At 50.8% G+C, this 57,671-nt stretch carries 55 protein-coding genes, 1 pseudogene and 1 other annotated feature (1 of these 57 cut by a window edge); of the genes and pseudogenes, 38 read left to right on the top strand and 18 right to left on the bottom strand.

What is annotated here, in order from left to right:
- The first annotated feature begins 433 nt into the window (after positions 1-433).
- From atpI to phoU, 16 genes are all read left to right on the top strand, one after another.
- The gene (gene atpI, locus SK36_RS21720) at positions 434-814 is read left to right on the top strand and encodes a F0F1 ATP synthase subunit I (RefSeq protein ID WP_045449005.1); all 381 of its coding nucleotides are present in this window, start codon (positions 434-436) and stop codon (positions 812-814) included.
- Between the two features lie 7 nt (positions 815-821).
- Positions 822-1,637 carry a F0F1 ATP synthase subunit A gene (gene atpB, locus SK36_RS21715; protein ID WP_048223216.1) on the top strand — a complete coding sequence of 272 codons (816 nt, stop codon included), beginning with the start codon at positions 822-824 and terminating at the stop codon, positions 1,635-1,637.
- A 46-nt stretch (positions 1,638-1,683) separates the two neighbouring features.
- Positions 1,684-1,923 carry a F0F1 ATP synthase subunit C gene (gene atpE / locus SK36_RS21710; protein WP_000429386.1) on the top strand — a complete coding sequence of 80 codons (240 nt, stop codon included), beginning with the start codon at positions 1,684-1,686 and terminating at the stop codon, positions 1,921-1,923.
- 59 nt (positions 1,924-1,982) lie between these two features.
- On the top strand, positions 1,983-2,453 hold the full coding sequence (atpF, locus tag SK36_RS21705) for a F0F1 ATP synthase subunit B (RefSeq protein ID WP_003023796.1): 471 nt from the start codon (positions 1,983-1,985) through the stop codon (positions 2,451-2,453).
- A 14-nt stretch (positions 2,454-2,467) separates the two neighbouring features.
- Positions 2,468-3,001: a F0F1 ATP synthase subunit delta gene (atpH, locus tag SK36_RS21700; protein ID WP_045449001.1), complete on the top strand. Its 534-nt coding sequence runs from the start codon at positions 2,468-2,470 to the stop codon at positions 2,999-3,001.
- Between the two features lie 12 nt (positions 3,002-3,013).
- On the top strand, positions 3,014-4,555 hold the full coding sequence (gene atpA, locus SK36_RS21695; protein ID WP_003827026.1) for a F0F1 ATP synthase subunit alpha: 1,542 nt from the start codon (positions 3,014-3,016) through the stop codon (positions 4,553-4,555).
- A gap of 50 nt (positions 4,556-4,605) precedes the next feature.
- Entirely contained in the window at positions 4,606-5,469 is an 864-nt protein-coding gene (gene atpG / locus SK36_RS21690; RefSeq protein ID WP_005121458.1) for a F0F1 ATP synthase subunit gamma, read from the top strand.
- A gap of 26 nt (positions 5,470-5,495) precedes the next feature.
- Positions 5,496-6,878 carry a F0F1 ATP synthase subunit beta gene (atpD, locus tag SK36_RS21685; RefSeq protein WP_045448998.1) on the top strand — a complete coding sequence of 461 codons (1,383 nt, stop codon included), beginning with the start codon at positions 5,496-5,498 and terminating at the stop codon, positions 6,876-6,878.
- Positions 6,879-6,898: 20 nt separating this feature from the next.
- On the top strand, positions 6,899-7,318 hold the full coding sequence (locus SK36_RS21680) for a F0F1 ATP synthase subunit epsilon (RefSeq protein WP_005121460.1): 420 nt from the start codon (positions 6,899-6,901) through the stop codon (positions 7,316-7,318).
- 714 nt (positions 7,319-8,032) lie between these two features.
- Positions 8,033-9,403: a bifunctional UDP-N-acetylglucosamine diphosphorylase/glucosamine-1-phosphate N-acetyltransferase GlmU gene (gene glmU, locus SK36_RS21675; RefSeq protein ID WP_048223213.1), complete on the top strand. Its 1,371-nt coding sequence runs from the start codon at positions 8,033-8,035 to the stop codon at positions 9,401-9,403.
- A gap of 322 nt (positions 9,404-9,725) precedes the next feature.
- Entirely contained in the window at positions 9,726-11,555 is a 1,830-nt protein-coding gene (glmS, locus tag SK36_RS21670; RefSeq protein ID WP_045448994.1) for a glutamine--fructose-6-phosphate transaminase (isomerizing), read from the top strand.
- A gap of 327 nt (positions 11,556-11,882) precedes the next feature.
- On the top strand, positions 11,883-12,923 hold the full coding sequence (gene pstS, locus SK36_RS21665; protein WP_045449847.1) for a phosphate ABC transporter substrate-binding protein PstS: 1,041 nt from the start codon (positions 11,883-11,885) through the stop codon (positions 12,921-12,923).
- Positions 12,924-13,068: 145 nt separating this feature from the next.
- Positions 13,069-14,028 (top strand): phosphate ABC transporter permease PstC, encoded by a 960-nt coding sequence (gene pstC / locus SK36_RS21660; protein WP_045448992.1) that lies wholly within the window; start codon positions 13,069-13,071, stop codon positions 14,026-14,028.
- Positions 14,028-14,918, top strand: coding sequence for a phosphate ABC transporter permease PstA (gene pstA / locus SK36_RS21655; RefSeq protein WP_048223210.1), 891 nt, complete (start codon positions 14,028-14,030; stop codon positions 14,916-14,918). Before pstC ends, pstA begins: the two co-directional genes overlap by 1 nt.
- Positions 14,919-14,969: 51 nt before the next feature.
- On the top strand, positions 14,970-15,743 hold the full coding sequence (gene pstB / locus SK36_RS21650; RefSeq protein WP_045448988.1) for a phosphate ABC transporter ATP-binding protein PstB: 774 nt from the start codon (positions 14,970-14,972) through the stop codon (positions 15,741-15,743).
- 137 nt (positions 15,744-15,880) lie between these two features.
- Positions 15,881-16,606 carry a phosphate signaling complex protein PhoU gene (gene phoU / locus SK36_RS21645; RefSeq protein WP_003023824.1) on the top strand — a complete coding sequence of 242 codons (726 nt, stop codon included), beginning with the start codon at positions 15,881-15,883 and terminating at the stop codon, positions 16,604-16,606.
- 103 nt (positions 16,607-16,709) lie between these two features.
- Here the strand turns inward: phoU and yieH are convergent, their stop codons facing one another.
- Positions 16,710-17,375 (bottom strand): 6-phosphogluconate phosphatase, encoded by a 666-nt coding sequence (yieH, locus tag SK36_RS21640; RefSeq protein WP_048223207.1) that lies wholly within the window; start codon positions 17,373-17,375, stop codon positions 16,710-16,712.
- 167 nt (positions 17,376-17,542) lie between these two features.
- On the opposite strand from yieH, the gene adeP reads away from it, so the two are divergent.
- The 5 genes from adeP to phsC all read left to right on the top strand — a co-directional run bounded on the left by adeP (position 17,543) and on the right by phsC (position 24,603).
- Entirely contained in the window at positions 17,543-18,880 is a 1,338-nt protein-coding gene (gene adeP / locus SK36_RS21635; RefSeq protein ID WP_045448984.1) for an adenine permease AdeP, read from the top strand.
- A gap of 408 nt (positions 18,881-19,288) precedes the next feature.
- Positions 19,289-20,992 (top strand): HAL/PAL/TAL family ammonia-lyase, encoded by a 1,704-nt coding sequence (locus SK36_RS21630; protein WP_048223206.1) that lies wholly within the window; start codon positions 19,289-19,291, stop codon positions 20,990-20,992.
- On the top strand, positions 20,989-22,569 hold the full coding sequence (locus SK36_RS21625; RefSeq protein ID WP_231593100.1) for a flavocytochrome c: 1,581 nt from the start codon (positions 20,989-20,991) through the stop codon (positions 22,567-22,569). Before SK36_RS21630 ends, SK36_RS21625 begins: the two co-directional genes overlap by 4 nt.
- Before the next feature lies 1 nt (position 22,570).
- The gene (locus tag SK36_RS21620) at positions 22,571-22,987 is read left to right on the top strand and encodes a cytochrome c3 family protein (RefSeq protein WP_052369300.1); all 417 of its coding nucleotides are present in this window, start codon (positions 22,571-22,573) and stop codon (positions 22,985-22,987) included.
- 8 nt (positions 22,988-22,995) lie between these two features.
- Positions 22,996-24,603: a thiosulfate reductase cytochrome B subunit gene (gene phsC, locus SK36_RS23135; RefSeq protein WP_053069253.1), complete on the top strand. Its 1,608-nt coding sequence runs from the start codon at positions 22,996-22,998 to the stop codon at positions 24,601-24,603.
- Between the two features lie 42 nt (positions 24,604-24,645).
- On the opposite strand, the gene SK36_RS21610 is transcribed toward phsC, so the two are convergent.
- The 6 genes from SK36_RS21610 to SK36_RS21585 all read right to left on the bottom strand — a co-directional run bounded on the left by SK36_RS21610 (position 24,646) and on the right by SK36_RS21585 (position 31,732).
- Complete coding sequence (locus tag SK36_RS21610) at positions 24,646-26,058, bottom strand: AAA-type ATPase lid domain-containing protein (protein ID WP_048223204.1); 1,413 nt, start codon at positions 26,056-26,058, stop codon at positions 24,646-24,648.
- 301 nt (positions 26,059-26,359) lie between these two features.
- Positions 26,360-26,926: an NADPH-dependent FMN reductase gene (locus tag SK36_RS21605; protein ID WP_045448979.1), complete on the bottom strand. Its 567-nt coding sequence runs from the start codon at positions 26,924-26,926 to the stop codon at positions 26,360-26,362.
- A 30-nt stretch (positions 26,927-26,956) separates the two neighbouring features.
- Positions 26,957-27,706, bottom strand: a complete 750-nt coding sequence (locus SK36_RS21600; protein WP_045448977.1) for a 4'-phosphopantetheinyl transferase family protein — start codon at positions 27,704-27,706, stop codon at positions 26,957-26,959.
- A 167-nt stretch (positions 27,707-27,873) separates the two neighbouring features.
- A complete protein-coding gene (yidZ, locus tag SK36_RS21595) occupies positions 27,874-28,833 on the bottom strand; it encodes an HTH-type transcriptional regulator YidZ (RefSeq protein ID WP_045448976.1) in 960 nt (319 codons plus the stop codon).
- A complete protein-coding gene (locus tag SK36_RS21590) occupies positions 28,802-29,983 on the bottom strand; it encodes an MFS transporter (protein ID WP_048223202.1) in 1,182 nt (393 codons plus the stop codon). The genes yidZ and SK36_RS21590 overlap by 32 nt, the downstream gene beginning before the upstream one ends.
- A gap of 111 nt (positions 29,984-30,094) precedes the next feature.
- Positions 30,095-31,732 (bottom strand): hypothetical protein, encoded by a 1,638-nt coding sequence (locus SK36_RS21585; RefSeq protein WP_048223200.1) that lies wholly within the window; start codon positions 31,730-31,732, stop codon positions 30,095-30,097.
- Between the two features lie 348 nt (positions 31,733-32,080).
- Between SK36_RS21585 and SK36_RS21580 the strand changes: the two genes are divergently transcribed.
- Positions 32,081-32,404: a hypothetical protein gene (locus tag SK36_RS21580; protein WP_052369298.1), complete on the top strand. Its 324-nt coding sequence runs from the start codon at positions 32,081-32,083 to the stop codon at positions 32,402-32,404.
- Positions 32,405-32,427: 23 nt separating this feature from the next.
- Positions 32,428-32,694, top strand: coding sequence for a hypothetical protein (locus SK36_RS21575; RefSeq protein ID WP_045448970.1), 267 nt, complete (start codon positions 32,428-32,430; stop codon positions 32,692-32,694).
- Positions 32,695-32,804: 110 nt separating this feature from the next.
- On the opposite strand, the gene mnmE is transcribed toward SK36_RS21575, so the two are convergent.
- The 6 genes from mnmE to SK36_RS25300 all read right to left on the bottom strand — a co-directional run bounded on the left by mnmE (position 32,805) and on the right by SK36_RS25300 (position 36,938).
- Positions 32,805-34,169, bottom strand: coding sequence for a tRNA uridine-5-carboxymethylaminomethyl(34) synthesis GTPase MnmE (mnmE, locus tag SK36_RS21570; protein WP_048223198.1), 1,365 nt, complete (start codon positions 34,167-34,169; stop codon positions 32,805-32,807).
- A gap of 72 nt (positions 34,170-34,241) precedes the next feature.
- The gene (gene yidC / locus SK36_RS21565; RefSeq protein ID WP_045448966.1) at positions 34,242-35,888 is read right to left on the bottom strand and encodes a membrane protein insertase YidC; all 1,647 of its coding nucleotides are present in this window, start codon (positions 35,886-35,888) and stop codon (positions 34,242-34,244) included.
- Between the two features lie 2 nt (positions 35,889-35,890).
- The gene (gene yidD, locus SK36_RS24165) at positions 35,891-36,148 is read right to left on the bottom strand and encodes a membrane protein insertion efficiency factor YidD (protein WP_003023846.1); all 258 of its coding nucleotides are present in this window, start codon (positions 36,146-36,148) and stop codon (positions 35,891-35,893) included.
- Positions 36,112-36,471, bottom strand: coding sequence for a ribonuclease P protein component (gene rnpA, locus SK36_RS21560; protein WP_045448963.1), 360 nt, complete (start codon positions 36,469-36,471; stop codon positions 36,112-36,114). Before rnpA ends, yidD begins: the two co-directional genes overlap by 37 nt.
- Positions 36,472-36,488: 17 nt before the next feature.
- Complete coding sequence (gene rpmH, locus SK36_RS21555; protein ID WP_003023858.1) at positions 36,489-36,629, bottom strand: 50S ribosomal protein L34; 141 nt, start codon at positions 36,627-36,629, stop codon at positions 36,489-36,491.
- 228 nt (positions 36,630-36,857) lie between these two features.
- Complete coding sequence (locus SK36_RS25300; RefSeq protein WP_442854990.1) at positions 36,858-36,938, bottom strand: hypothetical protein; 81 nt, start codon at positions 36,936-36,938, stop codon at positions 36,858-36,860.
- A 297-nt stretch (positions 36,939-37,235) separates the two neighbouring features.
- Between SK36_RS25300 and dnaA the strand changes: the two genes are divergently transcribed.
- From dnaA to SK36_RS25105, 6 genes and pseudogenes are all read left to right on the top strand, one after another.
- Positions 37,236-38,639 (top strand): chromosomal replication initiator protein DnaA, encoded by a 1,404-nt coding sequence (gene dnaA / locus SK36_RS21550; protein WP_045448960.1) that lies wholly within the window; start codon positions 37,236-37,238, stop codon positions 38,637-38,639.
- A 4-nt stretch (positions 38,640-38,643) separates the two neighbouring features.
- On the top strand, positions 38,644-39,744 hold the full coding sequence (dnaN, locus tag SK36_RS21545) for a DNA polymerase III subunit beta (protein ID WP_045448958.1): 1,101 nt from the start codon (positions 38,644-38,646) through the stop codon (positions 39,742-39,744).
- Positions 39,745-39,889: 145 nt separating this feature from the next.
- Positions 39,890-40,963, top strand: coding sequence for a DNA replication/repair protein RecF (gene recF / locus SK36_RS21540; protein WP_045448956.1), 1,074 nt, complete (start codon positions 39,890-39,892; stop codon positions 40,961-40,963).
- A gap of 28 nt (positions 40,964-40,991) precedes the next feature.
- A complete protein-coding gene (gene gyrB, locus SK36_RS21535; protein ID WP_045448955.1) occupies positions 40,992-43,406 on the top strand; it encodes a DNA topoisomerase (ATP-hydrolyzing) subunit B in 2,415 nt (804 codons plus the stop codon).
- Between the two features lie 160 nt (positions 43,407-43,566).
- Complete coding sequence (gene yidA, locus SK36_RS21530; RefSeq protein WP_048223196.1) at positions 43,567-44,379, top strand: sugar-phosphatase; 813 nt, start codon at positions 43,567-43,569, stop codon at positions 44,377-44,379.
- Positions 44,380-44,400: 21 nt separating this feature from the next.
- A pseudogene (locus tag SK36_RS25105) lies at positions 44,401-44,487 on the top strand (hypothetical protein); the annotation flags it as partial.
- On the opposite strand, the gene cbrA reads toward SK36_RS25105, so the two are convergent.
- Positions 44,484-45,590, bottom strand: a complete 1,107-nt coding sequence (cbrA, locus tag SK36_RS21525; RefSeq protein WP_048223195.1) for a colicin M resistance lipid reductase CbrA — start codon at positions 45,588-45,590, stop codon at positions 44,484-44,486. The pseudogene SK36_RS25105 and the gene cbrA sit on opposite strands and share 4 nt — an antisense overlap.
- A 99-nt stretch (positions 45,591-45,689) precedes the next feature.
- Here cbrA and SK36_RS21520 point away from each other — a divergent pair, with 99 nt between their 5' ends.
- A complete protein-coding gene (locus SK36_RS21520; RefSeq protein ID WP_048223194.1) occupies positions 45,690-46,916 on the top strand; it encodes a YidR family protein in 1,227 nt (408 codons plus the stop codon).
- Position 46,917: 1 nt separating this feature from the next.
- Here the strand turns inward: SK36_RS21520 and SK36_RS21515 are convergent, their stop codons facing one another.
- Positions 46,918-47,250: a YceK/YidQ family lipoprotein gene (locus tag SK36_RS21515; RefSeq protein ID WP_190284582.1), complete on the bottom strand. Its 333-nt coding sequence runs from the start codon at positions 47,248-47,250 to the stop codon at positions 46,918-46,920.
- Positions 47,251-47,490: 240 nt separating this feature from the next.
- Positions 47,491-47,563, top strand: a sequence feature (ROSE (Repression Of Heat Shock gene Expression) occurs in the 5'-region of heat shock genes and acts as an RNA thermometer to modulate expression.).
- Between SK36_RS21515 and ibpA the strand changes: the two genes are divergently transcribed.
- The 6 genes from ibpA to SK36_RS21485 all read left to right on the top strand — a co-directional run bounded on the left by ibpA (position 47,557) and on the right by SK36_RS21485 (position 51,689).
- On the top strand, positions 47,557-47,970 hold the full coding sequence (gene ibpA, locus SK36_RS21510; protein WP_045448945.1) for a small heat shock chaperone IbpA: 414 nt from the start codon (positions 47,557-47,559) through the stop codon (positions 47,968-47,970). Its footprint overlaps the feature before it by 7 nt.
- A gap of 110 nt (positions 47,971-48,080) precedes the next feature.
- Positions 48,081-48,509, top strand: coding sequence for a small heat shock chaperone IbpB (gene ibpB / locus SK36_RS21505; protein ID WP_045448943.1), 429 nt, complete (start codon positions 48,081-48,083; stop codon positions 48,507-48,509).
- A gap of 125 nt (positions 48,510-48,634) precedes the next feature.
- Positions 48,635-50,296, top strand: a complete 1,662-nt coding sequence (locus SK36_RS21500) for a putative transporter (RefSeq protein ID WP_045448941.1) — start codon at positions 48,635-48,637, stop codon at positions 50,294-50,296.
- A 166-nt stretch (positions 50,297-50,462) separates the two neighbouring features.
- Positions 50,463-50,810 (top strand): YidH family protein, encoded by a 348-nt coding sequence (locus SK36_RS21495; RefSeq protein WP_048223193.1) that lies wholly within the window; start codon positions 50,463-50,465, stop codon positions 50,808-50,810.
- Entirely contained in the window at positions 50,800-51,162 is a 363-nt protein-coding gene (locus SK36_RS21490; RefSeq protein WP_045448937.1) for a DUF202 domain-containing protein, read from the top strand. Before SK36_RS21495 ends, SK36_RS21490 begins: the two co-directional genes overlap by 11 nt.
- On the top strand, positions 51,159-51,689 hold the full coding sequence (locus SK36_RS21485; RefSeq protein ID WP_045448936.1) for a radical SAM protein: 531 nt from the start codon (positions 51,159-51,161) through the stop codon (positions 51,687-51,689). The genes SK36_RS21490 and SK36_RS21485 overlap by 4 nt, the downstream gene beginning before the upstream one ends.
- Positions 51,690-51,701: 12 nt before the next feature.
- On the opposite strand, the gene dsdA is transcribed toward SK36_RS21485, so the two are convergent.
- Positions 51,702-53,024: a D-serine ammonia-lyase gene (gene dsdA / locus SK36_RS21480; RefSeq protein ID WP_048223190.1), complete on the bottom strand. Its 1,323-nt coding sequence runs from the start codon at positions 53,022-53,024 to the stop codon at positions 51,702-51,704.
- Between the two features lie 17 nt (positions 53,025-53,041).
- Positions 53,042-54,379, bottom strand: coding sequence for a D-serine transporter DsdX (gene dsdX, locus SK36_RS21475; RefSeq protein WP_045448933.1), 1,338 nt, complete (start codon positions 54,377-54,379; stop codon positions 53,042-53,044).
- 229 nt (positions 54,380-54,608) lie between these two features.
- Between dsdX and dsdC the strand changes: the two genes are divergently transcribed.
- Positions 54,609-55,532: a DNA-binding transcriptional regulator DsdC gene (gene dsdC / locus SK36_RS21470; RefSeq protein WP_045448930.1), complete on the top strand. Its 924-nt coding sequence runs from the start codon at positions 54,609-54,611 to the stop codon at positions 55,530-55,532.
- Positions 55,533-55,621: 89 nt separating this feature from the next.
- Positions 55,622-56,683 carry a cellulase family glycosylhydrolase gene (locus tag SK36_RS21465; RefSeq protein ID WP_048223187.1) on the top strand — a complete coding sequence of 354 codons (1,062 nt, stop codon included), beginning with the start codon at positions 55,622-55,624 and terminating at the stop codon, positions 56,681-56,683.
- On the opposite strand, the gene emrD is transcribed toward SK36_RS21465, so the two are convergent.
- Positions 56,610-57,671, bottom strand: the 3' portion of a protein-coding gene (gene emrD, locus SK36_RS21460; protein WP_045448926.1) for a multidrug efflux MFS transporter EmrD. 123 nt of this gene lie beyond the right edge of the window; 1,062 of the gene's 1,185 nt are visible here — the last part of the coding sequence; its start codon lies beyond the right edge, outside the window — the gene reads right to left on this strand; the stop codon is at positions 56,610-56,612. The two genes, SK36_RS21465 and emrD, sit on opposite strands and share 74 nt — an antisense overlap.

Here is a 57,671-nt window from a genome sequence, read left to right as displayed (position 1 = left end):
AACGTAAGAATTACCGTTTTGTGTTAATTTTTTATTATAAATGTCAATGAGTGGTTTTTTTGTTGTTAGGCGCTATTTCTAAAACAGTGACGATTTTTACGCTTAAATATCAAAAAGATGAAAAGGCATCATTTGCCACGTAAATAAATTATGCGAAGGTGAATATGTTCGATATGTGATCTGGTGCACGCTTTATCGCCAGTGTTTACGCGGTATTTGCAGTTTTGCATGATCGTTCACAGTTTGCCGAAAAGTAATAAATGAGGCCCAGAGAAAAATATTTAAACATTTATTCACTTTTTAGCTACTTATTGTTTGAAATCACGAAGGCGCACCGTATAATTTGACCGCTTTTTGATGCTTGACTCTAAGCCATAAAGAACGTTTTATACGACACGCGGCATACCTCGAAGGGAGCAGGAGTAAAAACGTGATGTCTATGTCGCTCTTGAGTCGAAACGTTGCTCGTAAGCTTTTGCTCACACAGCTTCTGGCGGTAATAGCAAGTGGATTGCTGTTTAGCCTCAAAGACCCTTTCTGGGGCATCTCCGCATTATGCGGGGGTTTGGCAGTGTTACTGCCGAATATGTTGTTTATGATATTTGCCTGGCGTCACCAGGCGCATACACCAGCAAAGGGCCGAGTTGCCTGGTCGTTCGCCTTCGGCGAAGCCTTCAAGGTGTTAGCGATGCTGGTTTTGCTGGTGGTGGCGTTGGCGGTTTTGAAGGCGGTATTCTTACCGCTGATCGTTACGTGGGTTTTGGTGCTGGTGGTTCAGATACTGGCGCCGGCTGTAATTAACAACAAAGGGTAAAGGCATCATGGCTTCAGAAAATATGACGCCGCAGGATTACATAGGACACCATCTGAACAACCTTCAGTTGGACCTGCGTACATTCTCGCTGGTGGATCCGCACAACCCCCCAGCCACCTTCTGGACGCTCAATATTGACTCCATGTTTTTCTCGGTGGTTCTGGGTCTGTTGTTCCTGCTTATGTTCCGTAGCGTTGCCAAAAAGGCGACCAGCGGCGTACCAGGTAAATTTCAGACCGCGATTGAGCTGGTAATCAGCTTTGTAAATGGTAGCGTGAAAGACATGTACCATGGCAAAAGCAAGCTGATTGCTCCGCTGGCCCTGACGATTTTCGTCTGGGTATTCCTGATGAACATGATGGACTTACTGCCTATCGACCTGCTGCCGTACATCGGTGAGCATATCTTTGGTCTGCCAGCTCTGCGTGTGGTTCCGTCTGCTGACGTGAACATCACCCTGTCTATGGCGCTGGGCGTATTTATCCTCATTCTGTTCTACAGCATCAAAATGAAAGGCATCGGTGGCTTCACGAAAGAGTTGACGCTGCAGCCGTTCAATCACTGGGCGTTCATTCCTGTCAACTTAATCCTTGAAGGGGTAAGCCTGCTGTCCAAACCAGTTTCTCTTGGTCTGCGACTGTTCGGCAACATGTACGCTGGTGAGCTGATTTTCATTCTGATTGCTGGTCTGTTGCCGTGGTGGTCACAGTGGATCCTGAATGTGCCATGGGCCATTTTCCACATACTGATTATCACGCTGCAAGCCTTCATCTTCATGGTTCTGACGATTGTCTATCTGTCGATGGCGTCTGAAGAGCATTAATTTACCAACACTACTACGTTTTAACTGAAACAAACTGGAGACTGTCATGGAAAACCTGAATATGGATCTGCTGTACATGGCTGCCGCTGTGATGATGGGTCTGGCGGCAATCGGTGCTGCGATCGGTATCGGCATCCTCGGGGGTAAATTCCTGGAAGGCGCAGCGCGTCAACCTGATCTGATTCCTCTGCTGCGTACTCAGTTCTTTATCGTTATGGGTCTGGTGGATGCTATCCCGATGATCGCTGTAGGTCTGGGTCTGTACGTGATGTTCGCTGTCGCGTAGTAAGCGTTGCTTGAATTAAAAGCAATATCAGAACGTTAACTAGATAGAGGCATTGTGCTGTGAATCTTAACGCAACAATCCTCGGCCAGGCCATCGCGTTTGTCCTGTTCGTTCTGTTCTGCATGAAGTACGTATGGCCGCCGTTAATGGCTGCCATCGAAAAACGTCAAAAAGAAATTGCTGACGGTCTTGCTTCTGCGGAACGAGCACATAAGGATCTTGACCTTGCAAAGGCCAGCGCGACCGACCAGCTGAAAAAGGCTAAAGCGGAAGCTCAGGTAATCATCGAGCAGGCGAACAAACGTCGCGCTCAGATCCTGGACGAAGCCAAAACTGAAGCAGAGCAGGAACGTACTAAAATCGTGGCACAAGCGCAGGCGGAAATTGAAGCCGAGCGTAAACGTGCTCGCGAAGAGCTGCGTAAGCAAGTTGCTATCCTGGCTGTTGCTGGCGCCGAGAAGATCATCGAACGTTCCGTGGATGAAGCTGCTAACAGCGACATCGTGGACAAACTTGTCGCTGAACTGTAAGGAGGGAGGGGCTGATGTCTGAATTTATTACGGTAGCTCGCCCCTACGCCAAAGCAGCTTTTGACTTTGCCGTTGAGCACCAAAGCGTTGACCGTTGGCAAGATATGCTGATGTTTGCCGCTGAGGTGACGAAAAACGAACAAATGGCAGAGCTTCTCTCTGGCGCGCTGGCGCCGGAAACGCTCGCTGAGTCGTTTATCGCAGTCTGCGGTGAGCAGCTGGACGAAAACGGCCAAAACCTGATTAAGGTGATGGCTGAAAATAACCGTCTGAATGCGCTCCCGGATGTTCTTGAGCAGTTTATTCACCTGCGTGCAGCCAGTGAGGCGATCTCTGAGGTAGAAGTTACTTCTGCCAATGCACTGAGTGATGAACAGCTTACGAAGATTAGTGCAGCGATGGAAAAACGTCTGTCACGCAAAGTTAAGCTGAATTGCAAAATCGATAAGTCTGTAATGGCAGGCGTAATCATCCGTGCGGGTGATATGGTCATTGATGGCAGCGTACGCGGCCGTCTTGAACGCCTTGCAGACGTCTTGCAGTCTTAAGGGGACTGGAGCATGCAACTGAATTCCACCGAAATCAGCGAACTGATCAAGCAGCGCATTGCTCAGTTCAGTGTTGTGAGCGAAGCTCACAACGAAGGTACTATTGTTTCTGTAAGTGACGGTGTTATCCGCATCCACGGCCTTGCCGACTGTATGCAGGGTGAGATGATTTCCCTGCCGGGTAACCGTTACGCAATCGCACTGAACCTGGAGCGCGACTCCGTAGGTGCAGTTGTGATGGGTCCATACGCTGACCTCGCCGAAGGCATGAAGGTTAAGTGTACGGGTCGTATTCTGGAAGTTCCGGTTGGCCGTGGCCTGCTGGGTCGTGTGGTGAACACTCTGGGTTCCCCAATCGACGGTAAAGGTCCGGTTGATAACGATGGCTTCTCGCCAATCGAAGTTATCGCTCCGGGCGTAATCGAACGTCAGTCCGTCGATCAGCCGGTACAGACCGGTTATAAATCCGTTGATGCTATGATCCCAATCGGTCGTGGTCAGCGTGAATTGATCATCGGTGACCGTCAGACCGGTAAAACCGCGATGGCAATCGATGCGATCATCAACCAGCGCGATTCCGGCATCAAATGTGTGTACGTGGCTATTGGCCAGAAAGCGTCCACTATTTCTAACGTGGTTCGTAAACTGGAAGAACACGGCGCACTGTCCAACACCATCGTTGTTGTGGCAACCGCGTCTGAATCCGCTGCACTGCAATATCTGGCGCCATATGCCGGTTGCGCAATGGGCGAATACTTCCGTGACCGCGGCGAAGATGCACTGATCGTTTATGATGACCTGTCCAAACAGGCCGTTGCTTACCGTCAGGTTTCCCTGCTGCTCCGTCGTCCGCCAGGACGTGAAGCATTCCCGGGCGACGTATTTTACCTCCACTCCCGTCTGCTGGAACGCGCATCCCGCGTTAACGCGGAATACGTTGAGAAGTTCACCAATGGTGAAGTTAAAGGTAAAACCGGCTCCCTGACCGCTCTGCCGATTATCGAAACCCAGGCGGGTGACGTTTCTGCGTTCGTTCCGACCAACGTAATTTCCATTACCGATGGTCAGATCTTCCTGGAAACCAACCTGTTTAACTCCGGTATTCGTCCGGCAGTTAACCCGGGTATCTCCGTATCTCGTGTAGGTGGCGCAGCGCAGACCAAGATCATTAAGAAACTGTCTGGTGGTATTCGTACCGCACTGGCACAGTATCGTGAACTGGCAGCGTTTTCTCAGTTCGCTTCCGACCTGGATGAAGCTACGCGTAAGCAGCTGAGCCACGGTCAGAAAGTAACTGAACTGCTGAAGCAGAAACAGTATGCCCCAATGTCTGTAGCACAGCAGGGTGTGGTGCTGTTTGCGGCTGAACGCGGTTACCTCGAAGATGTGGAACTGGCGAAAATCGGTAGTTTCGAAGCTGCTCTGCTGGCTTACGTCGACCGTGACCACGCTCCGCTGATGCAAGAGATTAACCAGTCCGGTGGCTATAACGATGAAATCGAAGGCAAGCTGAAAGCTATCCTCGATTCCTTCAAAGCAACCCAGTCCTGGTAACGTCTGGCGGTCTGTCCTAGGACGGACCGCAAGGCATTGAGGAGAAGCTCATGGCCGGCGCAAAAGAGATACGTAGTAAGATCGCAAGCGTCCAGAACACGCAGAAGATCACTAAAGCGATGGAGATGGTCGCCGCTTCCAAAATGCGTAAATCGCAGGATCGCATGGCGGCCAGCCGTCCTTATGCAGAGACCATGCGCAAAGTGATTGGTCACCTTGCGAATGGTAATCTGGAATATAAGCACCCTTACCTGGAAGAACGCGACGTTAAACGCGTGGGCTACCTGGTGGTGTCGACCGATCGTGGTCTGTGTGGCGGCTTGAACATTAACCTGTTCAAAAAACTGCTGGCAGATATGAAAACATGGTCCGATAAAGGCGTTCAGTGCGACATCGCAATGATCGGCTCTAAGGGCGTGTCTTTCTTTAACTCCGTTGGCGGTAACGTGGTTGCTCAGGTAACCGGTATGGGGGATAACCCTTCCCTGTCCGAACTGATCGGTCCGGTTAAAGTGATGCTGCAGGCCTACGATGAAGGCCGTCTGGACAGACTGTACGTTGTCAGCAACAAATTTATTAACACCATGTCTCAGGTGCCAACTCTTACCCAACTGTTGCCGTTACCGGCATCAGAAGATGAAGAGTTAAAACAAAAAGCCTGGGATTACCTGTATGAACCAGACCCGAAACCGCTGCTGGATACTCTGCTGCGTCGTTACGTTGAATCTCAGGTTTATCAGGGTGTGGTAGAAAACCTGGCCAGCGAGCAGGCCGCACGTATGGTGGCGATGAAAGCCGCGACCGACAATGGCGGCAGCCTGATTAAAGAGCTGCAGTTGGTATACAACAAAGCTCGTCAGGCCAGCATTACTCAGGAACTCACCGAAATCGTCGGTGGTGCATCCGCGGTATAACCAGGTTAATTCGTAGAGGATTCAAGATGGCTACTGGAAAAATTGTCCAGGTAATCGGCGCCGTGGTTGACGTCGAATTCCCTCAGGATGCCGTACCGCGCGTGTACGATGCTCTTGAGGTTATGAATGGTAATGAGAGCCTGGTGCTGGAAGTTCAGCAGCAGCTCGGCGGCGGTATCGTGCGTACCATCGCCATGGGTTCTTCCGACGGTCTGCGTCGTGGTCTGGAAGTTAAAGACCTCGAACACCCGATCGAAGTCCCGGTAGGTAAAGCAACCCTGGGTCGTATCATGAACGTTCTGGGTCACCCGATCGACATGAAAGGCGATATCGGTGAAGAAGAGCGTTGGGCTATCCACCGCGCAGCACCGTCCTATGAAGAGCTGTCCAGCTCTCAGGAACTGCTGGAAACCGGTATCAAAGTTATCGACCTGATGTGTCCGTTCGCGAAGGGCGGTAAAGTTGGTCTGTTCGGTGGTGCGGGTGTAGGTAAAACCGTAAACATGATGGAGCTGATCCGTAACATCGCGATCGAACACTCCGGTTACTCCGTGTTTGCAGGTGTTGGTGAGCGTACTCGTGAGGGTAACGACTTCTACCACGAAATGACCGACTCTAACGTTCTGGATAAAGTATCCCTGGTTTATGGCCAGATGAACGAGCCGCCGGGAAACCGTCTGCGCGTTGCTCTGACCGGTCTGACTATGGCTGAGAAGTTCCGTGACGAAGGTCGTGACGTTCTGTTGTTCGTTGATAACATCTATCGTTACACCCTGGCCGGTACGGAAGTATCTGCTCTGCTGGGTCGTATGCCTTCAGCGGTAGGCTACCAGCCGACCCTGGCGGAAGAGATGGGTGTTCTTCAGGAACGTATCACCTCTACTAAAACCGGTTCTATCACCTCCGTTCAGGCGGTATACGTACCTGCGGATGACTTGACTGACCCATCCCCAGCAACCACCTTTGCTCACTTGGATGCAACCGTGGTACTGAGCCGTCAGATCGCATCTCTGGGTATCTACCCGGCAGTTGACCCGCTGGATTCCACCAGCCGTCAGTTGGATCCGCTGGTTGTTGGTCAGGAACACTACGACACTGCGCGTGGCGTACAGTCCCTGTTGCAGCGTTATCAGGAACTGAAAGACATCATCGCCATCCTGGGTATGGATGAATTGTCTGAAGAAGATAAACTGGTGGTAGCACGTGCGCGTAAGATCCAGCGCTTCCTGTCCCAGCCGTTCTTCGTCGCGGAAGTATTTACCGGTTCCCCAGGTAAATATGTTTCCCTGAAAGACACCATCCGTGGCTTTAAAGGCATCATGGAAGGCGAATACGATCACCTGCCAGAGCAGGCGTTCTACATGGTTGGTTCTATCGACGAAGCCGTGGAAAAAGCCAAAAAACTTTAACGCCTTAATCGGAGGGTGATATGGCAATGACTTACCACCTGGACGTCGTCAGCGCAGAGCAACAAATGTTCTCTGGTCTGGTCGAAAAAATCCAGGTAACGGGTAGTGAAGGTGAACTGGGTATTTTCCCAGGGCATGCCCCGCTGCTCACCGCCATTAAGCCTGGTATGATCCGCATCGTTAAACAGTTCGGTCATGAAGAGTTTATCTACCTGTCCGGCGGCATTCTTGAAGTGCAGCCTGGCAACGTGACCGTACTGGCTGATACCGCGATTCGCGGGCAGGATCTCGATGAAGCGAGAGCCCTGGAAGCGAAACGTAAGGCTGAAGAGCACATTAAGAGCTCTCACGGTGACGTGGATTACGCTCAGGCATCTGCGGAACTGGCCAAAGCGATCGCGAAATTGCGCGTTATCGAGTTGACCAAAAAAGCGATGTAACACCGGCTTGAAAACACAAAAACCAGTCTGATTTCAGGCTGGTTTTTTTATGCCTGTGGTTTAAGTTATATAAGCTGAAAAGCTATTTTAATATTTATGTGATCTGTATCACGTAAATATTGATCGATTAAAAAATGAAGCGTAGACTTGTTTTTGTGATGAGTGTCACATAATTAACTCAGATAAAAACAGGATACCAACATGAAATTGATCAACAAAATCATCGCCCTTTTCAGCAACATGAACGTTTCTTTCGGCATGTTCAATCTGTAATACCCTGCCTGCAATGTGGCGCTGTGCTTAATGTGGTTTGTAAGTAAGCGCCGTCAGTCGTCTCACTCCCTGTTCTCATACTTTTCCCCTTAAATACAGCAAGTTGTCTTATCTATTTTTGTCTGCATAGTCTGAAATCATGACTCGCAGGTATTTTGCTGCTGCCGGCTGAATTTGAGCGATAAAATCGCGTGCTATGTACTAAATTCTTTATTCATTAGGCAAAAAAATAGCAAAAACATTAACCTAAGGCTTTAATAGGTACAGACTCCTGGTTTCGGGGAGACAAAAGACGCCGATATAGATGAAAATAGTTGATTAACAGGTAGGTATTTTCTCCTATTGAACGTTTTATCTTCGGCCCATTTCACGATGAAAAAAATGTAGTAATTTCAATGTGAAACGGTATAAATTCGTTCTCAAATTTAAGTCAGGACGTGTATGTTGAATAGTGCTATGAGCGTCGTGATCCTTGCCGCTGGCAAAGGTACACGCATGTATTCCGATCTCCCTAAAGTGCTGCACACTCTCGCGGGAAAGGCGATGGTCCAGCATGTCATTGATGCTGCTAATGAATTAGGGGCAACTCATGTACACCTGGTCTATGGACACGGTGGTGATTTGCTTAAGCAGACACTGAAAGAAGGCAACCTTAACTGGGTTCTGCAGGCAGAGCAGCTGGGAACCGGCCATGCGATGCAGCAGGCAGCGCCATTCTTTGGTGATGACGAAGACATTTTAATGCTCTATGGCGATGTCCCGCTAATCTCCACTACTACGTTACAACGCTTGCGTGATGCAAAACCGCAGGGTGGCATCGGCCTATTAACGGTAAAACTGGACGACCCAACCGGTTATGGGCGCATTACGCGTGATGACGGTAAAGTCACCGGTATCGTAGAGCATAAAGATGCTACCGACGAGCAGCGTCAGATCCAGGAAATCAACACCGGTATTCTGATTGCCAACGGCGCGGACATGAAGCGCTGGCTGTCAAAATTGACTAACAACAATGCGCAGGGTGAATACTACATCACCGATATCATAGCGCTTGCCTGGCAGGAAGGTCGTGAGATCACTGCCGTTCATCCGGACAGACTCAGTGAAGTGGAAGGCGTGAATAACCGCTTACAACTATCCCGTCTGGAGCGTGTGTACCAGTCTGAACAGGCTGAAAAACTGCTGTTGGCGGGGGTTATGCTGCGCGATCCGGCTCGTTTTGATCTGCGCGGTACGCTTATTCACGGGCGCGATGTTGAAATTGATACTAACGTTATCATTGAAGGTAACGTAACGCTCGGGAACCGCGTGAAGATAGGCGCAGGGTGCATAATCAAAAACAGCGTGATTGGTGATGACTGTGAGCTTAGTCCGTACAGTGTGGTTGAAGATGCACGCCTGGACGTTGCTTGCACTATCGGACCTTTCGCACGTCTGCGCCCGGGAGCCGAACTGCAGGAAGGCGCGCACGTAGGGAACTTCGTCGAAATGAAAAAAGCGCGTCTGGGTAAAGGCTCTAAAGCCGGTCATTTGACTTATCTGGGCGATGCGGAAATTGGCGATAATGTGAATATCGGTGCGGGTACGATCACCTGTAACTACGATGGTGCCAATAAGTTTAAAACCATTATTGGCGACGATGTTTTTGTTGGTTCAGACACTCAGCTGGTGGCTCCTGTTACCGTGGGTAAGGGCGCGACTATCGCAGCCGGAACTACCGTTACGCGAAATATCGCCGATAATGAACTGGTTTTAAGCCGCGTGCCGCAGGTCCATAAGCAGGACTGGAAACGTCCGGTGAAGAAAAAATAATTTTAGTTTTGTAGGCCTGATAAGGCGTAGCCATCATCAGGCAGACAGAGGGATGAGGAGGTAAATATATATCTCCCTCCCAATAGCAGTAACTATAAAAATAACCCCACTCTCTACAAGGCTCGGGGAGCCCGGAATACGGGCATTGCCCAAAGTATTTCGCGCCTTAGCAAGGCGGCAAACCTGGGAATCTTCGGGAGCTTACTGAGGTAAGTGACCGGAGTGAACAAGTGCAGCCAACGCAGCAACGGCGTGAAAGACGAAGGGTAAACAGGTTGACCGACAACGACAGGCATAATGCCTAAATTCGGAATCATAAAATATGTGTGGAATTGTTGGCGCTATCGCGCAGCGTGATGTAGCTGAAATCCTTCTCGAAGGTTTACGTCGTCTGGAATATCGTGGCTATGACTCTGCCGGTCTGGCAGTTGTCGATGCTGAAGGCAACATGACCCGTCTGCGTCGTCTGGGTAAAGTACAGATGCTTACCGCTGCTGCGGAAGAGCATCCGTTGCATGGCGGCACTGGTATTGCTCATACCCGTTGGGCGACCCATGGTGAACCTTCAGAAGCGAACGCGCATCCGCATGTTTCTGAACATATTGTGGTGGTGCATAACGGCATCATCGAAAACCATGAACCACTACGCGAAATGCTGAAAGCGCGTGGTTACACCTTTGTTTCTGAAACCGACACCGAAGTGATTGCTCACCTGGTGCATTGGGAGCTGGAACAGGGCGGAACCCTACGTGAAGCTGTGCTGCGGACTATCCCGCAACTGCGCGGTGCATACGGCACGGTGATCATGGATACCCGTAACCCGGAAGTCCTGCTGGCGGCACGTTCTGGTAGCCCGCTGGTTATTGGCTTGGGGATGGGTGAGAACTTTATCGCTTCCGATCAGCTGGCGCTGCTGCCGGTTACCCGTCGCTTTATCTTCCTTGAAGAAGGCGATATTGCGGAAGTGACCCGCCGTTCGGTCTCTATTTTCGATAAATCTGGCGAAGAAGTGACACGTCAGGATATCGAATCCAGTCTGCAATATGATGCTGGCGAAAAAGGTATTTACCGCCACTACATGCAGAAAGAGATTTACGAACAGCCGAACGCGATTAAAAACACCCTTACCGGGCGTATCAGCCATGGTGAAGTGGATTTAAGCGAGCTGGGTCCGAATGCCAACGAGCTGCTGTCTCAGGTGGAGCATATCCAGATTATCGCCTGTGGTACCTCGTACAACTCAGGTATGGTATCACGCTACTGGTTCGAGTCGCTGGCAGGTATTTCCTGTGATGTGGAAATCGCTTCCGAGTTCCGCTATCGCAAATCAGCTGTGCGTCGTAACAGCCTGATGATCACTCTTTCCCAGTCTGGTGAAACGGCGGATACCCTGGCGGGTCTGCGCTTGTCTAAAGATCTGGGCTATCTGGGATCGCTGGCTATCTGTAACGTACCGGGATCTTCTCTGGTGCGTGAATCAGACCTGGCGATAATGACCAATGCCGGGACTGAAATAGGCGTGGCTTCGACGAAAGCATTTACCACTCAGTTGACAGTTCTGTTGATGCTGGTGGCGAAACTGTCTCGTCTGAAAGGCCTGGATGCGTCAATCGAACAGGAGATCGTTCACGGTCTGCAGGCATTGCCGAGCCGCATTGAACAGATGCTGTCTCAGGACAAACGTATCGCAGCTCTGGCGGAAGATTTCTCTGACAAACATCATGCGCTGTTCCTTGGCCGTGGCGATCAGTATCCGATTGCGCTGGAAGGCGCGCTGAAGTTAAAAGAGATCTCTTATATTCACGCTGAAGCTTATGCCGCTGGCGAACTGAAACACGGCCCGCTGGCGCTGATTGATGCCGATATGCCGGTTATCGTGGTTGCACCGAACAACGAACTGTTGGAAAAACTGAAATCCAACATTGAAGAAGTTCGTGCCCGCGGCGGCCAGTTATACGTCTTCGCCGATCAGGATGCTGGGTTCACTAGCAGCGAAAACATGCACATCATTGAGATGCCGCATGTGGAAGAGGTCATTGCACCGATCTTCTACACTGTTCCGCTGCAGTTGCTGGCTTATCACGTGGCGCTGATTAAAGGCACCGATGTGGATCAGCCGCGTAACCTGGCTAAATCGGTTACTGTAGAGTAAGTCGGTTATAGTGAAAATGCCCCGCTTTTGGCGGGGCTTTTTTTATGCGTTGTTCTGTTTTTAATCAACTATCCCGCCTTTTTTATGTGACAAACCGTCATCTTCAGCTACTGTTTTCAGTGTCATAAAAAGAAATTTTTTGCGAAATATTACCGTCACGTGTCATTTCAACTGATTATTTTTATTGGTTTTTTTTATTTGTTTTGTCTGATTTATTTCGTTGTCATAAAACTGTCATATTTCGTACATTTAACTGTCACCTGTTTATCCTATTTTGCTCATCGTAGCCACTTAACAATGATTTACGAAAATCGTGCAGGAGACATTATGAAAGTTATGCGTACCACTGTCGCAACTGTTGTCGCCGCGACCTTATCGATGAGTGCTTTCTCTGTATTCGCAGCAGCAAGCCTGACAGGTGCAGGTGCAACTTTTCCTGCGCCGGTGTATGCCAAATGGGCTGATACCTATCAGAAAGAGACCGGTAGCAAAGTAAACTACCAGGGTATCGGCTCCTCCGGTGGTGTAAAACAAATTACTGCAAATACCGTTGATTTCGGTGCATCTGATGCACCATTGTCTGATGAGAAACTGGCACAGGAAGGTCTTTTCCAGTTCCCAACAGTGATCGGCGGTGTGGTGCTGGCGGTGAATATCCCAGGCCTGAAATCCGGTGAGCTGGTGCTTGACGGTAAAACGCTGGGTGACATCTATCTCGGCAAAATTAAGAAGTGGGATGATGAAGCCATCACCAAACTGAACCCGGGTCTGAAACTACCTTCTCAGAATATCGCCGTTGTTCGTCGTGCTGATGGTTCCGGTACTTCCTTCGTATTCACCAGCTATCTGGCAAAAGTGAATGAAGAGTGGAAATCTAAAATTGGTTCAGGCTCTACCGTTAACTGGCCAACCGGTCTGGGTGGTAAAGGCAACGACGGTATCGCCGCGTTCGTACAGCGTCTGCCAGGCTCTATCGGCTACGTTGAATATGCTTATGCTAAGCAGAACAACCTGGCCTATACCAAACTGGTTACTGCTGACGGCAAACCGGTAAGTCCGACCGAAGAAAGTTTCGCTAATGCGGCTAAAGGCGCTGACTGGAGCAAAACTTTTGCCCAGGATCTGACTAACCAGAAAGGTGACGAGGCGTGGCCAATCACGTCTACAACCTTCATTCTGGTTCATAAAGAGCAGAAGAAACCTGAGCAAGGCGCTGAGGTGCTGAAATTCTTTGACTGGGCATACAAAAATGGCGGCAAGCAGGCCAATGACCTGGATTACGCCAGCCTGCCGGACAGCGTGGTTGAGCAGATTCGTGCTGCATGGAAGACCAACGTGAAAGACAGCAGTGGTAAAGCGCTGTATTAACAGAATATCTTTGACGAATTGGCGGATGGCGCTACGCTTATCCGCCCTACGGTTCAGACTGTAGGCCCAATGTATAGACCGGATAAGCGTAGCGCCATCCGGTTTGGGCAACTTCGTAAAACGTGTTTAATGGAAAGAGTAATTTATGGCTGCAACCAAGCCTGCTTTTAACCCTCCGGGTAAAAAGGGTGACATGATATTCAGTGCGCTGGTAAAACTGGCTGCGCTGATTGTGCTATTGATGTTGGGTGGCATTATTGTCTCTCTGGTCATCTCCTCCTGGCCAAGCATCCAGAAATTTGGTTTCTCGTTCCTGTGGACCAAAGAATGGGATGCGCCAAACGATATTTACGGTGCGCTGGTACCAATTTACGGTACGTTGGTCACCTCTCTTATTGCACTGCTGATTGCCGTTCCGGTGAGCTTCGGCATTGCGTTGTTTCTGACGGAATTAGCGCCTGGCTGGCTGCGTCGCCCGCTGGGTATCGCTATCGAACTGCTGGCGGCGATCCCGAGTATCGTTTACGGCATGTGGGGCTTGTTTATCTTTGCTCCGCTGTTCGCAACCTACTTCCAGGAGCCAGTCGGTAACATTCTTTCCAATATCCCGTTTGTTGGTGCCCTGTTCTCCGGTCCGGCATTTGGCATTGGTATTCTGGCCGCTGGCGTGATCCTTGCCATCATGATCATCCCGTACATTGCAGCCGTTATGCGCGATGTGTTCGAACAAACGCCGGTGCTGATGAAAGAGTCAGCCTATGGTATCGGTTGCACTACCTGGGAAGTTATCTGGCGTATCGTCCTGCCGTTCACCAAAAATGGTGTGATTGGTGGCGTGATGCTGGGCCTTGGGCGCGCGTTGGGTGAAACCATGGCGGTAACCTTTATTATCGGTAACACCTACCAGCTCGACAGTGCGTCGCTGTACATGCCGGGCAACAGCATTACCTCTGCGCTGGCGAATGAGTTTGCCGAAGCGGAATCTGGCTTGCATGTTGCTGCGCTGATGGAACTGGGGCTGATCCTGTTTGTGATCACCTTCATCGTGCTGGCGGCATCTAAGTTCATGATCATGCGCCTAGCGAAAAACGAGGGGGCACGCTAATGGCTACGCTTGAAATGCAAAACACAGCCGCGCTGGCGGAATCCCGCCGTAAGATGCAGGCGCGTCGCCGTATGAAAAACCGCATCGCGCTGACGCTCTCTATGGCGACGATGGCATTCGGTCTGTTCTGGCTTATCTGGATCCTGATGTCCACGGTTACCCGTGGTATTGATGGCATGTCGCTGGCACTGTTCACCGAAATGACGCCTCCGCCAAATACCGCTGGTGGTGGTCTGGCGAACGCTCTGGCCGGTAGCGGACTGTTGATTCTGTGGGCGACCGTGTTTGGTACACCGCTCGGTATTATGGCGGGCATCTATCTGGCCGAGTACGGGCGTAAGTCCTGGCTGGCTGAGGTGATCCGTTTTATCAATGATATTCTGCTTTCTGCACCATCAATTGTTGTTGGTCTGTTCGTTTACACCATTGTGGTGGCGAAGATGGAGCACTTCTCCGGCTGGGCGGGTGTTATCGCGTTGGCACTGCTGCAGGTGCCTATCGTTATCCGCACCACCGAGAACATGCTCAAACTGGTGCCGGACAGCCTGCGTGAAGCGGCATATGCGCTGGGTACGCCGAAGTGGAGGATGATTTCTGCTATCACCCTGAAAGCGTCTGTCTCCGGCATTATTACAGGCGTTCTGCTGGCGATTGCGCGTATTGCGGGTGAAACCGCCCCGCTGTTGTTTACGTCGCTCTCCAATCAGTTCTGGAGCACCGACATGATGCAGCCCATTGCCAACCTGCCGGTAACGATATTTAAGTTTGCGATGAGCCCATTTGCTGAATGGCAGCAACTGGCCTGGGCCGGGGTGTTGATTATTACCCTGTGCGTACTGTTGCTGAATATTCTGGCGCGCGTGATTTTCGCGAAGAAGAAACACGGTTAATTATTTACGGCGCGGCCAACGACGGCGGCGCTGAATGAGGAAGAGATTGAGATGAGTATGGTTAACACGACTCCGGGTAAAATTTCAGTACGTGACCTGAACTTCTACTACGGCAAATTCCATGCCCTGAAGAACATCAACCTGGATATTGCTAAAAACCAGGTAACTGCGTTTATCGGCCCGTCAGGTTGCGGTAAATCAACGTTGCTGCGTACTTTTAACAAAATGTTTGAACTGTACCCGGAGCAGCGTGCAGAAGGTGAAATCCTGCTGGATGGCGACAATATACTTACCAACACCCAGGATATCGCACTGCTTCGTGCCAAAGTGGGGATGGTGTTCCAGAAACCGACGCCGTTCCCGATGTCCATTTATGACAACATCGCATTTGGTGTACGCCTGTTTGAAAAGCTCTCCCGTGCGGATATGGATGAGCGTGTGCAGTGGGCGTTGACCAAGGCCGCATTATGGAACGAAACCAAAGATAAACTGCACCAGAGCGGGTACTCTCTCTCCGGTGGTCAGCAGCAGCGTTTATGCATTGCGCGTGGTATCGCCATTCGCCCGGAAGTACTGCTGCTGGATGAGCCATGCTCAGCGCTCGACCCGATCTCCACCGGGCGTATCGAAGAGCTGATCACCGAGCTTAAAGAGGATTACACCGTTGTTATCGTCACCCACAACATGCAGCAGGCTGCACGTTGTTCAGACCACACGGCGTTTATGTACCTGGGCGAATTGATTGAGTTCAGCAACACGGACGATCTGTTCACCAAGCCCGCGAAGAAACAAACTGAAGACTACATTACCGGTCGCTACGGTTGATATGCCCTTCAGCTTTCAAGCGATAACCGCGTTGGCTGCCTTTGCTCACCCCAGTCACGTAGTAGGCTACGCTCCCGGGGACTCGCGCAGTTGCCGCCTTGTTCTCGCTCGAAATCTTTTGGACATCTGGAGAAATGATGGACAATTTAAATCTTAATAAACATATTTCCGGCCAGTTCAATGCAGAACTGGAGAGTATTCGTACCCAGGTGATGACCATGGGCGGCATGGTAGAGCAGCAGCTTTCTGATGCGATTACCGCCATGCATAATCAGGACAGCGAGCTGGCGAAGCGCGTCATTGAAGGCGACAAGAACGTCAACATGATGGAAGTGGCGATTGATGAAGCTTGTGTGCGTATCATCGCCAAGCGTCAGCCGACGGCGAGCGACCTGCGTCTGGTAATGGCAATTATCAAAACCATCGCTGAACTGGAACGTATTGGTGATGTGGCCGACAAAATTTGCCGCACCGCGCTGGAAAAATTCTCTCAGCAGCATCAGCCGCTGCTGGTAAGCCTGGAATCACTGGGTCGCCACACCGTGCAAATGCTGCATGATGTGCTGGATGCCTTTGCGCGTATGGATCTGGACGAAGCGGTACGTATCTACCGTGAAGACAAGAAAGTTGACCAGGAATATGAAGGTATCGTGCGTCAACTGATGACTTACATGATGGAAGACCCGCGCACTATTCCAAGCGTACTTACCGCGCTGTTCTGTGCGCGCTCTATCGAGCGTATCGGTGACCGTTGCCAGAATATTTGCGAATACATCTTCTACTTCGTGAAGGGGCAGGATTTCCGTCACGTGGGCGGCGATGAGCTGGATAAGCTGCTGGCGGGTAAAGATCCGAAAGAGTAATAGTTGTGTGATCCGCAGGCCCGGTAAGCTTGCACCTCCGGGCAGTTCGCCGGATGGCGCTAATGCTTATCCGGCCTACAATATAATGACCATTTCGACATCATTAGCGCGTCAAACTCCACCCACGAGCCTTCCACAACTCAGGTAACTGCGCCAGATCGGTAAAGGTCGTTACTTTTGGATGATCGATCGGCTTGTTGTGTGGATCGGCACAGAAGTAGAAAACCTCCATTCCCGCATCGATTCCCGACTGCGCACCTGCACTGGAATCATCCACCAGAATGCAGTTTTCTGCGTTGACGTTCATTGCTTTTGCCGCATGAAACATCAGGGCCGGATCGGGCTTCCAGCGCTGAATATCATAGCCACTGAACAATAAATCAGGGAAATGATGCAACATACCCAGCTTACCCAGAGAATGCTGCATTTTGCTGACCGGACCGTTAGACACCACGCATATGGGCACAGCCATGCTGTCCAGCAATGAATTAGCCCCTGCAATCACCTCCAGTTCGGTATCGAACAGGCGTGCGACCTCAGCGCGGTAAACGGGTTCTAAATCGGCTTTCGCCAGTTCGACACCGTGTTCTTCGTTGATAATGTCGATGATCTCGTAGAGCTTTACCCCCTTGAAGCGCTTAAAAATCTCTTCAAGATCGAGCGTAATGCCGAACGCCTGGAACATGCTGACATACGCGCGAGAACAAATTACTTCACTGTCGACAAGGGTACCGTCACAGTCAAAAAATACGGCTTCTATCTGGGACATGTCATTTCCATTTTAACAAGTTTAACGTTTACGTAATGCATAATGGGGTGACGCAATCGTTGCCGTATAAGCAAATTCAATGAAAAAAGTTGCTCATAACCCAACCCTATTGTCGCATTTTGGTATAGGATAGCGACGAATTTTCCCTCCTTGTTCGGAAATTGATAATGAGTCAACAACACACAACCCAGGCTTCTGGCCAGGGGATGCTGGAACGCGTGTTCAAGCTGCGCGAACATGGCACGACGGCGCGGACCGAAGTGATCGCCGGTTTCACTACTTTCCTGACGATGGTGTATATCGTTTTTGTTAACCCGCAAATTCTTGGCGTTGCGGGTATGGATACCAGTGCAGTCTTTGTCACCACCTGTCTGATTGCTGCATTTGGTAGCATCCTGATGGGACTGTTTGCCAACCTGCCGGTAGCGCTTGCACCTGCGATGGGGCTGAACGCATTTTTTGCCTTTGTAGTCGTCGGTGCGATGGGGTTGTCATGGCAGATTGGTATGGGCGCTATCTTCTGGGGCGCGGTTGGTCTGCTGCTGCTGACAATTTTCCGTGTGCGTTACTGGATGATCGCCAATATTCCGGTCAGCCTGCGCGTGGGGATCACCAGCGGTATCGGCCTGTTTATCGGCATGATGGGGCTGAAAAATGCCGGCGTTATCGTGGCGAATAAAGATACGCTGGTTTCTATCGGCAACCTGACTTCCCACAGCGTGCTGCTGGGCGTTCTGGGCTTCTTTATTATCGCGATTCTGGCATCACGCAACATTCATGCGGCGGTACTGGTCTCGATCATTGTTACCACTCTGTTGGGCTGGTTGCTGGGCGATGTCCACTACAACGGTATTGTATCTGCGCCGCCGAGCGTTATGTCCGTCATCGGGCATGTTGATCTGGCCGGTTCATTTAACATTGGTCTGGCGGGCGTTATTTTCTCTTTCATGCTGGTCAACCTGTTTGACTCCTCTGGTACGCTGATTGGCGTCACGGATAAAGCCGGCCTGGCGGACGCAAAGGGCAAGTTCCCGCGCATGAAGCAGGCGTTGTTTGTGGATAGCGTTTCGTCTGTTACCGGTGCGTTTATCGGTACATCTTCTGTAACCGCGTATATTGAATCCTCTTCCGGGGTTTCGGTCGGTGGGCGTACCGGCCTGACAGCGGTTGTTGTTGGTCTGCTGTTCCTGCTGGTTATCTTCCTTTCGCCGTTGGCGGGAATGGTTCCGGGATATGCGGCAGCCGGTGCGCTGATTTACGTTGGCGTACTGATGACGTCCAGCCTGTCACGTGTGAAGTGGGATGACCTGACAGAAGCCGTTCCGGCGTTTATTACTGCGGTAATGATGCCGTTTAGCTTCTCCATTACCGAAGGTATTGCGCTGGGCTTTATTTCCTACTGCGTAATGAAAATCGGTACCGGGCGCTTCCGTGACCTCAGCCCGTGCGTCATTGTTGTCGCGCTGCTGTTTGTACTAAAGATTGTGTTTATTGACGCACATTGATTTACCAGCTGCTTCAGCTTCACATTATGAAGCTGAAGCGGCTCCTCTGGTTATCCTGCATTATTCCTCCCCCTGCTAATTATCTTTTTCTGAATAAAAATAGACTGTAATTGATTAAAAATAATTATGAATAATAACCAAGGCTAAATATCTGTTTGGTCATAACAAGGTAAATAGCAAAATTGCACACCCGTTTCCCAGAAATCGTCACGGTTCATCCTATGACGCAGTGGTGCTGGCCTCGGTTGCGGTTTCAATTAGTTAAACACTCTGTTAATAAATTGAAATGTTTAAATTTCATTATTTTTGAAATATCAAAAATAGCCTTAATAAATGCAGGGTGCATTTCAAGTTTCGCATGCGTTTTTTTCGTTACTGTTTCTTATCTCTATAAAAAGGAATTCAGAAATGAAAAAGACGACCACTGGGATACTTTGTGTTTCTCTGCTTTTTCCATTGTTCGCGTCGGCATCCAGCGTAACGCTGGATGGGCACTCGTTAACGCTGGATGAAGCCTGGGCTATCGCACAGGGACAAAAACAAGTCGATATTGCGTCAACCGCCATGAATCGCGTCGATAAAGCCAACAAACTATTGATGATCGCTGCGGGAAAAGGTGTCCCGGTTTATGGGCTAACCGTTGGTGTTGGTTTGAACAAAGACAAATCACTGTTTGATGCGCACGGGAAATTAACTCCGGAAGTTATCCAGGCGTCGCGTGAATTTAATATCAATGCACTGCATGCACATGCTGCAGGTGTTGGTCCTGATATGCCTGACGAACTGGTGCGTCTGGCGATGGTGATCCGTCTTAACACGATGCTGACGGGGAATACTGGCGCTCAACCGCAGGTTGCCAGGATGTACCAGCAGCTACTCAACAAACATATCACCCCTGTGATACCGTCGCGCGGTTCTGTTGGTGAAGCTGATATTACCCTCGCATCCCATATTGGCGATGTAATGATTGGTGAATGGCGTGTGCGTGTGAACGGCACCGAGATGGCTTCCGCAAAAGCGCTACAACAAGCCGGCATCGCGAAACTCGAACCGCTCGGTAAGGACGCGCTCTCTATCCTCTCTTCAAATGCAATTTCCGCCGCGTATTCAGCCAAAGCGTTGCTGGAGTCCAGGCAGATTATCAACATTACGCCAGCGGTGTTTGGTTTGTCTCTGGAAGCGCTGGATGGCAACGTTGCACCATTCTTGTACCAAAGCTTAAGTGTGCGACCTTTCCCCGGTGTGCAGGATACCGGGGGAAGCATTCGTAATGCGCTAAGCGGATCTTATCTCTGGCAGCATCAGGACGGGCGCCCTTTGCAGGATCCCCTTTCTTTCCGTACGACGGTATTTGTGCTGAATGAAGCGCGTCGTGAATGGAACGAAGCCTGGCAGATGCTGGAAATTCAACTAAACAGCTCCGACGATAATCCTGCGGTGATTGTGGATGCAGACCACTCGTTGGCGGAGAACAGTCAGGTTGAGCAGTACTTTGTTAGTGCGACAGATGCTAACGGTGAAACCATAAGCGGCGCGATTTTCCCTACCTCTAATTTTGAACCCCTCCCGCTGGCGCTGGCGATTCAGAACTTGTCTTTAGCAATGGGGCATCTGGCGCATAACAGCGTTCAACGCACGTTACACCTGTCTGATGATCATTTCACCGGTCTAAGCCGCTTTCTCGCGTCTGATACCAATCAGAAAGGACACGCTTTCGGTGCTATCCAGAAACCTCAGGTAGCGTTGCTGGCGGATATTCGCGATTTGGTTAACCCGGTCTCTCTCGATGGTCAACCGATGGCGGGAACCATTGAGGATACTTATACCAATAACCTGCGAGCCTCCAAACGACTGAGTCAAATTGCCGATGATATGTGCAATATCTATGGTCTGGAGCTGTTGCACGCCAGTCAGGCTATCGATTTACGCAAGCAGAAAAAACCAGATCTGAAGCTGGGCGAACTGACAGGAAAACTCTTTGCTACTTATCGTGAAAAGGTTCCGTTTGTTACCCAGGATCGGATTTTCAGTGACAACATTGCGGACTCTTCTGCGATGGTGGCGTCATTCCCTGCCAGCTCACTGGTCAGCATGAAGACAGGGAGCAAATGACGGCAATGAAAAAAAACAGCGATGTGTCGCGGCGAGCTTTTCTAACCCAAAGCACAATCCTGGCGACAGGCGGCGCACTGGCGACGCTGACGGGAACGGCATGGGCGCAGGAGAGCTGCGCCCAGGTTCAGGGTGTTCGCTACCATAAAATTTACGATGTGATTGTGGTCGGGAGTGGTTTTGCCGGTTTGGCCGCCGCACTTGAAGCGGTGCAGGCCGGTCGCAGTGTTCTGGTTATTGATAAAATGCCTGTTTTTGGCGGTAACTCGGCGATTAACGGCGGTGCGGTCGCCGTTGCCGATTCTCCCCCGCAGCGAAAAGAGGGGATCGTCGATTCACCTGAGCTGATGTACAAGGACATGCTTAAGGCCGGACGCGGCCTGAATGATAAAGAGCAGCTGAAAATTCTGGTTGAGAATACGAACGCGGCGTATGAATTCACGCTTAAACACGGCGTAAAGTACAAACCGTTTGTACAACACTTTGGCGGCCATTCAGTCCCTCGTACGCTGCAAACCGTGGAGAGTTCCGGTGCGGGGATCACCCGTCCATTGAAAGAATCCGCCGCGAAAATGGGCGTGGTTTTCCGTTCTCAATGCAAGCTGGAATCTTTCCTGCAAAACGCGCAAGGGCGTGTGATTGGTCTGACGGTTCGCGATGGCTATCAATTCCCTGACGAACAAACCGGGCAGATTCGTCATTACGGCGCACGTTATGGCGTAGTGATGTGTTCTGGTGGTTTTTCTAATGATTTGCGTTTCCGCAAACTGCAAAACCCCATGCTGGATGAGCGAGTAGACTCCACCAACCATCCTGGTGCCACGGCGGAATGCCTGGTACACATGCTGCGTATTGGCGCAACACCCGTACAGCTAGATCTAATCCAGCTAGGTCCCTGGTCATCGCCGGACGAACGAGGCTTCGGCTATGTGTCGCAGTTCAATACTATTTCCGGTTTTCCCAACGGGATCATGGTCAACCCGCGTACAGGTCACCGTTTCACAAACGAACTTGCCGATCGCAAAGAGCGTGAAGAGGGCATTCTGGCGCAGGTAGATGAAAAAGGTAATCCACTTTATCCCATCTGCTTCACGACGCTGGAAGGTGCAAAACTGGCCCAGAGTCTGGGGCATGCATTGCACTATGGCGTAGCCTGGCAGTTTGACTCGCTGGAACAACTGGCGGCTCATTTTGGTATCCCTTTCTCCACGCTGCAGGATGAGGTAGATGCCTACAATGCCGCTGTTGCACGTAAAGGCGGTGATCGGATGAAGAAAGATGTCAGTCGTGCTGTGCCGCTGGAGAAGGGGCCGTTTGTCGCGGTGCGCGTGTGGCCCAAAGTGCACTATGTCATGGGCGGGGTACAAATCAGCATGCGCGCGGAGGTACTCAATGCGGCGGATAGTCAACCGATTCCTGGGTTATATGCTGCCGGAGAAGCAACCGCGGGGTCACATGGTGGTAGCCGCCTCGGTAGTTGCGCCGTTGCAGACTGTCTGGTCTTCGGTCGTATAGCCGGTCTCAGCGCCGCCTCTGCAACCGCGGCGGATGATTCATTTGATGTTGGGGGAATTTAACATGGCAAAATTTTGCATGGCCTTGTTACTGCTGTTGACTGGCAGTTTTTCTCAACTTGGTGTTGCAGCAGATAACGAAGCCGCCTTTCACCAGCAACTGAATACGATGGCTGTTAAGCCTTATCATCATTCTCTGGAAGCCACCGGGCGCGATACATCATGCCAATTGTGTCATGGCGCCAGCACGCCAGTCGCCGCTCCAAATGATAAAGCATGCCTGAGTTGTCATGGAACGCGGGATCAGATTGCGGGATTAACGCAGCCAGATCCACATAAAAAGAATGCCGAGCCTAATCCGCATGATTCGATGCATTACGGCAAAGATGTTCCCTGCACTGCCTGCCATAACGAGCACAAACCTTCGGTTATCTACTGCAACAACTGCCACCTCTTTAAATATCCGGATATGAAGCCATGAGGGATATTATGTGTGGGCTCTTAAAGAGAGGTTTGTTTTGTCTGGTATCAGGATTGATATCGCTGTCGGGGTATTCCGCTCCGATCCTGACAGCGCAGCTCAATCAACCCTGTCAGGAATGCCATGCTGACAGTGACATTCAGGGAATATCAACCGATAAAGTGCAGGCTAATTTATTCGTCTCAATGGATAAATATCACGACAGCGTACATGGCAATGTGCCATGTATCGCTTGCCATCAGAGTCAGCCGGAAAGTGAGGGGTTTTCAGCCACCCCGCATGTGCTAAAACCCATTGGCGATAAGGTTTGTGAGAGCTGCCACGGCGTTGTGATGCGCGATACCGTGCATGCCATGCAGCAAAGCGTACATAATCAAAAGATTGCGAAAGGGCTGTTTTCCTGTACCTCCTGCCATAATGCGCACACGATGACGGCCGGGGAGATTAATCATCCAGATAAAAAACAAATCGCAGATGGTAATCTGATGTGCACCAATTGCCATTCGCGGGCAGGTGTATTTTCGCAGTTATCCGGGGGAAAGGCTTCTAAATCTCAGGATATGGCGCATTCAGCGCTACCTTATGCCACACAACACCTCAGTAGCCTGCGGTGTATTGATTGTCATGCTGATGCCACAGATACAACGTTGCACCGGATATTACCGGCCTCACAAACGATTGGATGTGAGCAGTGTCATGGTGACGGATCGCTGCTTAGTGCTCGCCACAAAACGTTTGCCCCTGATGAAAACACCATTGCTGGCAGTAAGTTGGGGAAAGGATTATTTGACGACCTTGCGCTCAGAAATAAACTGGCGGCGGTCGCGGTCTCAGCCCCTGTTGTTCGTCAGGTTGATGGTGCCCTGTTTACCGATACCTATATGATCGGCAATAACGGGAGTGGGCGAGTCGATCGTTTGTTTGCATTCGTTCTGTGTGGATTCGTTATTCTGCTTATTTGCCATGGTTTGGGGCGACTTGTGATATCTCATCAGGCAACAGGCGGAAAGATAAAAAAACGTTATCTCTATACGTTGCCCGTTCGCTGCTGGCACTGGCTAAATGCACTTTGTTTTGCCGTACTTATTATCAGTGGTTGCGCATTGCACTGGGTAAGTTCTCGATTCTCTCTTTGGGTCGATGTACATAATATTACTGGCGTGCTTTTGTGTGTTATCTGGTTGGGCTTTATTCTGCTGGCCTGCTGCGGTAACGGACATCACTATCGGGTTCGTTGGCAGGGAATTATTGGGCGCCTGGTACGTCAGACTCGTTATTATTTGTATAGTATTTTCCGCGGAGAACCTCACCCGGAACATGCTTCGTCTGCGGCTAAATTTAATATCCTGCAACAACTGGGTTATATCGTCGTGATGTTTCTGTTGTTACCGCTACTGATTATCACCGGGTTATTGATGATGTACCCCGGTTATACGCCGGAAACCCTCTTCACATTGCCGGGTAAGCAAGTCGTTGCATATCTCCACTATGGTCTTGCTGTCACGATGGTGGCATTTATCATCATACATCTGTATTTGTGCAGTACTGGTGATACGCCAGGTGCGCTGATTAAAGGAATGATTGACGGTTTTCATCGTACCAGGACGCGTAAATAAAGGCGTTGCTCCCCTTTCCCTCATAATGAAAGGGGAGTGCTACTATTTATCTTTCACTGCAATACCGAGTTTCTTTATTTTGCTGTACAGGGTATTGCTATTCACACCAAGCAGTTCCGCTGCCCCACCTTTCCCTGAAATTTTCCCCCGCGTCTGGCGCAGCGCCAGTTGAATATGTTGACGCATCGCTTCATCAAGTGGCGCAATGGCATTGGTATTCATCTCGCCAGGCAGCATGATGTTGAGCTCATTGAGAGTGCCGCGAAAAAAGGCGTTTTCTAACAAACCAATTAATTCAGTAATATTGCCTGGCCAGTTGTACTCCCAAAGCAGGCGAAGAGAGTCTTCGCCTAAAACAGGTAAGGAGGCCTGTTTATGCTGTTTCGACAGGTATCTCAGATAGTGTATCAACAGAAGCGGAATATCGTTATGTCGATAACGGAGCGGAGGTAGCGTAATAACCTGACAGAGAATGTTGGCGTACCGTTGGCTTGTTATATTATGCTGATGAATGCTGTGATTTTCACTGTTACTGGGTATTTGAGTAGCTGAAAATGGTAGGGTCTGAATGGCTATAACCTGTATCTGGCAATATTCTCGGTAGTTTGAATGCAACCCCAGCAGAAAATTTTGCCAGCGCTCGGGTAATAACCTTATTTCATTTATCTGCAAAGACCCCTGATGCAATTCCAGAAATAAAGCAATGTTCGGTGGCAGAGCAAAATCGATAACCACCGTTTTGTTCACTTTTCCATTTTTTATGATTATCAATTGCCGGGCGGAGGCATCAAGTATTCCATAATAATGAATGCCGTTAGAATTGCGCTGTCGTAAAGCAGCTACAAAGGTTTTTTTTCCGACGCCCTCTTCACCCAACATCAGAATGGGTTGTTTACTATTTGCCAGTTCATCTAACGAATTATAAAGCTGGTACAGTGGGATATTGGACGGGCTGACAACGAATTGCTCATCTTCTTCTGATGCAGGAAGTCCTGGTATAAGAGGGGGGATATTTTTCAGTAAGAGGTTATGCCGTGACAGGGCAATGAAGGCAAGCAAGGAGAGCTCTCCTCGTACTGATTCAAACAACGCCGTATGCTGCGGTGTAAAGGCATTTGTATGGTAACTAAACACCCCCATTGCACCCAAACGCACGCCGTCCAGATGCATGCGCATCAGTATAAGGGATTTGATATTACGAAAGCAGGTATTTACAACATATTGAGTCAGCGGGCACTGACTCAGATTATCAATAAGTTGAGTGGAGAAATTATCCGAATAATCGAATTGTCGGGCAATGTTTTCAGGAATAGGGATGACATCCCGTTTCAGTCGTGCCGTTTTATGTGTCGCCAGTGCTAAAAACTGAATACAGCGGATGTCACTACGATAGTAGTTAAAAAAAATACCATCACATTCTATAGAATCTGGTATCGCCTGCAGGCAGGCATACATGGATTTCTCCAGCTGTGTACTGCTACATACTGCTGTCCGCAAATGTGACAAAGTCCTGTCCATGGCATATCCATTGTTCACGAGTGACAAGATGTCGGGAAAAAAAGAGTAGATATATTTATAAATAATATTATTACAACCGTAACAGTTGGTATAACTATGCCATAAATTGCCAGGAGAGAAAACAGAGGAGGGGATAATTCTGGAGCAGAGTCATAAATAACAGGAAATAAGATAATCCAGAAAGATTAGGCTCTTTCTGGATTATCTACAATCATCTGCGAATATTATGCGAACTCTTTTATGCTTTAACTCTCTGAATATATTCGCTAAAAGCAGTCAGCTGGCCGGTGAGATGATCCAACGTACTTTGATCAACCACTTCTCCGGTTTGTGGATCAACTTTGTTCTGAATGACGCCACCCATAAATTCCGGCTTGTTCATAACCATGGCGTCGAGAAATACCAGAATCTGGCGCAGATGGTACTGACAGCGTGCACCGCCGATTCCGCCCATTGAACTGGTCTGAATCAGAACCGGTTTCCCCGCCAGAGGTTGATCGGGCAGGCGAGACAGCCAGTCGATGGCATTTTTCAGTCCGCCCGGAACAGAATAGTTATATTCCGGCGTAACAATAACCACGCCATCGGCTTTCCTGATTTGTTCTGCCAGTGCTTCTACGCTTGCTGGAAAACCCTCTTCTTGCTGCAGATCGGCGTCATACAGAGGAAAATCACCGATAGAGGGTAATGCGTTGATTTCCATCCCCGCAGGAGCAATTTTTGGCAGCGTACGGGCAACCATTCCATTAAATGAACCTTTGCGCAGGCTCCCCAGTAACGTAACAACATTCAATGTTTCAGACATGGTTACTCCTGTTTCATCATGAAGGTTAAATCAGTTAAGCGTATAGCTCTTTGCTGCGGATAATTGTGAAAACCGGATCAGGCGACCCGTCGGCTCATTAGCGCGAGTCTGGATATCAGGCAAACATTTCCAATCCTGTTTACCATCAAACTCCCAAACCTTGAGTTTTTCAATAGCCGGCGTGACCGCGACTGACCATACCAATACATCTTCCGCATCGCAGATGGCTTCGATCTGCGCAGCATGGGCACATTTCAGACGCCCGGCACCGGGTAATAGCTGGAGCTCACGCGGGTCGTCATTGCACACATCACCGGTGAGTTTGAGTACGCTCTGGCGCAGAGTAATAAGTTGTGCGCGTGCTTCATTCGGATCGCTTTGGTTGTTGATCCACAGGTTTTCGTTACTGGAGAAATGGTAGGTTTCGGTTGAATGTGGATTATTAAACCCTCTGTTCGTCCGCTGAAGCTCCATATCCAGACCACATGCACCTTCTGTTGTCAGTGCGACACCAACCATATTTCCGGCATAAGAAATTGAAAAGCCAGGCAGATTTTTATCGCGAAAGACGGGCTTACCTTTGGCTTCAATAACAATGTCGGGCAGTGTGCTTGTGCCGTAAAGCATAAACATCAGTTCGGCGAGCAGGCTTCTGGAGGCCAGAAAGCGTGTCCGGCGGTGAGTCGGTAAATTACTTGCTTCGATGTGGCATGGAGAAGGGAGACGAACTGAAACCAGGTGTCCCTCCGTAAGAATCCCTCTGGCAAAATGTGTCGCCATTTTTCGCTCCGTGATTAATGGTCCGTGATTATTACCAGAGTAACATTTACACGGCTTATAGGCAGGCTTTGCTGCCCAAAAAGTAGACGGAAACGAAATACATTACGCGACATTTACATTTCTGTAGCCAGCGTGGTTAATTTTGCAACAACATCGGAGGCGGATCGTCAGGTCATATCGCGATAAAGAGCCTTGATCGTCTCTTTTAACCAGACGATCTTAGGGTTGTGGCTGTTGCGTTTATGCCAAAGGAGGGTGAACGGTACGCGCATCTTCTCAAGCTGCGCAGCATCAAAAGGCATCGGACGCGCCACAAGCGGCAGCTGGTGAAGTTGGTTATAGCGCTTACAGTAGACTGGGGCCGTAGCTATCAACGCGTGATCCGGTTGCGCGGCCATAAACAGTGACTGCTCAAAACCAGGCAGACACAATGCGATATTTCGTTCGCGTCCCATCTCCTGGAGCACATCGTCCAGCGCCCAGGTATCGCTCTGCTCCCAGCTAATGCTGATATGGGGATAGCGCAGAAAAGTTTCCAGATTCCACTCTTCCCGCAATGCCGGATGATCCTCGCGCAACCAGACGCACGGGAGATCGGAAAACAACACCTCATAATCGATCGACAAAGGAAGCAGGCTGAGTAGTTCGCGCGATCGCGGGTGGCTTTCGCGGCCGGTAAAACCGATATCTACCTCGCCACGAATAATCGCGTCCAGCGAATCGTAGTCCCAGTTGCGCACTTTGATCGTGGCCTGTGGATAACGCTGATAGATCTGCTGTGAGAGCGTGTTGAACATGATCATCACCAGCGGTGTTTCGGCCACCAGATCAAACTTCAATCCGCGCGGCGATTCGTGGTTTGGCTTATCAAGCAGTTGGTTACTCATCTGCATCCACTCCGCCAGGTTTTGCTCCATGCTGACCATCAGCGGCGTTGGCGTCAGCCCCAGTGGGGTGTTTACAAACAACGGATCGTCAAACCAGGCTCTCAGTTTCGACAACGATTTACTGACCGCCGAGGGCGTGACGCTCATCCGCTTAGCGGTTTTAGTAACGCTGCGCTCCTGCATCAGGAGCTGCAGACAGAGCAGTAAATTAAGATCGAGACTGCTGAGGGATTTCTTCATGAGTTGGCGCGGACCGGTCTGGAGCAACAGTGATAATCAGCATGATACTTACTATGCTACAACCAATCAGAATCCCGATCAGCATATTCAGCGCATCGAGGCCGAGGATAGCGGCCAGCCAAATCCACACTGATGAACCACAAACCTGGGCAATGCCTAATGTCGAGCTGGCTACGCCTGCACGCAGCGAGAATGGCCCCAACGCCTGGCTCATGGCGACACCGAAGCCCACCGAGAATCCCGCACAGATTAAAGTCAGCCCAAACAGAGTGAGCGCATGCGTATTGGCGAGCGTTAACACGATGCCTGCAGCGAGAAAGAGCCCTTGCGAGGTTAGCATCAGAGTTCGAGGTTTAAACAGGCTCAGGGCGAACGGTGTGGAGAACGATACTGCCATACTGATACCCGCAGTCATTGCCATCGTGGTGGCGTATTCACCACGGTCGAAGCCCATTACTTCCATCAGTAGCACCGGAGAAGTATTCACAAAGGTCAGGATCACCGATACGCTGAGGGTGGTAATAGCCAGTCGGCTGAGGAAAAAGCGGTTCACCAGCGACTCTGCGATTTGGTTGGTTCCCGCAGATGTTGAATGCGTTGCCGGGCGCGATTCCCGCAGGATAAACACTGAGAGCAGACAAACGACTACGCCCATGCCCATCATCGTATAGAACAGGCTCTGCCAGGGGTATTTGAGCATGATCAGGTGCCCCATCACCGGAGCCAGAACTGGCACGATACAGGTGATACCGTTCAACAATGACAGCACCTTCGCCCGACGGCGATCGTCCAGCGTATCGCGCAGTATCGCAAACGCCACTACATAGCAGCAGCCCGCACCAACGCCCTGAATGAAACGCCCTACCAGGAATGGCGTGCCACTTTCGGCAAAGGAGCACAGGGCAGAGGCGAAAATGAATATCAGGGCACCGACTATAGCCACTGGTTTTCGCCCTGACTGGTCCGCTACCTTACCCGCGAATAACATTGCTGTCGCCATCCCGGCAAGATAAACGGAGAATGCGATGTGCAGTTGCGCCTCGCTGGCATTCAGATCGGCGGCAATTCGCGGTAATCCCACCAGATACATATCAATTCCGGCCGGATAGAGTAAAACAAGGGCAAAGCTGCAGATTAGAAAGCGTGTCATAGCGACCTCATGAGGAATGTGGCGCTAAGAATACGGGGAGAGACTCAGTAGTGCGAGTTGCCATTTGGACAACAGTGTTTTCCTGATAGGAAAACACTGTTGTCGATTCAATTACAATTCACTCTTCTCGGTATTATTGGCGTAATCGCATTTTGCCCAAAGGGGTTTAATGGCATGCGTCGCACCGTTGAAGGGAAATTCTGCGTTTTTATTTTGTTGAGCGTGCAATAGCATATCGATCTCCGCATTGATGATAGCTTTCGCTTTGGAGTGATATCGCTGTAGTGAAACCTGGCTTAATTTATCGGGTAATTTCAGAAAGCTGTAACTTTTGACTTTATCGTAAACACCGTCTTTGACCTTCATTTTGCTGCCGGAGGGGACGCCAATTTTGAGATCATAGCTCTTTAGTCCTGCAATCCGCTCGGCAACGGTGATTTTTTCCGTTCGCTTGATATTTTTGCTGATCAGCAGCACTGTATTTCGTTGATGCCAGGCCTCAAACATTTGCACATTACCCACGTTTTCTTCATACGAACGTCTATTTGATTTAGGAAACAGAAAACTATTGGAGTTGTGGATTTTTTGTTCATTCTCAGTGAGGGAGGCCACGCTATCTTTTTTCTGTAATTCTTGCTCTGCAGCTGGGCGATAGATATGCAGCAGCCGATCGGCAAGCGTGAGCACCGCATCATAAAGGGTGTGTGTTTGAATGAGTTCCAATAGGTTATTGCGATCTATGGTTATTTGGCAAAATTCGCTATCCCAACTGATAGATTCGTGTTCTTTTTTTTCTTCGTTTTTTTGGGTTCTATCAGGTGAGATTGTTGTAAATTTCCAGCGATAGGGCGTTGATTGAGGTGTCTTCAGATAACGCAGGATGTCAAAAAGCCAGTGGTGAATATCAGTAGCATAAACGCCGATATAAACGTTCAGGATACGCTGAGTATCGTGCTCTGACCCTTGAGTGAGCACGCTGTCAATTAGTTGTTCGCAACCTTGTTTTTCAAGATCTTCCTTGATGGCTTTAAAATCATGACTTTCACGTATTCCTCTGATGGCGAATCCGCTGAAGGTATCCGCGAATGGTGTCAGCCATTGGGGGAGTGCACTGTGTTTTTGCCGATAATCCGCGATGAGATGGAACACTGTCTCGGATAAAATATCTAATCTATTGATAGAAAAATACTTATCTAATTTTTCTAATAGCAGGTCGCCATGTGAATGTGCTATTGAAAGATCCTGATGGCAGTAGCCTTTCCGTTTTTCTACGGGAATAGCTGGGCAACCTGTTTGACTGCTAGTTAAAATGGCAAACAGATCGTCGCGAATAAATTCCTCATGAAGGGACATCAGATGTTGGTAGCGCCCTCGGCGTTGTTCAGGCGGATGATTCATCTCCCCCCAAGTTTTCAGGCTTACGTTACCTTTATCGAACCCTTCATACAGTGTTCTCATAAACGCGAGAGTGTTCAGAAGAGGATCCTCTTTTTCTTCTTCAGCACCCACGGCATAGTTATCTGATTTATAAATCTCACTGATTTTAGCGCTTTGATCTTGCAGCGCAGTGATGACGCGATGTTGTTCTTCAAACCAATGGCGGCATTCGGGAAGCGTATAAAGGTGGCGAGCTTTAAAAATAAGAAGGAGTATTTGCTCGCTTATCGCATCGTATATATCCGGGAACGGGTGGCGTTCGCCAGAGAGAAAAGTGCGGAAAACCTGTTTTTGATGATCGGAAAGGGCCATTGATTCTCCATTTTTTGTGATTTCTATCACAAAATCAACCTGCGAAATTTTATAAATGTCATGCCGGGAAATGAAAGAACCCGGTAAGCTCAATCATGATATTTTCCGGAACTGATTGAAAAGTCTTCTATGTCTTTTGTATGCATCAAAATATCAAATAAAATCCACTTCAAAAAATATTAATTGAAGATTAAATATCAAATAGATTTTAGTCATGATTTATTTTCATAATATTTTATTTTTTTTATCAATTTATGTATTTTTTTTAATATTTTGATTTATTTAATGTGTTGAATATCATTGATTTCAACGAGGCATGTGCCTGTTACGTTGATAAAGGTGATAAGTATGTTTAGCGATCTCTTTGATTATATTAGTGAAAATCCTTTCAAATCTCTTGCTGTCGTAGCGGCAACTCTCGCGACAGGCGGGGCGGCGGCGGCCATGGCCCCGGCTATTGGCGCAGCGGTCAGTGCTGCGGGATTGGGCGTGGCCGGGGGGACCTTAAGCGGTGCCGCAGCCTCTTCAGCGGGGCTCGCTGCGTTGGGAGGAGGGAGCTTGGCTTCTGGTGGACTAGGTATGGCTGGAGGGAAGGCTGTTGTAACAACTGTGGGGGCTGTGATTGGCGGCAGTACATCCGGCAGTATTGCCAAATCTTCATCAACTTATTAACACATTATTTGGAGGCATTAATTATGGGTATTGTTGCGGCAGGTTTACGTGAGTGGAACTATCAAAAAATCAACCGATTAACTCACGCTGGCTTTAGCGACGGCACTATCGCCAGTGCAATTAATGATGACTTGAATGAGCGCAATGTTGAATTGCCGTCACCGTTAACTGCAGTAGATGTTGAGTCATACAAAAAATTATCGTTTCTGGCAGGTGAGCGCTCGTTAATTTCTGAGCATAAAATCCGTGCTCTCACTGACGAGTGTGAACCCGACGCCATGGAATGCTGATAATTTGGATCGGCGGAGAACCCGGTAAGCATGGGTTCTCCACCTTCTTGCGCCTAGCTTTCAATTTCTCGACAAAAGCACTCTCTCAAATTAATAGCCAAAATTAGCGCTTACTTACCAATACAGAAACTGGAGAAAATCCTGCCCAGCAGATCGTCGGAAGTAAACTCTCCGGTTATCTCACTGAGGTTTTGTTGCGCCAGTCGCAGTTCTTCCGCCAGCAACTCTCCAGCCCACGCACCCAGCAACTGAGCTTTCCCTTGCTGGAGATGCTCTGCCGCTTCAGCCAGGGCTTGCAGATGACGACGACGCGCCAGGAAGCCGCCTTCCATATTTGTTTCAAAACCCATGCTCTGCTTGAGATGGTTGCGCAGTACGTCCACGCCTTCGCCGGTACGCGCAGAGAGGCGAACCAGTGAGTGGCCATTTACTTCGCTAAGACCCAGTGTTTCGCCAGTGATATCCGCTTTGTTACGCACGACTGTAATCGGTAGCTTCGCAGGCAGACGTGCAATAAAGTCAGGCCATATTTCTGCTGGATCTACTGCGTTCGTGGTGGTGCCATCAACCATAAACAGCACGCGGTCGGCTTGTTCTATCTCCTGCCAGGCGCGTTCGATACCAATACGCTCAACTTCATCGTTTGCGTCGCGCAGACCGGCGGTATCGATGATATGCAGCGGCATACCGTCGATATGAATGTGCTCGCGCAGTACGTCGCGGGTGGTTCCGGCAATATCGGTCACGATGGCTGCTTCACGCCCCGCCAGTGCGTTCAACAGGCTTGATTTGCCTGCGTTAGGACGTCCGGCAATGACTACTTTCATCCCTTCACGCAACAGGCTGCCCTGACGCGCTTCGGCACGAACAGCATCAAGATCACTGATGACGCTATTGAGCTGCGCTTCAATTTTGCCGTCGGAAAGAAAGTCTATTTCCTCGTCCGGGAAATCAATCGCTGCTTCCACATAGATGCGCAGGTGAGTGAGTGCTTCCACAAGGTGGTTCACGCGGGAAGAAAATGCACCTTGCAACGAGTTTAGCGCCGAGCGTGCAGCTTGTTCCGAGCTGGCATCAATCAGGTCGGCAATGGCCTCTGCCTGAGCTAAATCGAGCTTATCGTTAAGAAATGCACGCTCAGAGAACTCGCCGGGTCTGGCAATGCGCAGGCCTGGAATCGTCAGAATGCGTTTTAACAGCAGATCGAGAATGACCGGTCCGCCGTGACCCTGAAGCTCTAAAACATCTTCACCAGTAAAGGAGTTCGGTCCGGGAAACCACAGGGCAATCCCCTGATCCAGCGCACTGCCATCTGCGTCTTTAAATGGCAGATAGTCTGCATAACGCGGTTTTGGCAGTTTGCCCAGTAGGGTTTCGGCGACTTCGCGCGCTTTAAGGCCGGAGATACGCAGAATACCCACACCACCACGTCCCGGTGGGGTTGCCTGAGCGACGATGGTGTCGTTATGGCTCATGATATGTCTCGCTGAATACAAATAAAAAAGGCGGTCATCTGACCGCCCTTATTTTAGCGTTAACTCACCGAATCAGGAGTTTTTCTTCTCGCGGCTATGCAGGCCACGTTTCTCCAGACCACGGTAAATCAGCTGCTGCTGAATAATGGTTACCAGGTTGCTGACGATATAGTACAGCACCAGACCTGACGGGAACCACAGGAAGAACACGGTGAAGATGACCGGCATAAAGGTCATGATCTTCTGCTGCATCGGGTCGGTCACAGTGGTCGGCGACATCTTCTGAATGAAGAACATCGTCACGCCCATCAGGATCGGCAGGATGTAGTACGGGTCCTGTGCAGACAGGTCATGGATCCACAGAGCGAACGGCGCATGACGCAGTTCAATGGAGCCCATCAGCATGTAGTACAACGCCAGGAAGATTGGCATCTGGATGATCAGAGGGAAACAGCCACCCAGTGGGTTAACCTTCTCAGCTTTGTACAGTGCCATCATTTCCTGGCTCTGACGCTGTTTGTCATCGCCCAGACGCTCACGCATTGCCTGAATCTTCGGCTGCAGCATACGCATCTTCGCCATGGAGGTGTACTGCGCTTTGGTCAGCGGGTACATGATGCCACGAACGATAAAGGTGATAACGATGATGGAGAAGCCCCAGTTACCCAGGAAGCTGTGGATGAACTTCAGCAGTTTGAACAGAGGTTGGGAGATGAACCACAGCCAGCCGTAATCCACGGTCAGATCCAGGTGCGGAGCAACTGCCGCCATTTTATCCTGAATTTCCGGACCAACCCACAGGGTGCTGGTCATCGCACCAGTCTGGCCAGGCTGTACCAGTACCGGCTGAGATTTATAGCCGATAGCGGCAATGCCGTTACCCAGATTAGCGGTGTAGAAGTTATTGGTGCCGTCGTTACGCGGAACCCATGCCGTTGCAAAATACTGTTGCAGCATTGCTACCCAGCCGTCTTTAGCATTGACGTTCAGGTTTTCGTTTTCAGCAATGGTGTCGAACTTGTATTTTTCATACTTCTCATCAGGCGTGGAGTACGCTGCGCCACGGAAGGTGTGCAGCGCAAAGTTGCTGCTACCAGTGTCACGATGAGATGGCAGATTGATGGATTGCTTCAGCTGACCAAAGGTGGAGACTTCCAGCGGTTTCTCGCTGGCGTTCTGCACGCTGTAGTTAACGTTGACAGCATATTCACCACGCTTGAGGACAAACGTTTTAGTGAATGTGTTGCCCGCTGCGTCAGTATAGGTCATCGGGATCTGCAGTTCGTTCTGACCGTCAGCCAGTACAAAGGCGTCTTTTTCGACGTTGTACAGCGGACGCGGGCCGTTAGCCGGGTTATCCGGGCCATCGCGACCTGTCAGGCCACTTTGCGCCTGATAGATGAACTGTGGCGTGGTTTCCAGTAACTGGAACGGCTCGGTAGAACCGAGTTCTTTCGGGTAAGCTGGCAGCGAGGCCTGTTCCACATCACCACCACGGGTGTTGATGGTCAGATCAAGCACGTCAGTCTTAACCGTAATCAGTTTCCCCTGGCCACTGGCCGGTACGCCCTGGTCGGCGGCGCTACCCGCTGCGGTGGTCGTTGTCTGCGTGGTCTGTTGAGCTTGAGGTTGAGGATTTTTATCCTGCTCCCAGGCTTGCCAGATCATGAAAGACACGAACAGCAAAGCGATGACTAAAAGATTGCGTTGCGAATCCATCGTTAGTGTTCTCTGGTATCAAATGGTCCGGGCGGGACGGGATCGTCACCACCAGGGTGTAAAGGGTGGCATTTTAATACGCGTTTCACCGTCAACCAACTGCCTTTTATCACTCCAAACCTGCGCAATGCCTCAATTCCGTAGCTCGAACAGGTTGGAGTGAAACGGCAATGCGGCCCAAGCAGCGGACTGATAAGGCGTTGATAGACCCGAATGAGGGCTATCAGGACCCGCGAGCCAGGCGACAATGGCGACGCCATAATTTTTCCAACGCTTCCGAGAGAGCACGGTTATCGAGGTCAGCAACCCCTTTTTTAGCCACCACCACGAAATCCATTGCTGGAAGTTCGTGCTGACGAAGACGAAAACTTTCACGCGTCAGACGTTTAATCCGATTGCGTTCATGTGCGCGTCGAACGTTTTTCTTGGCGACTGTAAGACCGATACGGGGATGCCCCAGCGAATTCAGGCGGCCGAGGATGGTGATTTGCGGCGTGCCAGCCCGTTGTGGCTGCTGGAAGACGAATGTGAAATGAGTGGGAGTTAACAAACGTAACTCCCTGGGAAATGCGAGCTTAACCACTCAGGGGCTAGCTTTTATTACTTAGAAACGGTCAGACGAGAACGGCCTTTAGCACGACGACGTGCCAGAACCTGACGACCATTTTTATTAGCCATACGAGCACGGAAGCCGTGAGAACGGTTGCGCTTCAGTACAGACGGTTGAAAAGTGCGTTTCATGGCGATTTCTACCTAAACTTGAATAAATTCACTGACTTTTGCGTATACCCGAACGAATATCGAACGACTTACGCCACAGTGTGGGTGATTAAAGAGGCCGGATTGTAATAATTGTACACTCCGGAGTCAATTCTCTTTCCTTATTTCCCGCTTTTTTCCGCATGGTTTCGCGTAAAAAACAGGCAGCGTTGACGCCGTGAGGCGACCGTTACTCGCTGGGGGTAAGAATTATACGGGCTGGCGGATAAAGCGCAAGGATCGCCCGGGATCTTTATTAGATCGTTTAAGCAAAAAAGCCGCTTTGCTCATTAATTTTTTCAATATGCGCGCGAAAACCTGCAGCACTTCTCCAGGATCGTTTACACTTAGCCGATTCTGGATCATCCTGTGGATAAATCGGGAAGAATCTGTGAGAAACAGAAGATCTCTCGCGCAGTTTAGGCTATGATCCGCGGTCCTGATCGTTTCATTGGATCCTGATCGGGCATATAACCGCAGACAGCGGTTCGTGCGTCACCCTCTTGCAGGGTCTTTTCGACGTGCGCCAACAATCATGAATGTTTCAGCCTTTGTCATTTATCGACTTTTGTTCGAGTGGAGTCCGCCGTGTCACTTTCGCTTTGGCAGCAGTGTCTTGCCCGATTGCAGGATGAGTTACCAGCCACAGAATTCAGTATGTGGATACGCCCGTTGCAGGCGGAACTGAGCGATAACACGCTGGCTTTGTATGCGCCAAACCGTTTTGTGCTCGATTGGGTAAGGGATAAATACCTTAACAACATCAATGGATTACTGAATAGCTTCTGTGGTGCGGATGCCCCGCAGCTGCGTTTTGAAGTCGGTACAAAACCCGTCACGCAAACGCTGAAGACGCCGGTTAATAACGTTGTGGCGCCTGCGTATGTCGCGCAACAAGTACAGCCGCAACGTGCCGCACCGGCGGCGCGCCCGGGCTGGGATAACGTTCCCGCTCCGGCAGAACACACCTATCGCTCTAACGTTAACGTCAAACACACGTTTGATAACTTCGTTGAAGGTAAATCTAACCAACTGGCGCGCGCGGCGGCACGTCAGGTGGCGGACAATCCTGGCGGTGCCTACAATCCTTTATTCCTGTATGGCGGTACTGGCTTGGGTAAAACCCACCTGTTGCATGCCGTCGGTAACGGGATCATGGCACGCAAGCCGAATGCGAAAGTGGTGTATATGCACTCCGAGCGTTTTGTCCAGGACATGGTTAAGGCCCTGCAAAACAATGCGATCGAAGAGTTTAAACGCTACTACCGTTCTGTTGACGCGTTGCTGATTGACGATATTCAATTCTTTGCCAACAAAGAACGATCTCAGGAAGAGTTTTTCCACACCTTCAATGCCCTACTGGAAGGTAATCAGCAGATCATCCTGACATCGGATCGCTATCCGAAAGAGATCAACGGTGTTGAAGATCGTCTGAAATCCCGCTTCGGCTGGGGATTGACTGTCGCGATCGAACCGCCAGAGCTGGAAACGCGAGTGGCGATCCTGATGAAGAAAGCGGACGAAAACGACATTCGTCTGCCGGGCGAGGTGGCGTTCTTTATTGCCAAGCGTCTACGCTCTAACGTGCGTGAACTGGAAGGCGCACTGAACCGAGTGATTGCCAACGCCAACTTTACCGGCCGGGCGATCACTATCGACTTTGTGCGTGAAGCGCTGCGCGATCTGCTGGCATTGCAGGAAAAACTGGTCACCATCGACAATATCCAAAAGACGGTGGCGGAGTACTACAAAATCAAAATTGCGGATCTGCTTTCTAAGCGTCGATCTCGCTCGGTAGCTCGCCCGCGTCAGATGGCGATGGCGCTGGCAAAAGAACTCACCAACCACAGTCTGCCGGAAATTGGCGACGCGTTTGGTGGGCGTGACCATACTACCGTGCTTCATGCCTGCCGCAAGATTGAGCAGTTGCGTGAAGAAAGCCATGATATTAAAGAAGATTTCTCCAATTTAATCAGAACATTATCTTCGTGACGCTATGAAATTTACCGTTGAACGTGAACATTTATTAAAACCGCTTCAGCAGGTCAGCGGCCCGCTGGGTGGTCGTCCTACACTGCCGATTCTCGGAAATCTGTTGCTACAGGTTGCGGATGGTACGCTTTCTCTGACCGGTACCGATCTTGAAATGGAAATGGTGGCACGCGTTGCGCTGATTCAGCCTCATGAACCAGGTGCGACTACCGTTCCGGCACGTAAATTTTTCGACATTTGTCGTGGGCTGCCGGAAGGGGCTGAAATCGCCGTTCAACTGGAAGGCGACCGCATGCTGGTGCGTTCTGGCCGCAGCCGTTTCTCACTTTCCACGCTACCTGCCGCCGACTTTCCGAATCTGGATGACTGGCAGAGCGAAGTTGAATTCACCCTACCGCAGGCCACAATGAAGCGCCTGATTGAGGCCACGCAGTTTTCAATGGCTCATCAGGACGTGCGCTATTACTTAAACGGCATGCTGTTTGAAACCGAAGGTGAAGAGTTGCGTACCGTGGCGACCGATGGTCACCGTCTGGCAGTCTGCTCTATGCCGGTTGGACAATCTCTGCCCAACCATTCGGTGATTGTGCCGCGTAAAGGTGTTATTGAGCTGATGCGTATGCTTGACGGCGGCGACAACCCGCTGCGAGTGCAAATTGGCAGCAACAACATCCGAGCACACGTCGGTGACTTTATTTTCACTTCCAAGCTGGTTGACGGTCGTTTCCCGGATTATCGCCGCGTGCTACCGAAGAACCCGGACAAACACCTGGAAGCAGGCTGCGATATTCTCAAGCAGGCATTTGCCCGTGCGGCGATCCTCTCTAATGAGAAGTTCCGCGGCGTGCGTCTGTACGTCAGTGAGAATCAGCTCAAAATCACGGCGAACAACCCGGAACAGGAAGAAGCAGAAGAGATCCTCGACGTCACCTACCCAGGAACTGAAATGGAAATCGGCTTCAATGTTAGCTACGTGCTGGATGTACTGAACGCACTGAAGTGCGAAAACGTCCGTATTATGCTGACTGATTCTGTTTCCAGCGTGCAGATTGAAGATGCCGCATCACAGTCGGCTGCCTATGTTGTTATGCCAATGAGACTGTAGTGGAAAATAGCGGGCTATCTTACTTGCCATTTTCAACCTGGGCTGTGCTCGCCCCTGTCACGTACTTCGTGTACGCTCCAGGGGCTGTGCGCAGGCCGCGTTGAAGTTGGCTGCGCCGATCGCCCTGGCCTGAAGAAACCCTGATATGTCACTAACGCGCCTTCTCATTAAAGATTTCCGCAATATTGAAAGCGCGGATCTTGCTTTATCTCCTGGCTTTAACTTCCTGGTAGGAGCTAACGGCAGCGGCAAAACCAGCGTGCTGGAAGCTATCTATACGCTGGGCCACGGTCGGGCGTTTCGCAGTTTGCAGATTGGTCGTGTCATTCGTCACGAGCAGGAGTCGTTTGTATTACACGGGCGTTTGCAGGGTACGGAGCGTGAAACGTCGATTGGCCTGACAAAAGATAAGCTGGGTGACAGCAAAGTGCGCATTGACGGCACCGACGGTCATAAGGTTGCAGAACTGGCACACCTGATGCCAATGCAGCTGATTACGCCTGAGGGGTTTACTTTACTCAACGGCGGCCCCAAATACAGGAGAGCATTCCTTGACTGGGGGTGCTTTCACAATGAAGCCGGATTTTTCACCGCCTGGAGCAACCTTAAGCGTCTGCTCAAGCAGCGCAATGCGGCGCTGCGCCAGGTGAGTCGTTATGAGCAACTACGTCCGTGGGATAAAGAACTGATCCCGCTGGCGGAACAAATCAGTACCTGGCGCGCGGAGTACAGCGCCGGTATCGCGCAGGATATGGCGGATACCTGCCAGCAGTTTCTTCCCGAGTTCTCTCTCTCTTTCTCTTTCCAGCGTGGCTGGGAGAAAGAGACTGATTACGCAGAGGTGCTGGAACGCAGTTTTGAACGTGACCGCATGTTGACTTACACCGCGCACGGTCCGCATAAAGCGGATTTCCGTATACGCGCTGACGGTGCGCCGGTGGAAGATACGTTGTCTCGTGGACAGTTAAAGCTGCTGATGTGCGCCTTGCGTCTGGCGCAAGGGGAGTTCCTGACCCGTGAAAGCGGACGGCGCTGCCTGTACCTGATAGATGATTTTGCCTCTGAACTGGATGATGCGCGTCGCGGACTGCTTGCCAGTCGCTTAAAAGCCACGCAATCTCAGGTCTTTGTCAGCGCAATTAGCGCTGAACACGTTCTGGACATGTCGGACAAAAATTCGAAGATGTTCACCGTGGAAAAGGGTAAAATAACGGATTAACCCAAGATAAAATGAGCGAGAAACGTTGATGTCGAATTCTTATGACTCCTCCAGTATCAAAGTCCTGAAAGGACTGGATGCGGTGCGTAAGCGCCCGGGTATGTATATCGGCGACACGGATGACGGCACCGGTCTGCACCACATGGTATTCGAGGTGGTAGATAACGCTATCGACGAAGCGCTCGCGGGTCACTGTAAAGATATCGTCGTGACGATTCACGCTGACAACTCCGTGTCCGTTACCGATGATGGCCGTGGTATCCCAACCGGGATTCACCCTGAAGAGGGCGTTTCGGCGGCAGAAGTTATCATGACCGTTCTGCACGCAGGCGGTAAATTCGATGATAACTCTTATAAAGTGTCCGGCGGTCTGCACGGCGTAGGTGTTTCCGTGGTTAACGCCCTGTCGCAGAAACTGGAGCTGGTGATTCGTCGTGAAGGCAAAGTGCATCAGCAAACTTACGTGCACGGCGTGCCGCAAGCGCCGCTGGCGGTAACCGGTGAGACCGAAGCTACGGGTACCCAGGTACGTTTCTGGCCAAGCCATGAAACTTTCACCAATGTTGTTGAATTTGAATACGATATTCTGGCGAAACGCCTGCGCGAGCTGTCATTCCTGAACTCCGGCGTATCCATCCGCCTGCGTGATAAGCGCGACGGCAAAGAAGACCATTTCCACTACGAAGGCGGCATTAAGGCGTTTGTTGAATACCTCAACAAAAATAAAACGCCGATCCACCCGAATATCTTCTACTTCTCTACTGAAAAAGACGGTATCGGCGTTGAAGTTGCGCTGCAGTGGAATGATGGTTTCCAGGAAAACATCTACTGCTTCACCAACAACATTCCGCAGCGTGATGGCGGTACTCACCTTGCAGGCTTCCGTGCGGCGATGACCCGTACCCTTAATGCCTATATGGATAAAGAAGGTTACAGCAAAAAGGCTAAAGTCAGCGCCACCGGTGATGATGCCCGTGAAGGTTTGATTGCCGTTGTTTCCGTAAAAGTGCCGGATCCGAAATTCTCTTCGCAGACCAAAGACAAGCTGGTCTCCTCCGAGGTTAAATCAGCGGTAGAACAGCAGATGAACGAACTGCTGAGCGAATACCTGCTGGAAAATCCGTCGGACGCGAAAATCGTCGTTGGCAAAATCATCGACGCTGCGCGCGCGCGCGAAGCTGCACGTCGTGCTCGTGAAATGACTCGCCGTAAAGGCGCGCTGGACTTAGCGGGTCTGCCGGGCAAACTGGCAGACTGTCAGGAGCGTGACCCGGCCCACTCTGAACTGTACCTGGTGGAAGGGGACTCCGCGGGCGGCTCTGCGAAGCAGGGACGTAACCGTAAGAACCAGGCGATTCTGCCGCTGAAAGGTAAAATCCTCAACGTTGAGAAGGCACGCTTCGACAAGATGCTCTCTTCTCAGGAAGTGGCGACGCTGATTACTGCGCTCGGTTGCGGCATCGGTCGCGACGAGTACAACCCGGATAAACTGCGCTACCACAGCATTATCATCATGACCGATGCGGACGTCGACGGCTCGCACATCCGTACGCTGCTGTTGACCTTCTTCTATCGTCAGATGCCGGAAATCGTAGAGCGTGGCCACGTCTACATTGCCCAGCCGCCGCTGTACAAAGTGAAGAAAGGGAAGCAGGAACAGTACATCAAAGATGATGAAGCGATGGATCAATACCAGATCTCTATCGCCCTTGATGGTGCTACGTTGCATACAAATGCCCACGCTCCGGCGCTGGCAGGTGAAGCACTGGAAAAACTGGTCTCTGAGTACAATGCTACGCAGAAAATGATTGGTCGCATGGAGCGTCGCTATCCTCGCTCACTGCTGAAGGAACTGGTGTACCAACCGACGCTGGCTGAAGCCGATCTGGCTGATGAAGCTAAAGTAACGGCCTGGGTTTCTCAGCTGGTTAACGTGCTGAATGAAAATGAAATGCACGGTAGCACCTGGAATAGCATCGTGCGTAAGGACGCTGAACTGAACCTGTTCGAACCGGTGATCCGCGTACGTACTCACGGTGTTGATACCGATTACCCGCTGGAGCATGAGTTTGTGACTGGTGGTGAATACCGTCGTCTTTGCACGTTGGGTGAGAAACTGCGCGGCCTGATCGAAGACGATGCGTTTATCGAACGTGGTGAGCGTCGTCAGCCTGTTGCCAGCTTCGAGCAGGCACTGGATTGGCTGGTGAAAGAGTCCCGTCGTGGTTTGTCTATTCAGCGTTATAAAGGTCTGGGTGAAATGAACCCGGAACAGCTGTGGGAAACCACCATGGATCCGGAAAGCCGCCGCATGCTGCGCGTGACGGTGAAAGACGCGATTGCTGCTGACCAGTTGTTCACTACGTTGATGGGTGACGCCGTTGAACCGCGTCGTGCGTTTATCGAAGAGAACGCCCTGAAAGCGGCGAACATCGATATCTAATCGTTATCCTGGATGAATCTACCCGGTTGTGTTGTGCAACCGGGTATTTTTTTGCCCACAAAAGGGGAATCCTGGTTCCTCTTCCTATCCCTTTTTCGTTGCTGTTTTTTGAGCGGAATCGCGTTAGCATGAGGATGGACTCATTTAATCCGGGGAACTCATGGCTATCAAACTTATTGCTATCGATATGGATGGCACACTTCTGCTGCCCGATCACACCATTTCACCTGCGGTCAAAACGGCGATTGCCGCTGCGCGCGCGCGTGGTATAAACGTGGTGCTGACCACGGGTCGCCCGTATGCCGGCGTCCATAGCTACCTGAAAGAACTTCACATGGAACAACCCGGTGACTACTGCATTACCTACAACGGTGCGCTGGTGCAGAAAGCGGGGGATGGCAGTACCGTTGCACAAACGGCGCTGAGCTATGATGATTATCGTTACCTGGAACAGCTGTCTCGTGAAGTGGGGTCACACTTCCACGCACTCGATCGCAACACGCTTTATACGGCTAACCGCGATATTAGTTACTACACGGTGCATGAATCTTTTGTCGCGACCATTCCGCTGGTGTTCTGCGAAGCAGAGAAGATGGATCCGGCAACCCAGTTCCTGAAAGTGATGATGATTGACGAGCCAGAGATCCTCGATAAAGCGATAGCGCGTATTCCGGCTGAAGTGAAAGAGAAGTATACCGTGCTGAAAAGTGCGCCGTACTTCCTCGAAATTCTGGATAAACGTGTCAATAAAGGCACCGGTGTAAAATCACTGGCGGATGCGCTGGGAATCAAAGCCGAAGAGGTCATGGCGATAGGCGATCAGGAAAATGACATCGCGATGCTCGAGTACGCAGGTATGGGTGTTGCAATGGACAACGCCATTCCGTCTGTAAAAGACATTGCCAACTTTGTCACTAAATCCAATCTTGAAGACGGCGTGGCGTATGCCATTGAGAAGTTTGCGCTGAAATAAGTCAGCCACTTTTATTTACAGCCAGCGCTGGTCTATATTTCCGCTGTTGCCCTGATTGGCGCGATGTCATACATCCTGCTGGTTGGTGATGTGAAACTCGTAGGTTAATGCTCTTCAATCAGCCCGCCGGGTGTCACGGTGGGCTGCTCTTTCTGACCTGACGGGATATGTGCAATGCCGCTTTGCATTATCCATTTACGTGCTTGTGCTGATGTTAATGCCCGACTCTTAAGGATCTTGCCATACAGCTTGATACGCAGTTTGCGGGTGGCTTTGCGGTAAGCGTTATTGATATCTGGCGCTCCCTGCAGGAGTACGCATTTCAGGATCTCCGCGCTGTCCAGCGCATAGCTAATTCCCTCCAGCGAGCTGGCGCTGATAAATCCGGCAGCTTCACCAATCAGAAATGCGTTTTTTTCACCGCAGACAAAGTCCGACCAGCGTGATGGGAACAGCACCGTGCATTTCTCGCTTTTTACCGGTTTACCGAACTGAAAATGGAACGTCTCCATCTTTGTTTTCAGCGCTTCAAAGCGTGCCTGACCATCCTTCATTGGGTATGCGCCACCGAAGATAAAAAATCCGTCTTTGCTGATACTCCAGGAGTAACAGTCCGTAGCATCGTTATCAAAAATACACGAGTAAAACGGTACGGGATGTTGTTCAGCAAACCACTGCTGAATGGCGACATATTTACGGATTTGATGTTGTGGGTAGAGATGACGGCGCACCAGTGAATTCGCTCCGTCGGCACCGACCAGATAACGGGCTGTAATCTGCTGTTCCCAACCGTCTGCGCGGAATATCACATGCCATTTACCGTCCTCGTGCCAGATTTTTCGACACAGGCTGTCGTGGTAAATTCTCACATCATCAGGAATAAGAGATTTCAGCCATAAATCAAAAGCATGTCGGTTAATGTTGATGTAGCTACGCTGGTAATTGCGCGTTAGTGATGCCGCTGTATCGATCGTTTTAACACTAAAAATCTGCGGGTTGGCGATGACATCAACGGGTAGCGTAATTCCGTCGCGGATAAACGATCTCTGGGCATCAGGAGCAAGCAAACCACCGCAGGGTTTGGTAAATCCTTCATTTCCACTCTGGCGTTTTTTATCCAGTGCAATCACACGCATTTTTCCGCTCAACTGTCGCGCCAGCGCTGCACCTGCCGGGCCTAAGCCGATAATCGCTACGTCAAAATGTTCCATCTTTCTGTCCGCAATAATTAAGATAGCGATACGCTAAAGCCTGAAAGTGAAGTCCTTGTGAAGTATGATTGCTTAAATCGTCTTGTATCAGGGCTCTTCATGAAGCAAATCACCTTTACGCCGCGTAATCATCAGCTTACCAATATCAACACCTGGACCCCGGACAGCCAGTGGCTGGTTTTTGATGTTCGTCCTTCCGGCGCATCGTTTACCGGCGAGACGATTGAACGCGTTAATATTCATACCGGCGAGCTTGAGGTGGTTTATCGCGCTACGCAGGGGGCGCATGTCGGCGTAGTGACCGTTCATCCAAAATCGGAAAAATATGTTTTTATTCATGGGCCTGAGAATCCAGATGAACACTGGCGTTACGATTTCCATCATCGCCGTGGCGTGATTGCTGGACCGCGTGGGGTGGTTAATCTGGATGCTATGGATATTACCTCGCCGTACACGCCAGGAGCGTTGCGCGGCGGTAGTCATGTCCATGTCTTCAGCCCGAACGGAGAGTTTGTCAGCTTCACCTACAACGACCATGTATTGCATGAACGCGATCCGGCGCTGGATTTACGTAACGTCGGGGTGGCTGCACCTTATGGGCCGGTAAATGTGTCCGCACAGCACCCGCGTGAGTATAGCGGTACCTACTGGTGCGTACTGGTGAGCAAGACTACGCCTGTGCCACGGCCGGGCAGCGATGAGATAAACCGCGCCTACGAAGAAGGTTGGGTGGGAAATCATACGCTGGCGTTTATTGGTGACACGTTGTCTGTAAATGGCGAGAAAGTTCCGGAGCTGTTCATCGTTGATACACCGAGGAATGAAGGCGGCTGGAAACAGCCAGGTTATGCGCCTCTGGAAGGGACTGAATCGACAATGCCAGCACCGCCATCTGGTGTGGCTCAGCGTCGCCTGACGTTTACACATAACCGCGCCTTTCCAGGGCTGGTGAATCAGCCCCGCCATTGGGTGCGCAGTAATCCAAAGGCGTCTGAAATTGCGTTTCTGATGCGTGATGATAGCGGTGTTGTGCAGCTGTGGCTGATCTCACCACAGGGCGGTGTACCTCGTCAGCTTACGCGATGTACTACGGATATTCAGTCAGCGTTCAACTGGCATCCGTCGGGAAAATGGCTGGGATTTGTGCTGGAAAACCGAATTGTCTGCTGTGATGCGCAGACCGGAAAAATTGATTATTTAACCGAGCGTCACGGTAATCCACCTTCCGCAGATGCGATCGTGTTCTCACCTGATGGTCAACAGGTCGCGTGGATGGAGGATGTCGAGGGTTTCCGTCAGCTATGGGTGGCGGAAACCGGGCGGTAACTTAAGGGGCGGGCATACTCGCCGGGGGGATAACGGAGTTGGTGACTTGCGTTCTCTCCTCACTCCTTTCTACGCGGGATCTGACTGAGTTATCTGAACGGAAAAGATCCCACGGGAGTAGTATCGTATCCAGGACAGCGGTAAATGGCATATCCAGAATGGCCAGCGACTTTGTTCCCCAGTTTGTATCGCTTTCGCTTATCATCGTAGCGCTGGCGCGAGTGCCAGGATAGGTCCCCTCTTTGCCCCCGGTATGCGACATTACGCTGGAGCAGCCACTCACTAAGACCATCGCGCTGTACATTATCACTGTTAACAACATTTTTTTTATCATCATTTATTCATCTGTTAATCATCGGTATTTGCCTGATGAGTTATCGCGATCCATTGCGAAAAATAACGTCACCATCATGTCGCACTACGGCGGCTATCGCACTCTAACGACAACGACTGTCCACCCAGTGTATGCAATAGACAACAAACTGCAAAAAAAGTCAGATGAATACGCTTGAAAAGTTTGTATTAAGACCCATTTTTAGGATGTAGACACATGAAGGGCTCGCCTGATGGGTGTCCTGGCTACCTGACCTGTCCATGATGGAAGGTCTAACATTCTCGCTGATTTCAGGAGCTATTGATTATGCGTAACTTTGACTTATCCCCACTGTACCGTTCTGCAATTGGTTTTGATCGTCTGTTTAACCTTCTGGAAAGCAATCAGAGCCAGAGCAATGGTGGCTACCCTCCGTATAACGTTGAGCTGGTAGACGAAAACCATTATCGCATTGCGATTGCCGTTGCGGGCTTTGCTGAAAGCGAGCTGGAGATTACCGCCCAGGATAATTTGCTGGTGGTAAAAGGCGCTCATGCGGACGAGCAAAAAGAACGTACTTACCTGTATCAGGGTATTGCCGAGCGCAACTTTGAACGCAAGTTCCAGTTGGCTGAGAACATTCATGTTCGTGGTGCAAACCTGGTGAACGGTCTGCTGTATATCGAGCTTGAGCGCGTGATCCCGGAAGCGAACAAACCGCGCCGTATCGAAATCAACTAATTCTGTTGGGCCGCGTCAGGCGGCCTGCTATCCCATGCTCGCCGTCAGGGAGCATATGCGAATCCTTGGATTCGCAGGTACTTACTCGCTTCTTAGAAGGAGAAATGACTATGCGTAATTACGACTTATCCCCACTGCTGCGTCAATGGATTGGTTTTGACAAACTGGCCAATGCTTTGCAAAACAGCGGTGAAAGCCAGAGCTTCCCACCCTATAACATCGAAAAGAGCGATGATAACCACTACCGCATTACCCTTGCGTTAGCTGGTTTCCGCCAGGAAGATCTGGATATTCAACTGGAAGGCACTCGCCTGACCGTGAAAGGTACGCCGCAGCAGCCGGATAAAGAGACCAAATGGCTGCACCAGGGGCTGGTAACTCAGTCCTTTAGCCTGAGTTTTACTCTGGCAGAAAATATGGAAGTCTCCGGCGCAAGCTTCACTAATGGCTTGCTGCACATCGATTTAATTCGCAATGAGCCAGAAACTATTCCGCCGCAGCGGATTGCCATTAGCGAACGTCCCGCATTAAATAGCTAATTAGCTCCTTGCCTTTGCCCCGCCAGAAATGACGGGGCTTTTTTTGTGCTTTACCACCCATACTTTGCGCCTGTACTCTGCCAGAATCCATTTACTTAATGATGTTATTCACAGGGAACAGGATAATGAGTGATATAGCATTGACGGTCAGCGTTCTGGCATTGGTGGCGGTTGTCGGGTTATGGATCGGCAACATCAAAATACGCGGTGTTGGTTTTGGCATCGGGGGCGTGCTGTTCGGCGGTATCATTGTCGGGCATTTTGTCGATCAGGCAGGGATGACTCTGAGCGGTGACATGCTGCATTTTATTCAGGAGTTTGGCCTGATACTGTTTGTGTATACCATCGGAATTCAGGTGGGGCCGGGCTTCTTTGCTTCTCTGCGGGTTTCGGGCTTACGCCTTAATCTTTTCGCCGTCCTGATCGTCATTATGGGGGGGCTGGTCACCGCTCTTCTGCATAAGATTTTTGCCATTCCTCTTCCTGTCGTGCTGGGAATATTCTCCGGTGCGGTCACCAATACCCCGGCGCTGGGCGCGGGGCAGCAAATTCTGCGCGATTTGGGTACACCTGTTGATATCGTAGATCAGATGGGGATGAGCTATGCCATGGCTTATCCTTTCGGTATTTGCGGTATCTTGCTCACTATGTGGCTGATGCGTCTTATTTTTCGCGTCAATGTTGAGGCAGAGGCTAAGCAGCATGAATCAACGCTTACTAACGGACATGCGCTGATTCAGACGATGAACATTCGTGTTGAGAACCCGAACCTCAACAATATGGCGATTCAGGATGTGCCTATTCTGAATAGCGATAAAATCATCTGCTCTCGCCTGAAACGTGAAGAGACGTTGATGGTGCCGTCGCCGGGGACGATTATCCAATTAGGCGACTTGTTACATCTGGTTGGGCAGCCTGCCGACCTGCACAACGCGCAGGTCGTGATTGGGCAGGAAGTGGATACCTCTCTGTCGACGCGGGGAACAGATTTGCGCGTTGAGCGCGTGGTGGTGACTAACGAGCAGGTACTTGGTAAACGGATCCGTGACCTGCACTTTAAAGAGCGCTACGACGTGGTGATCTCTCGACTGAACCGTGCGGGCGTTGAGTTGGTCGCCAGCAGTGATGCCAGTTTGCAGTTTGGGGATATTCTCAATCTGGTTGGACGCCCCTCGTCCATCGATGCCGTTGCCAATGTCGTGGGCAACGCGCAGCAAAAACTGCAACAGGTGCAGATGTTGCCAGTGTTTATCGGCATCGGGCTTGGGGTTTTGTTGGGGTCCATTCCGTTGTTTATCCCAGGCTTCCCGGTGGCGTTAAAGCTGGGGCTGGCCGGTGGTCCGCTAATTATGGCGCTGATACTTGGACGTATTGGCAGCATCGGCAAGCTGTACTGGTTTATGCCGCCGAGCGCCAACCTGGCGCTGCGTGAGTTAGGTATTGTGCTCTTTCTGGCGGTAGTTGGCCTGAAGTCAGGTGGTGATTTTGTCGATACGTTGATGCAGGGAGATGGTCTGAGTTGGGTTGGCTATGGCATCTTTATCACCGCTATTCCGCTGATTACCGTCGGGATACTGGCGCGTATCTTCGCCAAAATGAACTACCTGACGCTGTGCGGAATGCTGGCTGGTTCCATGACCGATCCACCTGCGCTGGCGTTTGCTAACAACCTCCATGCTACCAGCGGTGCGGCAGCGCTCTCTTATGCCACGGTTTATCCACTGGTGATGTTCCTGCGTATTATTACTCCACAGCTGCTGGCAGTGATTTTCTGGGGAATGGGATAAGTCTTTTAACTCACTGAAGATATTGCTCTTATCAGGCCTACAAGATCTATTTTGTAGGCCTTTCCTTTGTCTGAATCACATTACGCAGCCTAACGTTTGAGAATCGGGTTCATACTCCTTTACTGTTCCGGTATAACGACCAGATAACAACATTGAAGGAGTTGTGATGAAGATTTCCCTCCTCGGAGAAGCGCCGGATTACCGTTTCTCGCTGGCAAATGAGCGTACTTTTCTGGCGTGGATCCGTACCGCGCTGGGGTTTCTGGCCGCGGGTGTCGGCCTGGACCAACTGGCACCGGATTTCGCCACGCCGGTCATTCGAGAACTGTTGGCTCTGCTGCTGTGCGTGTTTGCGGGCGGTCTGGCGATTTATGGTTACTTGCGCTGGCTGCGTAATGAAAAGGCAATGCGTCTGAAAGAGGACTTGCCGTACACCCATAGCCTTTTGATAATCAGCCTGATTTTGATGTTTGTCGCGGTGATTGTGATGGGGCTGGTATTGTATGCCGGATAGCCGTAAATCGCGGCGTATTGCCGATCCCGGGCTGCAACCGGAGCGTACATCGCTTGCCTGGCTTCGAACTCTTCTTGGCTACGGCGCATTAATGGCGCTGGCGTTGAAGCATAACTGGCATCAGGTGGGATTTCTCTTCTGGGTTTCTCTCGGTGTACTGGCGATCGTGGCGATAATTCTCTGGCGCTATACCCGCAGTCGTAATCTGATGGACGTTGCACATAACGATTTTTCTGAATCTCGTGCGGTGCGTGACAAATTTATGATCTCTCTCGCGGTGTTATCTCTCGCAATACTGTTTGCTGTAACACACGTTCGCCAACTTATCGTATTTATCGGGGATTTTGCATGACGGGGTGTGAGGACATGGATGTTAGTGAGGGGGGGATTAAGATGGTGGTGGTGGATCACCAGAAATGTCAGTACCCTGTTGATTTATATCGAAATTTACAGAAAGACGGCGTTCGTTCTGTGCAGTTTATTCCCCTGGTTGAACGTGATGAAAAAGGCAACCTGACAGCTGAATCTGTTTCTTCAGAAGACTGGGGACGGTTTTTAAATACGGTATTTGATATCTGGGTTCGTGAGGATATTACTCGAATATCCATTCCACTGTTCGATAACACGCTGAATCGGTGGTGTGGTCGGACGGGACAAGCCGATCGACAGACGATTTCACTGCTGAGTACGCGCTGTCAGTCATGTTCCTTGCTGCAATTCTATCGTGGCGATTGCCCGGCATATTGTGATGATGGGAAGGGGGGACTGTGCGCAGGTTATCAAGCGTTCTTTGACCACACCGCCCCGCATATGCGCGTTATGCGCGACTTGCTTAAACAGCATCGCTCACCGATGGAACTGATGGCGATGCTGCGTTAAGGTCAACGGCGTTTAACGTCCTTTAGCGAGGTACTGCGCCATTTCTTCATCCGGCACCATACCGCCGCCGGTGGCCCAGACCAGATGGGTGGCGTTATTGAGCTGCTCTGCGCTGAGTCCGTGCATCTGCTGATAGTCAGCAGAATTGCATACGCGCTGAGGACCGGCCATGCCCGCCAGAGCTGAAGGCTCCAGGCGAATACCTTCCTCCTGTGCCAGCCAGCCCAGCATATCGTACATAGTCTGGTCATCAAGAGTGTACAGGCCATCAAGCAGACGCTCCATTGCGCGGCCTACAAAACCCGAAGCGCGACCGACTGCCAGACCATCTGCCGCGGTCAGGTTGTCGATACCAATCTCCTGAACGGAAATCGTATCGTGCAACCCGGTGTAAACTCCCAGCAGCATGCACGGTGAATGGGTTGGCTCAGCAAAGAAGCAGTGCACGTTATCGCCGAACGCTAATTTCAGGCCAAACGCCACGCCGCCAGGTCCGCCGCCCACACCGCACGGTAGATAGACAAATAACGGATGTTCGGCATCCACCACGCGACCTTGCTGTGCAAACTGTGCCTTCAGACGTTGTCCGGCAACCGCATAGCCCAGGAACAATGTGCGGGAGTTTTCGTCATCGATAAAGAAGCAGTTGGGATCGGATTCTGCCGCCTTGCGACCCTGTTCAACAGCCACGCCGTAATCTTCTTCGTACTCAACTACCGTTACTCCGTGGCTGCGCAGTTTGGCTTTTTTCCATGCACGGGCGTCAGCAGACATATGTACAGTTACCTTAAAGCCAATGCAGGCGCTCATAATGCCGATCGACATTCCCAGGTTACCGGTTGAGCCTACCGCGATGCTGTACTGGCTGAAAAACTGTTTGAACTCAGGAGATAGCAGGATGCTGTAATCATCGTCGGTGGTTAGCAGACCAGCTTCCAGCGCCAGTTTTTCGGCGTGAGTCAGCACTTCATAAATACCGCCACGGGCTTTAATCGAGCCGGAAATTGGCAGGTGGCTGTCTTTTTTCAGCAGTATTTTGCCGCAAATACTCTGGCCGTACTCTTTTTCCAGCCGTTTTTGCATCGCAGGAATAGCGGCTAGCTCAGACTCGATGATGCCGCCGGTTGCAGCGGTTTCCGGGAATGCTTTCGCCAAATACGGTGCAAAACGAGCCAGACGGGCGTGAGCATCCTGCACATCGTGCTCCGTCAGACCCACGTAGGGTAAACCTTCCGCAAGAGAGGTGGTGCCCGGGTTAAACCAGGTCGTTTCTTTGAGTGCGACCAGATCCTCCACTAAAGGATACTGGGCGATGAGTTTTTGCATGTTTTCCATAGTACGTCTCTTTGCGCTTAGATGATAAAGGAAAGCAGGAATGTGCACGCTAGTGCAATCACCGACGCGATAAATGTCGCGGTCGTATAGTATTTAAACGTCTCATTCAGGGTAGCGCCGCAGTACTGCTTCACCAGCCAGAAGAGAGAATCTGTGACGATTGTGCAGCCAATTGCGCCAGAACCGATGGCAATAGTGATGATCTCCGGGCTGACGTTGGGGTAGAGCGGTAGCATCGGAGCAACAATCGCCGTTGCGCCCATCATCGCTACCGTAGCTGAACCCACTGCGGCATGCAGGATCAATGCCACCAGCCAGGCCAGCAGAATCGGGTGCATATGCATGTTGGAGAGGATCAGTGCCAGGGTATCCGCCAGGCCGCTGCTTTTGAGGATAGCGTTGAATGCGCCACCGGCACCGATAATCAGCAGAATGTTAGCAATTGAGCCAAACCCGTTCTCAGTATGGGTCAGGAGTGTGCTCATGCCGATATGCTGGCGCAGGCCGAGAATGTAATAGGCCACGAAGACGGCGATAAACATTGCTGTGATCGGATTACCGATAAACTCCAGCAGCGTATATACCGTACTGCCTTTCGCCATGTTCAGTTCAGCGACTGTTTTCACCAGCATCAGACCAATTGGCAGCAGTACGGTAAACAGCGTTGCACCCAGTGATGGCAGCGTGTTTTCGTCTCGTACCTTGAGGTCGGAAAACTCGGCTGGTACTGGTTTAAACGGCAGGCGGTTACCGAGGAATTTGAGGTACAGCGGCCCACCAATCAGGGATGCCATCAGTCCAACAAGTAAACCATAAACGATAACAGTACCTAGATCCGCGCCCAGTTTATTCGCCACAAACAAGGCTGCCGGGTGTGGCGGTACTACACAATGCACCGCCATCAGTGCAGTACACAGCGGAATAGCCAGCTTCAGTAATGAGGTATTCGTTTTTTTGGCAATTGAAAATGCCAGAGGAATCAGAAGCACCACGCCGACTTCAACAAACAGCGTAATACCGCAAATCAGCCCAACCAGCACCATAATGACGTCAGCAGAAAGCCAGCGGCAGCGTTGAAGCGTCAGGCCGATGCGTTCCGCTGCGCCAGAAACCTCCATCATTTTACCAAGAATGGTTCCCAGACCGATAACCGCGGCGAGGAATCCCAGTGTGCCACCGATGCCACTCTCAATGGCATTGACCATATCCAGCGGCCCCATGCCCATCATCGTACCCACGAAGAAACTGGCTAACAGCAGCGCCAGAAACGGATGGAATTTAAACTTCACGATGGTCAAAACGATCAACACGATGCTTATCAGCAGCGTGCTCACAACCCAGATTTGAGAGTGCATATCTCACCTTGCCCTGTGATTAACATAGGTTACATTGGACAAAAAAACGGCATGGGCTGACAAACGATAAAATTGGCCTTTCACATGAGCCAAATTGAATCAAATTGGTGATTTAGGTCTTATTATGGCTGGTTTATGCGACATGCTTCACTTTGAATCATCTTTGTGCTGATTTTTTCAGCGCGTTTTTTTACACTCCGGCTAAAAATTCAGGATGACGGAGATAAATATGGATCCCCTGCGTGATGTCAGAAATCGTCTGCTCAATGGCTGGCAGCTATCAAAACTCTATACCTTTGAGGTGGCGGCCAGACATCAGTCTTTTGCGCTGGCGGCAGACGAACTGTCGTTAAGCCCGAGCGCCGTCAGCCATCGTATTAATCAGCTCGAAGAGGAGTTGGGCATCCAGTTGTTTGTTCGTTCACATCGCAAAGTGGAACTCACTCATGAAGGTAAGCGAGTGTTCTGGGCGCTGAAATCATCGCTGGATACACTCAACCAGGAAATTCTCGATATCAAGAATCAGGAGCTGTCAGGGACGCTCACCGTTTATTCACGCCCCTCCATTGCCCAGTGTTGGCTGGTTCCGGCTCTCGGTGACTTTACCCGTCGCTATCCATCGATTTCACTGACGATATTGACCGGAAATGACAACGTCAATTTGCAACGAGCCGGGATCGATCTGGCCATCTATTTTGACGATGCACCTTCCGCGCAACTCACCCACCATTTTCTGATGGATGAAGCGATAGTACCGGTATGCAGCCCGGACTATGCTCGCCGCTATGAGCTGGCAGGGTCTTTGGTGAACCTGCCACATTGCACGCTGCTGCACGACAGGCAGGCGTGGAGCAACGACTCGGGTACCGATGAGTGGCACAGTTGGGCGCAGCATTTTTCAGTGAATTTGCCGACATCGTCTGGTATTGGCTTTGATCGTTCTGATTTAGCGGTGATTGCGGCAATGAACCACATTGGTGTGGCAATGGGGAGAAAGAGGCTGGTGCAAAAACGTCTCGACAGCGGTGAGCTGATCGCCCCTTTTGGTGATATGGCGCTGAAATGTCACCAGCATTATTACATCACCACGCTGCCAGGCAGACAGTGGCCAAAAATCGAGGCGTTTATCGGCTGGCTGCAAGAACAGGTATGATGATAATTATTACGTTTTCGCTCTACACCTGATACCAGAGATTGTGCTAAATACGTGATATCACTCCCGGTTAATGCCTGAGGACAACCGTGTTAAAGCCGCTCATTTCTCTCATGTTGCTGTCCAGTGCCGCTGTGTATGCGGCTGAACCGCCGTTAACGGCTGAACACTACGCGCAACAGCTTGGAGTAGGAATGGACGTCGACTGGGCGCGCACTGAAAGGGGGATCCGTGAGTTCGATCCGCTGGTGGTGCGGGATTTTCGGGCGCAGGAGCTAACTCATGTGCGGATTCGCGTTGCGGGCGAGCCAACAGAGGCCAGGCTTATCCATCTGCGTAAGCTGGTGGAAGCCTGTGAGCAATATGGCGTGATCCCGATAATTGCTTATCAGGCGGATGAGTACAAAAAAGACCCTTCTACCGGAAATGAAAAAGAGGTCGTTAACTGGTGGGTGGCCGTGGCGCATTACTTTGGTCAAAGCTCACCGCTATTGGGTTTTGACCTGATCTATGAACCTGCCGATAAATTAAATCATAATCAGGCATCCCTCAATCGGGTGTATGACAAAACGATTCGCATGATTCATGCCATCGACCCGCAGCGTATGATTTTTGTCGCACCACGCCTGCGCGCCGCGCCGGAAGATTTACCAAACCTGAAGCTACCGCCGCAAAGTCAGAGTTACGTTCTGGCTGAATGGCATATTTTTCCGTGGGGGCCGCTAAAAAATAACGGGAAATACCCGTGGACATCGGGTACAACGGCGGAAAAGGCTGCCATTCGTGCCCGAATTAACAGTGCTATTCACTGGCAGCAGAAAACGGGTCATGTCAGTTGGGTCGGTGGCTGGGCACCCGGTGAAACGATCAAAAACGCGCCTTCCGCTGCGCAGTACGCGTTTGCCAGATTTATGGCATGTGAATTGAAGAAAGCGAAAATTCCCTATGCCATCAATACCAATACACAGTTTTATGATGGCGAGGAAGGAGCCTGGCGTCCGGCGCTGGAACCGTTAATGAAGATGATGATCATGCCGGAGTGTGAAAAGCCCGGCGATAAACCGGGCCATCATTCGCTTAAACCGCCTGCCCCTGATGAGACACACGTGATGCCAGCGGCAACCAGCACACAAAAATCAGTAGCCCCATAAGGGTCATCAGCAGGCCAAGACTGGCCTGTCCGGTTTGCGGCAGCATCGCGGAGAGCCATGCCAGCACGCCGGAACCAATGTTTTGTAAACCGCCGACCAGCGCTCCGGCTGTACCTGCCAGAAACGGGAAAGGCTCCATTGCGCCGCTGGTTGCCAGCGGGAACAGCATTCCGGCACCAAAGAAAAACAATGCGGCGGGAACCAGCAGTGTCCAGACGTTCATCACGTCAAACAGGCCAGGGATCCACATCATCAGCCCGGCTACCAGACAGCAGGTAACGGACTGCCACATCAGCGTCGAGAAGCGCTTGTTTGGGCGACCGGCGAACCACGCGCCGAAAAACGCCGCAGGAATAGGCAGAATAAACAGAATACTGACCGCCATGCTGCTTAAGCCTAAAACAGCGCCCATTAATACCCCGGAGCAGGCTTCGAAGACCGCAACGCCCGCCAGACCGCCAATCAGCATCAGCACGTAACAAGTGAATGCACCGTTGCCAAACAAGGTTTTGTAGCTGGCGATAAGCCGTGGGCGAGGTGCACCCGCAGGTCGCGTTTCAGGCATCCAGCGTGCCATGCTAAAGGTAACGCCCGCGCACAGAATCAACAGGAAAATATAGCAGGCGCGCCAGTTCCACAGGGTATCCAACATGCCGCCAATCAGCGGTGCCAACAGTGGGCTGACGAGGATCCCCATATTTAACAAGCTGTTGGCATGACGCAACTGAGTGCCTTCATACAGATCTCGCGGTAAAGTTCGCGCCATTACACCGCCGACCCCTGTTCCCATTCCCTGTATAGCGCTGGCGATAATCAGTATCGTCAGGCTGTGGGTTGTAATGGCTACCAGCGTTGCCAGCATAAAAATGGACATCCCAGTGAGGATAACCGGGCGACGCCCTACGCGGTCAGAAAGAGGGCCGTAAAACAGCTGTGACACGCCGTAGGTCAGCAGGTAAGCGGCCATTACGCTTTGCACTGCCCCTTC

This window comes from Citrobacter sp. MGH106 (assembly GCF_001037495.1).
Taxonomy (GTDB): Bacteria; Pseudomonadota; Gammaproteobacteria; order Enterobacterales; family Enterobacteriaceae; genus Citrobacter; species Citrobacter murliniae.
This window is presented reverse-complemented; position numbering and strand designations above follow the sequence as displayed.

What these genes read in the sequence shown, in the direction of transcription:
- atpI (WP_045449005.1), top strand. Translation starts at nt 434, where the DNA reads ATGTCTATGTCGCTCTTGAGTCGAAACGTTGCTCGTAAGCTTTTGCTC.
- atpB (WP_048223216.1), top strand. Translation starts at nt 822, where the DNA reads ATGGCTTCAGAAAATATGACGCCGCAGGATTACATAGGACACCATCTG.
- atpE (WP_000429386.1), top strand. Translation starts at nt 1,684, where the DNA reads ATGGAAAACCTGAATATGGATCTGCTGTACATGGCTGCCGCTGTGATG.
- atpH (WP_045449001.1), top strand. Translation starts at nt 2,468, where the DNA reads ATGTCTGAATTTATTACGGTAGCTCGCCCCTACGCCAAAGCAGCTTTT.
- atpA (WP_003827026.1), top strand. Translation starts at nt 3,014, where the DNA reads ATGCAACTGAATTCCACCGAAATCAGCGAACTGATCAAGCAGCGCATT.
- atpG (WP_005121458.1), top strand. Translation starts at nt 4,606, where the DNA reads ATGGCCGGCGCAAAAGAGATACGTAGTAAGATCGCAAGCGTCCAGAAC.
- atpD (WP_045448998.1), top strand. Translation starts at nt 5,496, where the DNA reads ATGGCTACTGGAAAAATTGTCCAGGTAATCGGCGCCGTGGTTGACGTC.
- SK36_RS21680 (WP_005121460.1), top strand. Translation starts at nt 6,899, where the DNA reads ATGGCAATGACTTACCACCTGGACGTCGTCAGCGCAGAGCAACAAATG.
- glmU (WP_048223213.1), top strand. Translation starts at nt 8,033, where the DNA reads ATGTTGAATAGTGCTATGAGCGTCGTGATCCTTGCCGCTGGCAAAGGT.
- glmS (WP_045448994.1), top strand. Translation starts at nt 9,726, where the DNA reads ATGTGTGGAATTGTTGGCGCTATCGCGCAGCGTGATGTAGCTGAAATC.
- pstS (WP_045449847.1), top strand. Translation starts at nt 11,883, where the DNA reads ATGAAAGTTATGCGTACCACTGTCGCAACTGTTGTCGCCGCGACCTTA.
- pstC (WP_045448992.1), top strand. Translation starts at nt 13,069, where the DNA reads ATGGCTGCAACCAAGCCTGCTTTTAACCCTCCGGGTAAAAAGGGTGAC.
- pstA (WP_048223210.1), top strand. Translation starts at nt 14,028, where the DNA reads ATGGCTACGCTTGAAATGCAAAACACAGCCGCGCTGGCGGAATCCCGC.
- pstB (WP_045448988.1), top strand. Translation starts at nt 14,970, where the DNA reads ATGAGTATGGTTAACACGACTCCGGGTAAAATTTCAGTACGTGACCTG.
- phoU (WP_003023824.1), top strand. Translation starts at nt 15,881, where the DNA reads ATGGACAATTTAAATCTTAATAAACATATTTCCGGCCAGTTCAATGCA.
- yieH (WP_048223207.1), bottom strand. Translation starts at nt 17,375, where the DNA reads ATGTCCCAGATAGAAGCCGTATTTTTTGACTGTGACGGTACCCTTGTC.
- adeP (WP_045448984.1), top strand. Translation starts at nt 17,543, where the DNA reads ATGAGTCAACAACACACAACCCAGGCTTCTGGCCAGGGGATGCTGGAA.
- SK36_RS21630 (WP_048223206.1), top strand. Translation starts at nt 19,289, where the DNA reads ATGAAAAAGACGACCACTGGGATACTTTGTGTTTCTCTGCTTTTTCCA.
- SK36_RS21625 (WP_231593100.1), top strand. Translation starts at nt 20,989, where the DNA reads ATGACGGCAATGAAAAAAAACAGCGATGTGTCGCGGCGAGCTTTTCTA.
- SK36_RS21620 (WP_052369300.1), top strand. Translation starts at nt 22,571, where the DNA reads ATGGCAAAATTTTGCATGGCCTTGTTACTGCTGTTGACTGGCAGTTTT.
- phsC (WP_053069253.1), top strand. Translation starts at nt 22,996, where the DNA reads ATGTGTGGGCTCTTAAAGAGAGGTTTGTTTTGTCTGGTATCAGGATTG.
- SK36_RS21610 (WP_048223204.1), bottom strand. Translation starts at nt 26,058, where the DNA reads ATGTATGCCTGCCTGCAGGCGATACCAGATTCTATAGAATGTGATGGT.
- SK36_RS21605 (WP_045448979.1), bottom strand. Translation starts at nt 26,926, where the DNA reads ATGTCTGAAACATTGAATGTTGTTACGTTACTGGGGAGCCTGCGCAAA.
- SK36_RS21600 (WP_045448977.1), bottom strand. Translation starts at nt 27,706, where the DNA reads ATGGCGACACATTTTGCCAGAGGGATTCTTACGGAGGGACACCTGGTT.
- yidZ (WP_045448976.1), bottom strand. Translation starts at nt 28,833, where the DNA reads ATGAAGAAATCCCTCAGCAGTCTCGATCTTAATTTACTGCTCTGTCTG.
- SK36_RS21590 (WP_048223202.1), bottom strand. Translation starts at nt 29,983, where the DNA reads ATGACACGCTTTCTAATCTGCAGCTTTGCCCTTGTTTTACTCTATCCG.
- SK36_RS21585 (WP_048223200.1), bottom strand. Translation starts at nt 31,732, where the DNA reads ATGGCCCTTTCCGATCATCAAAAACAGGTTTTCCGCACTTTTCTCTCT.
- SK36_RS21580 (WP_052369298.1), top strand. Translation starts at nt 32,081, where the DNA reads ATGTTTAGCGATCTCTTTGATTATATTAGTGAAAATCCTTTCAAATCT.
- SK36_RS21575 (WP_045448970.1), top strand. Translation starts at nt 32,428, where the DNA reads ATGGGTATTGTTGCGGCAGGTTTACGTGAGTGGAACTATCAAAAAATC.
- mnmE (WP_048223198.1), bottom strand. Translation starts at nt 34,169, where the DNA reads ATGAGCCATAACGACACCATCGTCGCTCAGGCAACCCCACCGGGACGT.
- yidC (WP_045448966.1), bottom strand. Translation starts at nt 35,888, where the DNA reads ATGGATTCGCAACGCAATCTTTTAGTCATCGCTTTGCTGTTCGTGTCT.
- yidD (WP_003023846.1), bottom strand. Translation starts at nt 36,148, where the DNA reads ATGGCGTCGCCATTGTCGCCTGGCTCGCGGGTCCTGATAGCCCTCATT.
- rpmH (WP_003023858.1), bottom strand. Translation starts at nt 36,629, where the DNA reads ATGAAACGCACTTTTCAACCGTCTGTACTGAAGCGCAACCGTTCTCAC.
- SK36_RS25300 (WP_442854990.1), bottom strand. Translation starts at nt 36,938, where the DNA reads ATGAGCAAAGCGGCTTTTTTGCTTAAACGATCTAATAAAGATCCCGGG.
- dnaN (WP_045448958.1), top strand. Translation starts at nt 38,644, where the DNA reads ATGAAATTTACCGTTGAACGTGAACATTTATTAAAACCGCTTCAGCAG.
- recF (WP_045448956.1), top strand. Translation starts at nt 39,890, where the DNA reads ATGTCACTAACGCGCCTTCTCATTAAAGATTTCCGCAATATTGAAAGC.
- gyrB (WP_045448955.1), top strand. Translation starts at nt 40,992, where the DNA reads ATGTCGAATTCTTATGACTCCTCCAGTATCAAAGTCCTGAAAGGACTG.
- yidA (WP_048223196.1), top strand. Translation starts at nt 43,567, where the DNA reads ATGGCTATCAAACTTATTGCTATCGATATGGATGGCACACTTCTGCTG.
- cbrA (WP_048223195.1), bottom strand. Translation starts at nt 45,590, where the DNA reads ATGGAACATTTTGACGTAGCGATTATCGGCTTAGGCCCGGCAGGTGCA.
- SK36_RS21520 (WP_048223194.1), top strand. Translation starts at nt 45,690, where the DNA reads ATGAAGCAAATCACCTTTACGCCGCGTAATCATCAGCTTACCAATATC.
- SK36_RS21515 (WP_190284582.1), bottom strand. Translation starts at nt 47,250, where the DNA reads ATGATAAAAAAAATGTTGTTAACAGTGATAATGTACAGCGCGATGGTC.
- ibpA (WP_045448945.1), top strand. Translation starts at nt 47,557, where the DNA reads ATGCGTAACTTTGACTTATCCCCACTGTACCGTTCTGCAATTGGTTTT.
- ibpB (WP_045448943.1), top strand. Translation starts at nt 48,081, where the DNA reads ATGCGTAATTACGACTTATCCCCACTGCTGCGTCAATGGATTGGTTTT.
- SK36_RS21500 (WP_045448941.1), top strand. Translation starts at nt 48,635, where the DNA reads ATGAGTGATATAGCATTGACGGTCAGCGTTCTGGCATTGGTGGCGGTT.
- SK36_RS21495 (WP_048223193.1), top strand. Translation starts at nt 50,463, where the DNA reads ATGAAGATTTCCCTCCTCGGAGAAGCGCCGGATTACCGTTTCTCGCTG.
- SK36_RS21490 (WP_045448937.1), top strand. Translation starts at nt 50,800, where the DNA reads ATGCCGGATAGCCGTAAATCGCGGCGTATTGCCGATCCCGGGCTGCAA.
- SK36_RS21485 (WP_045448936.1), top strand. Translation starts at nt 51,159, where the DNA reads ATGACGGGGTGTGAGGACATGGATGTTAGTGAGGGGGGGATTAAGATG.
- dsdA (WP_048223190.1), bottom strand. Translation starts at nt 53,024, where the DNA reads ATGGAAAACATGCAAAAACTCATCGCCCAGTATCCTTTAGTGGAGGAT.
- dsdX (WP_045448933.1), bottom strand. Translation starts at nt 54,379, where the DNA reads ATGCACTCTCAAATCTGGGTTGTGAGCACGCTGCTGATAAGCATCGTG.
- dsdC (WP_045448930.1), top strand. Translation starts at nt 54,609, where the DNA reads ATGGATCCCCTGCGTGATGTCAGAAATCGTCTGCTCAATGGCTGGCAG.